Here is a 57,671-nt window from a genome sequence, read left to right on the forward strand (position 1 = left end):
TCAGGCCACGCCCTTGTGCCGCGGCATCCAGCCCATAGCCGAGATGGCAGCCCTGAAACGCGCCGCGCTGAATCTGGGTAAAGCCCAGCGTGCCGATCACCTCCTGCCCGGCACACAGCACCAGCTGCAGCTCGCGCTCGCCGGGTACCGACGCGCGGTAGGCGATGCACAACCGCCGCCAGCCCTCGGCGGTATAGAACGCCGGCGGCCGCAGCGGCATCGCCTCGATCAGATGGGCGCGGTTGCGTGCGTGGTAGTCGGCGACGGCAGCGGGGTCGATGTTGGCCAGATCGGACAACACCACACCGTCCGCATGGCGCACGGGCTTGAAGGCGGGCAGACTCATGGCATCCCTCTGCAACCGCGGTATTGCGCAGCGTATCGAACGATGACAGCCGTGCATCGCACCGTCAAAGCTGCGCTACCGGTAGCGAACCGAACCCCGGCCTGGCTCTTGCAGCCGCGTGACCGCGAACGCATCGCCCGGCTTGCAGTCACTGCCAGCGCGGCGCCCGATACGCTGGCTGCATGTCCCGGTTGGATCCGACAATCGCACGGAGGCTGCACTGCGCGCGCACGCTCTGCCGATGGGGAGCACCGCAAGTGCCGGTCCGACGACTGCGGTGTCGCTCTACCGGCTGCCCTAGGCGGCGGCAGCCGAGTCAAGCGCCTGCGCCACCTGCGACTCGATGGCATCCAGATTCGGTAGCAGCGCGCTTTGTTCGCCGAGCAGCACACGCATGTGCACGCCGTCCGGCAGCGCGTCTTCCGAGGCGTCGGCCAGCAAGCCGTCGCGCGGCACCGAAATCAGTTGCGGGAACGAGGCAGTCAGCAACGCGAAGTACGGCAACGCAGGATTGCCGCCCAGCGCCTTCAACACGATGACCTTGTTGTTGACGGCAGTGGGCTCCTCGCCCAGGCCGCTGAGGCGTGCGAACGACAGCAGTGGCACTTTCCAGCCATACCAGTCGATACGCCCCACGACCCAGCGCGGCATGTCCGGCAGCGCTTCGACTGCCACGCGCGACATCACCTCGGCCACCGTGGCGTTCGGCAGCAGCACGCGCTCGGTGCCGGCCTGAATCAGGACGCCGCGGATTTCGTCATTGTTGGCGTAGCTCATCGCACCATTCCGATCTGAGAGGGAGCGCCCGGCTTACGCCGGCCAACGCTGTGCCAACGCCTGCGCCAACTGCGCAGGATCGCCGGTCAAAATGCCTTGTCGGGCCAGGCGCGCCGCAGCGGCCGGGTCGTAGCAGCCGTCGGCGGACTGACCGGCCAACCAAGCACCCTGCTCGGCCAGTGCCAGCGATGCCTCCACCAGCGCCTCGTTGGCGCCGCTGAGCATCAGCACCGCACTGTCGTTGGCCGGCAGCGCGGCGATCAGCGCCGCAGGATCGCTGTGCGCCACGAACGCCAGCGCACCTGCGTGCTGCTGTACGCCAAGTTCGTCGGACAACACATAGGCCTTGCCCGGCACGACCACCTGCCCAGGCTCGCCCAGTTCGACCGGCAACGCGGACACGCGCCCCATCTGTCGCACCAGGTTGCCGTACTGGCCACCATCGAGGGTCATCCGCACCAGCACCGCACGCGGGAAATTCGGCGGTAGCGCAGCCAGCAGGCGGCGGATCGCATCCGGACCACCGATGCCGGCCATCACCAGCACTGCGCCGGTCACCTCGCCGCTGTGCTCCAGATCCACCAGCGACAGGCCGCCGGTCGACAGCGCAGCCACATCCACTTCGGTGCGCGGGCGCACCACCACGGCAACCTCGTCGACCAGGCCCCAGGTGCTGGAATCGCCCAGCGTCGGGCCCTGCTTGTCGGCACCATTTGAGGTCTGCGCGTGATCGACGGCACGCGTGAACATCGCATCGCCCGGCATGCTTTCGAAGGCATGCGCGGCCGCTTCCAGATGTTGGTCCAGTTGCAGATCCGAATGCTGTCGCGGTGCGAGCGTCAGGCCCGGCTCGGGTTGCAGCGAGGGCTCGCTTTCGGTGCCCGGCGGCAACACATCGGCATGGCCGTGCAGCTTGGCGGCCAGATGGCGCACCCAACGCTGTGCTTCCCAACCCTCGCGACGTACCGTGAGTTCGGCCTCGTCGAAGATCACCGTCACGCCGGGCATGTTGAAGGCCGGCTCCAACGCTTCCAGCGCATCTTCGATCGCCGGCTCCAGCGCGACCAGCACCGCGACCGGCTCGGCGTCGCGCAGCATCTGCACGTCGACCGCCGACGGTTCGTCTTCCAGCACGACCTGCGCACCGGCCAGGCCGAGCGCTTCGCGCAGGCGCTCGCGCGCCTGGCCCGGCCGACCCAGCAGGGCGACCGGAGTTCCCATTGCGCCATTAGTCTCGGACACGGGCGATCCCCAGCAGGTCATACACGTTTCGCATCAGATCCAACTCTTGGTAAGGCTTGCCCAGGTAGCGCTGCACGCCGATCTCGAAGGCGCGCTGGCGATGCTTCTCGCCGCTGCGCGAGGTAATCATCACGATCGGCACCGACTTGAAGCGCGGGTCGGCGCGCATCGCAGTGGCCAGCTCGTAGCCGTCCATGCGCGGCATTTCGATATCCAGCAGCATCAGGTCCGGCACGCGCTCTTCGAGCAGCTCCAGTGCCTCCACGCCGTCGCGGGCGGTGGTGACATCCAGGTTGTGGCGTTCCAGCACGCGGCTGGTGACCTTGCGCATGGTCAGCGAGTCGTCGACCACCATCACCAACGGCACCTGGCGCTGCGCTTCGGCCGGGGTTTCCAGGGTCGGACGCGCCGGCTGGCTGAGGTAACGCCGCACCAGCGGGGCCACGTCCAGGATCACCACCACGCGGCCATCGCCGGTGATGGTGGCGCCGTAGATACCCGGCACCGAGGCGATCTGCAGGCCCACCGGCTTGACCACGATTTCGCGGTTGCCCAGCACCTGATCGATCGCCACTGCGGCGCGCAGATCGCCCGCACGCACCAGCAGCAACGGCACCTGCGCCTGACCATCGGCGCGCGCAACCGGCTGGCCGACCAGCGAGCCCAGGTCGTGCAGCACGTACTCTTCGCCGGCGTAGTGATAACCGCCCTCGCCCGATTCGTAGCGGGTGCGCGAGATGCGGCCGATACCGCTGACCGAACCCACCGGCACCGCGAACGTGGTTTCGCCGATGCGCACGAACACCGCCTGGGTGACCGCCAGCGTCTGCGGCAGGCGCAGGGTGAAGGTGGCGCCCTGGCCGCGCACCGAGTGGATATCCACCGAGCCGCCGAGCTGACGCACTTCGTTGCGCACCACGTCCATGCCCACACCACGGCCGGACAGCTGACTGACCTGTTCGGAGGTGCTGAAGCCGGAAGCGAAGATCAGGCCATCCAGTTCGGCCTCGCTGAGCTGCTGGCCGGGCTCGATCAGGCCGCGCTGCTCGCCGCGGCGACGGATCGCCTCGCGGTCCAGCCCGGCGCCGTCGTCGGCCACTTCCAGCACGATTTCCGAACCTTCGCGGCGCAGACGGATGGCGATGCTGCCTTCTTCCGGCTTGCCGGCGTCGCGGCGTTGCTCTGGCGTTTCCAGGCCATGTGCGACCGAGTTGCGCAGCATGTGTTCCAACGGCGCGACCATGCGGTCGAGCACGTTGCGATCCAGTTCGCCCTGGGTGCCTTCCAGCACCAGGTGCACCTGCTTGCCGGTATCGCTGGCTGCCTGGCGCACCACACGGCGCAGGCGCGGCACCAGACCGTCGAACGGCACCATGCGCGCGCGCATCAGGCCGTCCTGCAGTTCGGAGCTGACGCGCGACTGCTGTTGCAGCAGGCCGTCGTACTGCCGCGACAGATCTTCCAGCACGCCCTGCAAGCCGCCCAAGTCGGCCGCCGATTCGTTCAGCGCGCGGCTGAGCTGCTGCAGGGTGGAGAAGCGGTCCAGCTCCAGCGGATCGAAGGTGCGATCGCCCTGGTCCTGTTCGCGCTGATAACGCGCCACGATCTGCGCTTCGGTTTCCAGATCCAGACGACGGAGCTGGTCGCGCAGACGGGCGTTGGTGCGATCCAGTTCGCCCATGGCGCCGCGGAAGGCGCCCATCTGCTGTTCCAGACGCGAACGGTAGATCGCCACTTCGCCGGCGTGATTGACCAGGCGGTCGAGCAGGTCGGCACGCACGCGCACCTGTTCCTGCTGCGCGCGCGGCATCAGTTCTTCTTCGACCTGGCCGTCGACCGGCACCGGCGCCGACAGCGGCGCAGGCTCCACCGATGCCTTGGCGATCGCGCGCACATCGGCGTCGCTGGGCGGGGCGGCATTGCGGCCACGGGTGCGGGTTTCGAAGGCTTCCACCAGGTCGGTCGGCATCGACACGGCGCGGTGCATGCCGGTACGGGTCAACAACTGATGCAGGCGGTCGAAGCCGCGTTCGAACAGGCGCACGTCATCGCGATCGATGTCGGTCCGGTTGGCCGCCACTGCTTCGAGCAGCGATTCGATCGCATGACCGAGGTCGCCGATGGCGTTGATGCCGGCCATGCGCGCGCCGCCCTTGAGCGTGTGCAGATCGCGCTGCAGTCCGTTGAGGACCTCGCGGTCTTCCGGCACTTCGCGCATGCGGGCGAGCAGACCGTCGCAATGGTCGAGCAGGTCGCGGCCTTCTTCGACAAAGATGTCGACCAGTTCGCCATCGAGCTGATCGAAGTTGAGCGGGCCGATATCGAACGCGGCGCCCACCTCGTTGGTGGCCGCTTCGACCGGCGCGGCGTCTTCCACCGGTGCGCTGAGGGCCGCCGCTGCGCTGGCTTCGTGCTCGACATTCTCAGGCTCGGCCGTCGCGGATTCAGCGGCGTCGATGTGCTCTGCCCGATCGCGCGTTGCAATCGCGTCGTCGTGGGGCGCGTCGGCGTCGGTGGTCGCGCTGTGGTCTTGCAACTCCGGCACGGTCTCGGACTGCGGATCGCCCGATTCTTCGACCTGATCGGCCGCATGCGCCATTTCGAACGCCTGCACCGACGCGATGGTCTGCTCCGGCACGGCGTCATCGGCATGCACCGTCGCGGCGTGCTCGGTCTCGGCGTGCTCGTCCTCTGCGTGCGCTGCATCCACGTGCTCGACGTCCGCCTGCGCTACGTTGTCGTCAGCTTCGGCGGTCGGCGCATCGTAGTGCGCTTGCTCGTCCAGCTGCGCCGGTTCGATCGCGTCCGCCTGCTCGCTCGATTCAACCAACGGGTCCGACTGCGACGGTGCGTCGTACGCCGCCTGCGCTTCGGAATGCGCCGCCTGCTCGGCGTCCGCATGGTATTGCGCCCCGGCGTGATCGTCCGCTTGCGCAGCGTGCTGCGCTTGTTCGCTCGTCGTTACATCTGCGTCGTGCGCCTGCACCGATTCGGCGTGCTCTGCGGCCTGGTCGGCCGCATGCTCGCCATGGTGATCCTGCGCGCCGGCGGCGTGTTCGGGCGACGCGGCGACGTGGTCGACATACCCCTGATCGAGGCCCTGACCATCGTGGTCGGTCGAAACGCTGTCCAGCGCCGCAGTTTCCGGGGTCCAGTCCTCGGCGATCGCGGCAGGCGCCTCGTCGGCGACCGCGACATCGGTGTGCACCGCATCCAATGCGTCGATGGTTTCGACAGTCGCTTGGTCTGCAAGCGTGTCGGTATCGGCCACTGGTGCAAGCGTTTGCGTGTGGCCCAACGTGGCCTCCGCCTCGGCCAGCTCGTCTACCGCAACGCTGTCGTCCAGGTGCGTGGCATGGTCTGCAGCGTCGTGCGCAGACGGCGTTGCATCGGCAGCGGCGTACGTTTCGCTTGCTGCATCTTCGACAGGGTCGGCAGGCTGCGATGCCGCATCCGCTGCCTCGCCGTGCTGCAGCTCGGTGGCATCCCAGGCGTCGGCTTCGACCGCCGGCTCATCGACCGAGCTGTCGTGCGCATCGGTGCCCTGGGCTGCGGCTTCGTCATGCTGCGCGGCTTCGCCGTGCAGCGAGTCGGCCTGCTCGGGGTGCGCGAGCGGGGCGACGCCATCGCTGGATGCGGCATCGGCATCGGCAGATTCGGCGAACGCGTCATCCTGCTCCAGCGCTGCGACGTGCTCGTCGCTGGCTGCAGGTACCTCAAGCGCGTGTAGCGAACTGTCTGCCTCGGCGCCGGCCAGCTCGTCCACCGCAATCGGAGCCTCGGCGTGTGCATCGGCGTCTTGCGGCTGGTCGGCCGGATGCGTCGGTGCAGCGGTATCGGCCGGCAGTGCGCTGGAGTCCAGGTACTGCGACAGATCCTCCACGCCGGTGAGTTCGACCGTTTCGTTGGCGTCGAGCTCGTCGCCGGCAGCGTCGAGCTCGTCCAGCTCGTCCAGGGCCACCTGCGGCGGCCACTGCGCTTCGGGCAGCGTGTCCACCAGGGCGCGCAAGCGCTCGGTCAACGGCGCAAACGACGGAATCAACGGCGCGTCGGCGCGCAGTGCGGTAACCGTGGTCGCGATCGCCGCAGCGGTAGCGGTGATCGCATCGATGCCGTCCTGCGAGGGCGTTTGCGACGCCGCAAGCAGACGCTTGACATAGCTTTCGGCCGGCGTGGTCACCAAGGTGATTTCCGGCACATCGGTCATCGCGAACGCGCCACTCATGGTGTGCACGGCACGCAGCAACTCTTCGGTTGCCAGTTGCGGCTCGACCTGCGTGGCCTGCAGCCAGGCGTTGACGGTTTCCAGATGCGTGGCGACTTCGGCTTCCAGGATCTCGCGCAGCACGCTGTCCACCGACGCCGGCGTGCCACTGGCGACAAGCGCCCCGGCAACGGCAGGAATCGCAGCAGGTTCAACCGCCACCGGCGTTGCCGGTGCGGGCACGTAATAGACCTCTTCGCCCGCGGCCACCCGCTCGGCGATTGCCTGGATCTGCGGCAAATCGGCACCGATGCGGCCCTGGTCGCGCAGCGCTGCGTTCAATTGCGGCAGCACTTCGTAGGCCAGCTCGACCATCGCCACCACCGCCGGGCTGGCCGGGCGCGAGTTATCGAGCACGCGGTTGAGCATGCTCTCGATCTTCCAGCTGAATTCGCCCAGCACGCTGGCACCGACCAGACGCCCACTGCCCTTCAAGGTGTGGAAGACGCGGCGGATCGGGCGCAGGTGGTCCGGACTATTGGGCGCAGCGCGCCAGACCGGCAGCAACTGGCCGAGGTTGACCAGTTCTTCGTCGAATTCTTCGAGGAAGACATCGCGGATGTCGTCATCGATATCGCTGTCGCCAAAGCCGCCGAAAATGCCGGCATCGGCGGTATCGGCCGCCGCCGCTTCGCTCGCTGCCTGCAGCGGCGCTGCATCGGACGCTGCGTCGCTGGGGGCCGGTGCATCCTGCGGACGCGCCACGTCGAATTGCGCGGCGGCCGCGTCGAGCTGCGCCAGGAAGGCGGCCGAAGCATCGTCCAGTTCGAACTCGCTGACCGTGGCCTGCTGAACGCGCGGAGTCGTTTGCTCGGCGCTGGCGTCGGCCGGCGCGTCCGGTGCAACGTCCGGCGCGGACTCGACAAACGGATCGTCCAGTTCCTGCGGCGGAGCCGGCGGCGGCGAGAACGCATCTTCGATGCTGGTCTGCGCGCGGCGCGCATGGTTCTCGGCAATGAAATCCAGCGGTGCGTCGACCTGGTCCATATCGCCAGGCAACTCGATCTGCTCGATCTGCAACGGCGTGGTGTCGGCCACCACAGGCGCAGCGGCCTGCTCCTGTTCCAGCGCGCTCAGATCCACGGTGTAGCTGACCTGCGCGGCCTCGCTCGCTGCGTGACCGTCCTGCTCGGCCGATACCGGGTCGAACGCCGACGTGGCGATCGGTGCAGCCTGTTCGGTGGTTTCCAGCTGCCAATCGCCGGGCGCATGCGTACCGTCGTCGGACAAGTCCAGCGGCGCAACCGTAAACGGCACGTGCGCCTGGCCGGAGAGGGTTTCTTCTGCAGCCACCGGGTCGAACGAGAACACCGTATCGGTCGCCGCGGCGCCGGTGTCGTGCACCACGCTGGCCGCGAACGGCGTTTCGACCACGGTTTCGTTGGCCCATTCCAGCGGCGCGACAGGCGCCGCATCGTTGGCCGCCGCGTCCGGCGTGCCGGCATGCTGGGCAAGCGACACGGCAACCGGCTGCACCTCGGCAACGCTGCCCGGCTGGTCGGCACCGACCGGCAATTCGGACGGCTGGCCCGAAGGCAGCGGCCAATAGCGCAGCGTTTCCAGGCTGTTGCGGGTGATGTCCAGAATCTCCTCGCGGCCGGGACGGCGCTCGCGCAGGGCTTCCAGGTAATACTCCAGGCTGGCCATCGCGTCGGCCAGCGTATCCAGCTGACGTCCGCTGGGCACGCGTTGCTTGCCGATCAGTTCCAGATCGACATAACGGCGCACGCCTTCCAGGTAATCGGCCGCCTGCGGCAGTTCGAGGATGCGCAAGGCACCGCCGACTTCGCCCAGCAGATGCGGCACGTCGGCCAGACGCGCGTGATCCCAATTGGTCTCGATGAAGGCGACGAAGTGTTCGCGCGCCGCACCGAAGTTGGCGATCGCCTCCTGCGCCAGCACATCGACGGTGCGACGCACTTCCGACGAGGTGGCGCTGTTGCTGGCCTCGTTGCCGTCGCCGCTGTCGGCGCCCAGACTGGCGACCTGATCGTCCAGCGACGCATCCACGTACAGCAGCGCGCCGGCGATATCCAGCAGCACGCCTTCGTCCATCTGCACCTGGCCATCGACCACGCGCGCCAGCGCATCGCGCTGCTGCACGACGACGTTGCGCGCCACGCCCAGGCCCATCATGCCCAGGGTGTCGGCCACACTGCCGAGGTCATTGACCTGGGTCTGCAGCTCGGCGATGTCGCCGCCGGTGCGCAGATGCAGATCCAGCGCGTCTTTGACGCGCAGCAATTCTTCCTTGACCGCACTGCCGACCGTGTCGAGCAGTTCGCGATTGCGGCCGGACAGGCTGCCGCGTGCGTGATCCAGCTCGGCTTCGGTGGCGACACCGGCCTGCGGATCGAACGCGAACAACACGCTTTCATTCAGACCCGGCTGGCCACGGGTGGCACGGATTTCGTTGAGCAACGGCAGCAGCACGATCGGAATGTCGCGATGGCCGTTCTGCAGGCGTTCCAGATAATCGGGCAGCAGCACGGTGCCGCGCATCAGCATGGCGCAGGCTTCGTCGCGGTCGCTGACCTCACCGGCCTGCACCGCGTTGGCCAGCAGCTCCAGTTCCTCGGCCACCATCGCCGGCGCGTATAGCTCGACCATGCGCAAGGTGCCCTGCACCTGATGCAGGTAACCGGCGCAGAAGCGCATCCGACTGGTGTCGGACGGTTCTTCGGCGAAGTATTCGATCTCGTTGCGCGCCTGGCGCAAGGTCTCGTCCAGCTCCGGCTTGACCCAGCCCAGCGCGGCGTGGCTCATCGCATCGCGAAGCGCACTCATTGCAGCCCCCTGACAACGGCCGGCTCACCGCTTGCGCGGTCACCGGTCACTTCCTGCATCGACGTAATGCGACTACGCGCCATCTGCTGATCCTTTCCCGTTCCGCGTCGTGGTCACGCCGGCAGCTTGAAGTCGGCGACCGAACGGCGCAGATCGGCAGCGAGCTGAGCCAGGTTGCCGATCGACTCGGCCGTCTGTTCCGCACCCTGCGATGTCTGGCTGGTGATCTGACGGATCACGCCCATGGTCTGTGTGATGTCCGTCGCCGCAGCCGACTGCTGGTGTGCGGCGATGGAGATGTTCTTGATGAGGTTGTTCAGTGCGTTGGACACGCGCTCGATTTCGGTCAGCGCGGTGCCGGCGTCTTCGGCCAGGCGCGCACCGGACACCACTTCGGAGGTGGTCTGCTCCATCGAGCTGACCGCTTCGTTGGTATCGGCCTGAATCGTCTGCACCAGGCCTTCGATCCGTCGCGTCGCACCGGAGGTGCGTTCGGCCAGGCGCTGCACTTCGTCGGCCACCACGGCGAAACCGCGACCGGCCTCGCCCGCCGAGGCGGCCTGCACCGCGGCGTTGAGCGCCAGGATGTTGGTCTGCTCGGAAATGTCGTTGATCAGTTCCACGATCGAGCCGATTTCCTGGGTCGATTCGCCCAGGCGCTTGATGCGCTTGGAGGTTTCCTGGATCTGGTCGCGAATCTGGTCCATGCCCTGAATCGTCTCGCGCACCACACCGGCACCTTCGGCGGCGATGACCACCGAGCGCTGCGCCACTTCGGCCGACTCGGTGGAGTTGCGCGAGACCTGTTCGATGCTGGCAGCGATTTCGCTGATGCGCTCGGACGCGGTGGTGATCTGGTTGGCCTGCTGGCCGGCCGCGTCGGCGAGCTGCATCGCCGTGGCCTGGGTTTCCTGGGTCGACACGGCCACCTTGGCCGAGGTGTCGTTGATGGTGGTCACCAGGTGGCGCAGCTCGTCCACGGCGTAGTTGATGGCGTCCGCGATGGCGCCGGTCATGTCTTCGGTCACCGACGCCTTGACGGTCAGATCGCCTTCACCCAGCGAGCTGATTTCGTCCAGCAACCGCATGATCGCCTGCTGGTTGCGGCTGTTGAATTCCACCTGCGCCTGGTAACGCACGTCCTGCTCGCGGGTCCGTACGCGCACCGAGCTCCACACGAAACCGACAATGGCCAGCAATGCGATCAAGCCGGAAACCACACCCAGCCAGAAGTTCGGAAACAGGCGCGTATCGCGCACCGAACCGAACGCAGAGAACGCATCGAACAGCTTCTTGCTGTCGTCGAGCATCTTGTTGGAGCCGGCGGTCAAGGCGGCGGCCGAGGACTGCGCGGCGAACAGGTTGCGCGAGCTGGCGAGGATGGCGTCGATGTCCTTCTTCATCGTCGTCCACTGCGCCTGCGACTGCTCCAGTGCCGACAAGGCGGCCGGGTTGCGCACCGCGGCGATGCCCAGTTCTTCGTTACCTGCGCGCAGGCCTTCCAGCATCTGCGTGAACACCACCGAGTCGCGCGCCAGCGCGTCGCCCGAGGCAGCGGCATTGGCGCCGCCGGCGCGCATTTCGGTCACCCGGCGCGCCATGGTGCCGGCGACCACCACCTGCTGCAGCGTGTTGTAGATCTGCGAGGCAGGTGCGCCGCTGACCGTCATCGCGCGCACCACCTCGTTCAACTGCGCCTGCAGCTGCGGCACGCTGCCGGTGAAGCGTTCGGCGTTGCCGGCCAGACCGAGCACCGCCGGTTCGCTGGCGATGATCTGGTCGGCGTTCTTGCTGAGCGGCACCCAGGTCGCCTTGAGCTGGGCCATCGAACTGGCGACCGAGCCTTCCTGGCCGTAGCGGCCATCCAGTTCGCTCACCGTGCTGTCGATGCGGCCCTTGGTCTCCTTGAACGCGGCGAACGCCTTGGGATCGCCGGAGACCGCTTCGCGGCCCTGGTTGGCCAGCTGCTGCGAGAGCACCTGCAAGTCGGCCGCGCCGGTGCCGGCACCGGCAAGACGACTGCCCTGCCAGGTCGCGACGCCGGTGTTGGCGCCAAACACGATCATCGACAACACCAGCAAGCCAAGCCAGAAGCTGGTGCTGACGCTGCCGAGCTTGTTGGTCTTGCGGGCGTCCGGGGCGGTACTCATGGTTCGACCTCGATCTGTATGACGTGGCGGGGTCGCGGCTTAGGCCGCGGCCTGCCGGAATTCAGGAGTGCGCGACAGCAACGCCAGGGAGAACACACCCCAGTCCTGCGTCTCGTTGCGGAAGGCACGATCGATGAAGTGGGCGTAGCGGCCTTGCGCCAGCTCGCCGGGTTCGACCGCCTGGGACTGTTCGAAGCTGCGCTGGCCATACAGCTCATCGATGGTCAGCGCGACGTCGCCGCCGCTCTGACGCATGATCAGCACCCGCTGGCCTTCCTGCAGCACCGTGCGACGGCCCTCCAGGAACTGCTTCAAGTCGATCACCGGAAACAGGTTGCCGCGCAGGTTGCCCACCCCCAGCAACCAGGGCTGCCCGCCGGGCACCGGCGTCACCGGTGGCATCGGCACGATTTCCGCCACTTCGCGGAAATCCGACACCAGTCGCCGGGTCCCGACGCGATAGCCGACGCCACGCCAGATATCGGCCGAGAACTGGCGCTCCGGCAGCGGCGTGGCGTGCGCAAGACTACGACGCTCGTAGTCTTCGAGAATGTCGAATGGAGAGCGCATCAACGCACCAGTTGTTTGATGCGAGCGATCAGATCGTCTTCGCGCGGCGGCTTGACGATGTAGTCGCTGGCACCTTGTCGCAAACCCCATGCCTTGTCGGTTTCCATCCCCTTGGTGCTGACCAGCAGCACGGGGATGTCCTTGGTGGCCTGGTCGCGTGCGAGTGCACGCGTTGCCTGGAAGCCGCTCATACCTGGCAGCACCACATCCATCAGCACCAGATCGGGCGCCTGGCTGCGAATCAGCTCAAGTCCCGCTTCGGCGTTGTCGGTGGCGACGACCGTATGGCCAGCTTTTTCCAGCCATTGACTGAAGACTGCCCGATCGGTGGGCGAGTCCTCGATCAATATAATTCGAGCCATGTTGCCTTTCCCCCTGGTCAGGCGTGGACGTACGTGCGGATCGCGCTCAGTAGTTCTTCACGGGTGAATGGCTTGGTCAGATATTGCTCGGAGCCGACGATGCGGCCACGCGCCTTGTCGAACAGGCCATCCTTGGACGACAACATGATCACCGGCGTCGACTTGAAGAGCTGGTTGCCCTTGATCAACGCGCACGTCTGGTACCCATCCAGGCGCGGCATCATGATGTCGACAAAAATGATCTGAGGTTGCTGGTCCGCAATCTTGGCCAGTGCCTCGAAACCATCGGTCGCTGTCACTACTTCACAACCTTCCCGCTTCAGCAGCGTTTCGGCGGTGCGGCGAATGGTCTTCGAATCGTCGATGACCATCACCTTCAGTCCTGCGAGTTCCCCACCCGCAGCAATGTTTTCACTCATGCAAATATCCCCGGACGCGCAACGCTTCATCCCTTCCGACGTCGCTACGAAACTGCATGTATATCCCAAGACCCGCATCGACTGTCAAGGGCGCATTGCCGGGGCCCCGCCAGGCGGACGTTCCGACCGCGGCCAGGTGCCTCCGGACCGGCAAGTCGCGCATCCGCGACCTGTCGGGCACGCCATCGCCCACCGCTTGAAGTTACCATCGGCAGCTTGTTCGAAAGGTTTAGCCCCATGTCGCTCGACGTCGTTGTGGTGATGGATCCCATCGCCTCCATCAAGATCGCCAAAGACACCACCTTCGCCATGCTGCTGGAAGCCCAGCGTCGTGGCCACCGCTTGCACTATGTGCGCCCCGGCGGGCTCAGCCTGCGCGAGGGACGCGCCGTGGCGCAAGTCGCCCCCTTGAGCGTGCGCGAAGACAAGACAAGCTGGTTCACGCTGGGCGAGTTCGCCGAACTGGAATTCGGCCCCGGCCAGGTGGTGCTGATGCGCAAGGACCCGCCGGTGGACGCCGAGTTCGTCTACGACACCCAGGTGCTGAGCGTGGCCCAGCGCGCCGGCGCGCAGATCGTCAACGACCCGCAGGGCCTGCGCGACTACAACGAGAAGCTGGCGGCGTTGCTGTTTCCGCAATGCTGCCCGCCGACGCTGGTGAGCCGCGATGCGGCGACGCTGAAGGCGTTCGTGCTGGAACACGGCCAAGCCGTGCTGAAGCCGCTGGACGGCATGGGCGGGCGCTCGATCTTCCGCAGTGGCACCGGCGACCCCAACCTCAACGTGATCCTGGAAACGCTCACCGACGGCAACCGCAAGCTGACCCTGGCGCAGCGCTTCATCCCGGACATCACCGCCGGCGACAAGCGCATCCTGCTGGTGGACGGCGAGCCGGTGGACTACTGCCTGGCGCGGATTCCGCAGGGCGACGAATTCCGCGGCAACCTGGCCGCCGGCGGGCGTGGCGAAGGCCGCCCCCTGTCCGAGCGCGACCGCTGGATCGCCGCGCAGGTCGGCCCGGAAATGCGCCGGCGCGGCATGCGCTTCGTCGGTCTGGACGTGATCGGCGATTACCTGACCGAGGTCAACGTCACCAGCCCCACCTGCGTGCGCGAGCTGGATGCGCAGTTCGGCCTGAACATCGCCGGGCTGCTGTTCGACGCGATCGAGGCCGGCACCGCGCAATGAGCAAGGCCGCGGCGCAGCCTGCAGCGATGGACGACCGCCAGCGCCTGAGCGCGATGCTGGTGATCTCGCTGTTGCTGCACGCCGCGCTGATCCTGGGGGTGGGTTTCACGGTCAGCGAGGATGCGCCGCTGGTGCCGACACTGGACGTGATCTTCAGCCAGACCAGCACGCCGTTGACGCCGAAACAGGCCGACTTCCTGGCCCAGGCCAACCAGCAGGGCGGCGGCGACCACGACACCGCCCAGCGCCCGCGCGACAGCCAGCCCGGCGTAGTACCGCAGGACCGCACCGGGCTCGCGCCACAGGCGCAGCGCGCCACCAGCGTGCAGGCACCGGAGCCGACCCAGACCCGCGTGGTCAGCAGCCGTCGCGGCGAGCAGACGATGCCCACGCCGCAACCCAACCCGCGGACCGACCCGCTCACCCCGGCCGATGCACAGCGCGTGCAGCGCGACGCGGAAATGGCCCGGCTCGCCGCCGAGGTGCATCTGCGCTCGGAGCAGTACGCCAAGCGCCCCAACCGCAAGTTCGTCTCGGCCAGCACCCGCGAATATGCGTACGCCAACTATCTGCGCGCGTGGGTGGATCGCGCCGAGCGCGTGGGCAATCTGAATTATCCGGACGAAGCGCGGCGGCGCCGGCTGGGCGGCAAGGTCGTCATCAGCGTGGGCGTGCGCCGCGACGGTAGCGTGGAAAGCAGCCGCGTGCTGATCTCCAGCGGCGTGCCGGCGCTGGACGATGCCGCGTTGCGCGTGGTGCAACTGGCCCAGCCGTTCCCGCCCCTGCCCAGGACCAAGGACGACGTGGACATTCTGGAAGTCACCCGCACCTGGCTGTTCCTGCCCGGCGGCGAGCTGCACGACGATCGCTGAGACCGCCCAGGCGCGCGCTCTGCGCGATACACCACCCCACGACCAGGCGCGATCCTGACCCGGTAGAAGGCGGCAACGCAGGATCAGCGGCACGTAGTCCTCGCACCGTCGGTGAGGCAGCCTGCATGAGCGTGGATGCCGAGCGTGCACCCCTGCTCACCGGCTGGAACGGCGGCGTGGCGTCCGACCTGCAGCAGGCCGGCAACGCCGGCGTGCGCTCGACTGCCGCACCTGGAAATGTGCTCGACGGCGTGGACACCTGTATTACCTGCCGCGTGCGGCAGATGGAGCGGCACGGTCCGCCGCGGCCCGGACCTCAGGCCATCGATGCGGCGGCATGCAGCCGATCGGCCAATGCCATGATCTCGGCCGCGTCCTGCACCCGCTCGCGCCAGGCGGCCGGAATGCCGTCGACGCCGTAGAACGCCCCCGCCAGCTGGCCGCAGATGGCGGCGGTGGTGTCGGCATCGTCGCCCAGATTGGCTGCACGCAGCACCGCATCGGCGAATGTCTCGGTGGTGGCGAAACACCACAGCGCGGCCGACAGCGAATCGACCACATAGCCGGTGCCGCGGATCTGCGCCGCGGGCACCGCCGCGTGGTTGCGTGCGGCCAGTGCGCGCACTGTCGGCGTGACTAACTCGTTGCACTGCGTCTGCAGCACTGCCCCACGCTCGCCACCCAGCAACGCGGCATGCAGCTGCAGCGCGAACAGCCGGCAGGCGTCCAACGCTTCGGCGGCGGCATGCGTGGTACGCGAACTGTCCGCAGCACGCGCGCCCAACTCAGCCGGGCGATACGCGTAATACATCGCCACCGGCGCCAGCCGCATCAATGAGCCGTTACCGGCCGCGCGCGGGTCCTCGCTGCCGCTGAAGGCCGGACCGCCATCGAGATAGCGCTCCAGCGCCTGCCGCACGGTGCTGCCGATATCGAAACAGCTGCCGGTGCTGCTGAGGTAGCCGTGCTGGTACCAGTTGCAATAGCGATTCATCTGATCGGCGGCATCGAATCCGTTCCGATGCAGCAGGCTGTGCGCCAGGCACAAGGCCATCGAGGTGTCGTCGGTCCATTGCCCGGCACGCAGCGCGAACGGGCCGCCTCCGCGCATGTCGTCGATCGGGGTAAAGCTGCCCGGCGCGCAGAATTCCAGCGTGGTGCCAAGCGCATCGCCGACCGCCAGGCCCAGCAGACAGCCGCGAAACCGCGCGCGTTCGCGTTCGCCGTGCGTCATGGCGCGGCTGCGCCCGCCTTCGCTGCGCGTGCGGCCTGCTGCTCGACCAAGGTCAGTGCGACGTTATCGCGCAGATACGCCGGTTCCACACGCTCCGGCGCCACGCCTTCGCCACGCTGCAACGCCGGCAATGCCAGCGTGAGCAGGTCGGCGGCGTGCGGCAGGGCGCTGGCATCGATGCCACTCAGCTGCGCTGCAAAACGCCGCTGCAGCAGACCATCGGCGGCAGCGAAGCCGGTGCCCACTCCGGCGAAACGGTGCGCGGTGTCCGGCACGACCAAGGTGTCGGGCGTGCACACCACTTCAGGCATCAGTTCCAATACACCATCGTCGTGACGCACAAAGACGCCGGCATACACCTCGCCCATGCGCGCATCGATGCAGGCCAGCACATGCTTCGCCTCGGCAGGCGCGCGCAACGCCAGTACCTGCAGCGTGGAGACCGCCAGCACCGGCCGATCCAGGCCTAACGCAATGCCCTGCGCGATACCGATGGCCAGGCGCACGCCGGTAAACGCACCGGGCCCGCGGCCGACCGCAATCGCATCGAGCTGGCGCCGCGTGATGCCGGCCTCGGCCAGCAGCTGCTCGGCCCACGGCAATGCCAGTTCCGCGTGACGACGCGGCGCCAGTTCGAAACGCTCGATGACGCACCCGCCCACGTGCAGCGCGACCGAGCAGGCTTCGGTAGAGGTTTCGAATGCGAGAACGTTCATGGCAGGGCCGTGGCAGCAAGAAGGAGGAAGATCAGCCGTCGTCGAACGGCAACGCCGGGACGCCATTGTCGCCCAGCGGCGCGGTGGCGCCAAAAAACGCCCGCACTTCGTCGATCTCGCGCGTGCGCGCAAACGGCGGCAGCGATTTCATGAAGGTGCGGCCGTAGCTCTTGTTCACCAATCGCGGGTCGCACAGCACCAGCACGCCGCGGTCGGTCTCGCTGCGGATCAGCCGGCCCACGCCCTGCTTGAGCGCGATGACCGCTTGCGGCAATTGCTCGTCGCGGAACGGGTTGCCGCCCTCGCGGCGGATCGCGTCCAGGCGCGCTTCGAACACCGGGTCGTCGGGCGCGGCAAACGGCAACTTGTCGATCACCACCACGCTCAAGGCGTCGCCGACCACGTCCACGCCTTCGCGGAAACTAGCCGACCCCAGCAGCACGCCGTTGCCGGAATCGCGAAAGCGCTGCAGCAACGTTGCGCGCGGCGCTTCGCCCTGCACGAACAGCGGCCACGGCGCACCACGCAGCGCTTCGGCCGCCTCGCGCAGCGCACGGTGCGAAGCGAACAGCAGGAACGCGCGGCCATTGGAAGCTTCCAGCACCGGGGTCAGTGCCGCGATCAAGGCCGTACCGAAACCGCGCGCGGCCGGATCGGGCAGGTTCGGCGGCAGGTAGCACAACGCCTGACGCCCCCAGTCGAAGGGGCTGGGTTGCAGCAAGGTCACCGGGTCGTTCAAGCCCAACCGCAGCGCGATGTGGTCGAACTCGCCACCCACCGCCAGCGTGGCCGAGGTGAACACCCAGGCCGCCTGCGATTTTTCGCGATGCTCGCGCAGCGGCCCGGACACGTCCAGCGGCGTGCGCTGGCAACGGAATCCACGCGGACTCAGCTCATACCAGAGCACATCGTTGTCGACGGTTTGTTCCGGCGGATCCTGCGCGAAATCCGCCACCGCTACGTCCTCGCCCAGCCAGCGCGACAACCTGTTCAACGCTTCCTGCGCGCGCGCCGTGCAGCCATCGAATCCCGGCGAGGCCTCGCGCAACGGCAGCAGCGATTCGGCCAATCGTGCCAATGCCGACAGCACCGCATCGAACCCTTCGCGCACCTGCGGTTTGGCCAGTGCACGCCATTGCGTGCCGCGCGGCGGCAGGCCTTCCATGCCGGCACGCAAGCCGCGCAAGGCTTCGTCCAGGGCCAGGATCGGCTCCTGCAGACTGGCCTGCGCGCCGGCGACCAGACGCGCTTCGACCATGCAATCGCGCGCCAGCTCCTGCCACGGGCGCATGCCGAAGCTTTCGCCGAAGAAATTGGCCGCCAGCTCCGGCAGCTGGTGCGCTTCGTCGATGACAAACGCCTGCGCGCCCGGAAGGATCTCGCCGAAGCCTTCCTGTTTGAGCGCCAGATCGGCCAGCAGCAGATGGTGATTGACCACGACCAGATCGGCGGCCTGCGCACGCTGGCGCGCCTGCACCACAAAGCATTCGCCGTAGAACGGGCACTCGGTGCCCAGGCAGTTGTCGACAGTGGAGGTCACCATCGGCAGCAGCGGCGAATCGTCCGGCAAGGCGTCCATCTCGGCCATGTCGCCGTACTGGGTACGCCCGCTCCAGGCCACGATGCGCTGGAATTGCGACACCTGCTCGGGCGTGGCCAGGCGCGGCTCGCCGCGCGCCTGCTGGGTGCGGTACTTGCACAGGTAATTGGCGCGGCCTTTCAACAGCGCGCTGCGCAGCCCGATGCCCAACGCGGCGCGCACGCGCGGCAGGTCGCGGTGGAACAGCTGATCCTGCAGCGCGCGTGTGCCGGTGGAGACGATGGTCTTGAGGCCGGACAGCAATGCCGGCACCAGATATGCGTACGTTTTTCCGGTACCGGTACCGGCCTCGGCCAGCAGCACCTCGCGCTGCTCGAACGCCTCGGCGATGGCGCCGGTCAGGCGCAACTGCGCATCGCGCGGTGCAAACGCATCGAGCTGACGCGCAAGCGCCCCGCCCTCGCTGAGCGCCTCGATGCTGGCAGTGGCTAGTTGGGACATGAGACCAAGGAGAATGCGGAAGATGAAGCACGACAGCCTAGCGCGTGCGCGGGGATGCTGCCTGGATCGGGCCTGCAGCAGCCGGTAAACACTTCATCGCGGCAAGGCGGCTGCGGCGCACGTGGCCGGCGATGTGGCGACCTTGTGACTGCGCCGCGCCATCCGCGCCTGACGAGGATGGCCCTCGACATTCCACAGGCTTTCGATGCAGTAGGGCCATTGCGTCATCGGTGTGTCCTAGGCGCTGTTGTGTGGTCGTCGCTACACCGCCCACCCCATTCCACGCACAGGGTGTGCATCCCGGCCGGCATTGCACACTCCTCACCCGGCGGTTGGGCCGGCATGCATCGGCGACTTGCAGACGACAAGAAGGATTGCCCATGCCATGCGCGCGGCAAACAACGCATCACACTCGAAGACTTCAGGCCCGCTGCGACGCGGCGGTGGGCGCCCCGATCGAGTCGACCTGTCCGCGGACCGCAGGATGCAGCCACACATCCCACTCCCGCATGGCGCAGCCGGCCGGGCCGGTCGCGCTGCCTGCAGCGCAACCGGTAGTGCACGCACTCAGTAGCGTTTTACGCCCGGCACAGTGCAACCGGCGATCTGCGCCTTGGCCGAGGCGGCATTTTCCTTTTCGCCACGCGCCAGCCGCGATTGCTCGATGGTGGCCCAATGACGACGGCACAGCGGGCCGGTCTTGGAACCCAGCTCCACTGCCTGGTTGGCGAAGCGTTCGGCCGCCGGCCAATCGGCCTGCAGCACGGCCACTTCGGCACGCTCCTGCAAGATTGCCGGGTCACCGGACACCAGCTTCAGCGCCTGATCCAGCGCCGCCGCTGCACCGGGCAGGTCGCCGGCCTGGCGCTTGGCCTTGGCGCTCTCGCGCAGGTCGTCCACCTGCGGGTCGCGCAGCGGCTGCACCGACAGCTCGGTGTCGTCCACGCCGGCTTCGCGCTCGATCAGCAACAGCCGTTGTGTCGGCGTGGTCGGGTCCACCGGCGTCGGCGGCGGCGCGGGCGGCGCACTGACGCAGGCAGTGACTGCGGCGAGCACGCCGATCAGGGCAACAAGGCGATGCAATCGGATCATGGGGTCACTCCAGTCAATGTGCAGGGGGCGCCGACGCGGGCGCCGGTGCGGGTTCTTCCGGCTTCTTTTCCAATCCGAAGAAACGCCGCCAGCCGCCGCCGCTGGATTGCTCGGCAGGTGCGGACCCATCGTCGGGCACGCCTTCGATGGAGGGCGCATTGCCGGCGCACGACGCATAGGCCGGCGTGAAGCCGACCACGAACGGGAACTGCCGCGCGCCCGGGCAGCCGGCATCGGTAACGCCCGTGCCGGCCGCGTCCACCCACTGCCAGTCCAGGCCCTTGCCGTTCACCTTCAACGGCGCGCTGGGCAGGCGCGCGAAGATGCTCGACCACACCCGCATCGCGCCGGTGGCGCCGTACAGGCCGGTCTCGGCGTTCTGGTCGTTCCCCATCCAGATCACCGCCAGATGGTCGCCGGTATAGCCGGCATACCAGCTGTCGCGGCCATCGTTTGAGGTTCCGGTCTTGCCCGCAGGCGACAGGCGCCCCAGGCCATCGCCCAGCAGCTGCCGCGCGGTACCGCCGCTGACCACCTGCTGCAGCGCGACGCTGATCAGGTTGGCCGCCACCGAGTCGCCTTCCTGCGCCGGTGCCGGCGTCTTGTCGTAGCGCTTGAGCAACTTGCCCTGCGGATCGAGCACGCCACGCACCGCATGCAGCGGCTGGATCTCGCCACCGGCCGCCAGGAACTGGTACAGCTGCGCCATGCCGTACGGGCTCTGATCGGTCGCGCCCAGGATCAGCGAGGGGTTCGGGTCGGCCTTGATGCCGGCCAGCACCTGGATCAATTGCGCCACGCGATCGGCGCCGACCTGCATGCCCACCCGCACCGTGGCCTGGTTATACGAATGCGCCAGTGCATCGACCAGCCGCACCGTGCCGTGACTGCGGTTGTCGGAATTGCCCGGCGACCAGGTCTTGCCCCGGCTGAGCTGCACCGTCACCGGGGAATCATCGACCCAACTGGACAAGGCCCAGCGGTCCGGCGAAGCCAGTGCCAGCAGATAGACGAACGGCTTGAGCAACGAGCCCACCTGCCGCTGCGCCTCCACCGCACGATTGAAGCCGGGCTTGGCCACATCGCGGCTGCCGACCACTGCCAGCACATCGCCGTTGTGCACATCGGTCACCACCAGGCCGGCCTGCAGCGGCGGACGTTTCTTGTTGTCCAGCCGCTTGATGGTGCCGGTCACCGCGCCTTCGGCATAGGCCTGGGCGGACGGCGACATGCCGGTGAGCACGCTCATGCCGGCGCCCTGCAGCACGCCTTCGGGATAGTCGTGAGCCAGCTGCCGGCGCACCAGGTCCACATAGGCCGGGAAGCGGTTGGCCGCGACCAGGCCCGGTTCGGTGGGCACGCCCAGCGGCGCAGCCAGCGCGCGCTTGTACTCGGCATCGTCGATCAGCTGGTTCTCGTGCAGCTTGCCCAGCACGAAGTTGCGCCGGTCCAGCGCGCGCTCCGGATTGCGCCGTGGGTCGTAATACGACGGCCCCTTGACCAGCCCGATCAGCAGCGCGATCTGCTCGGTGGTCATCGAGGTGAGCTCGCGGCCGAACCACAGCTCCGCACCTGACGACACGCCGTGGATGGCCTGCCCGCCGCGCTGGCCCAGATAGACCTGGTTGAGGTAGGCCTCCAGGATGGTGCGCTTGTCGTAGCGCGCCTCCATGATCACCGCGTACAGAATCTCGTTGAATTTACGCGTGACCGTCTGCTCCTTGCCGATGCCGAGCAGACCGCTGCGCGCCAGCTGCTGGGTCAGGGTGCTGGCGCCCTGACGGACCTGGCCGCCGGAGCGCAGCATGATCCAGGCCGCCCGTACCATGCCGCTCAGATCGATGCCGTGGTGGCTGTTGAAGTCGCGGTCTTCCACCGCCTGCAAGCCGGTCACCAGCAGCTCGGGCACTTCTTCCATGCGCACCAGGCGGCGCTCTTCCTGCTTTTGTCCATACAGCGTGGCGATGCGCGCCGGGTCCAGCCGCGCGCTCTTGAGCGCCTTGCGATCGCCGGCATCGCGCAGGCTGGCCACGCGCCCGCCGGACAGGCTCACCTCGATGCGCCGCGCAGGCACGCGCCCGTCCACGTCGTTGTAGCCGCGGCTGGCGATGGTGAAGCGGCTGCCTTCCTGCCGATAGGTGCCGGCCAGCTTGGCCTGGCCGTCGTCGCGGTAGGACGCCGCATCGAGTTCGGTCTTGAGCGTGGCCGCATCCAGCGCATTGCCGGGCACCAGCACCAGCGGGCGCCCGTACACACGGGTCGGGATCTGCCAACGCAGCTCGCCGAAGCGCTGGCTGACCTGCTTGTTCAGATACACCGTGTAGGGGATCAGGAAACCGAGCGCCAGCGCGATCGCGGCAAAGCCCCAGACAATCAGCCTGCGTTGCCAGCGGGAGCCTTGCGCGTTGGAGTCGTCCTGAAAGTCGTCGGAATCGTCGTGGTCGTAGCGTCGGGGCACGGGGATGCGAAAATGTAGAGTCCGGCGAGTCTAGCGCAGCGCTGTCGTGGTTGCGCCGCGCTGGCCCCGCCGACTTAAGCGCGGCTAACAAACGCCAACGCCCGCCTCCGCGCCAGCGGAGCCTGTGCTCGGCGCGGCCAGTGCCCTCTCGTTACACTGGCAGAGGTTGTCGGCCGGCTGTGCCATCGCACCACCTGCCCGCTACGCTCACCGGTCTCTCCGCTGGAGTTTCAACGCAATGTCGATGTCACTGGCCGATGCGCGCTATCTGTTCAATCGCGTGCTCGGCCTGATCCACCGCAGCGTGGCCAGCATGCGCACACGCGGATGGCGTGCGACCTGGCAGCGCATTCGGGTGCACACGCAGCCCCCCCCGGTCGCGCTCGGCACACCGTTGTGGCTGCCCGACGCCACGCCGTTTGCCGCATTTGCCGTGCCGCACAGCGCCGCGCCGCGCGTGACGGTGGTGATCGCGGTCTATGATCACATCGCCCATACCCTGGCCTGCCTGCGTGCGCTGGCTGCACATCCGCCGCAGCGGGAGGTGGAGATCGTCGTGGTGGACGACGGCAGCAGCGATGCCACCGCCGTGCAGCTGCCGCAGATCGCCGGCCTGCGGTACCACCTGCGCGCCAGCAACGGCGGCTTCATCGCTGCCTGCAACGACGGGATCGCGCTGGCACGCGGCGAGTACGTGGTGCTGCTCAACAACGACACCATTCCGCAGCCCGGCTGGCTGGATCGGCTGATCGACACGTTTGCCGCGTATCCGGACGCCGGCCTGGTCGGCGCGCAGTTGGTGTACCCGGACGGGCGCCTGCAAGAGTCTGGCGGTGTGGTCTTCGGCGACGGCAGCGCCTGGAGCTACGGCCGCTTCGAGTCGGCCGACGACCCGCGCTATGCCTATGTCCGCGCGATGGACTACTGCTCCGGTGCGGCGATTGCGCTGCCGCGAGCGCTGTTGCTGACGACCCTGGGCGGCCTGGACGGCTGCGACCCTTCATCGGGCTGGAATGCTGCCGACCTGGCCTTCGCAGTGCGCGCTGCCGGGCGTCAGGTCCTGGTGCAACCGGCCAGCGTGGTGGTACATGACGAAGGCACCAGCGACGGCACCGACACGCGTACCGGGGTGAAGGCCTATCAGGTGCGCAATCAGGCGGTTTTTGCGGAGAAATGGCAGCAGGCGCTGGCGACGCAGTTGCCGGTCGGCACGGTGCCAGGCCCGGCGCACCTGCATCGCGCGCAACGCCAGGTGCTGATCCTGGACGAATGCGTGCCGCAGCCGGATCGCGATTCCGGATCGCTGCGGCAGTTCAATCTGATCCGGCTGCTGCGCGAAGAAGGCGCGCATGTGGTGTTCGTGCCGACCCGGCGCGAACATGCCGGGCGCCATACCCAGGCACTGCAGCAGCTGGGCGTGGAGGTCTGGTACGCGCCGTTCCTGGACGGCATCGGCAGCTGGTTGCGCACGCACGGCGCGCGCTTTGCAGTGGTGCTGCTGGTACGCCATCACGTTGCCCACGCCTGCCTGCCGCTGTTGAAACAGTACGCGCCGCAGGCACGCACACTGTTCGACACCGTCGACCTGCACTACCTGCGCGAGCGCCGCGGCGCCGAGCTCGCCGGCGACGCCAATCTGCTGCGCAGCGCCGAACGTACCCGGGTCCGCGAGCTGGAGATCATGGCGGCCACCGACGTCACCGTGCTGGTGTCTGCCGCCGAACAGGCGCAATTGCACGCGGATGCGCCACAGATCCGCACCGCCCTGCTCTCCAACCTGCACGAGGTCGCCGGCAGCGGCCACAGCTTCGAACAACGCCGCGACCTGGTGTTCGTGGGCGGCTTCCGGCATCCGCCGAACGCAGATGCGGTGCAATGGTTCATCAGCGCGATCTTTCCGCAGGTGCGCGCGCACCTGCCCACTGTGGAGTTTCACTGCATCGGCGCGGATCTTCCGGAAGCGCTGAAGCTGCTCGCGGAAGAATGCCCCGGCGTGCGCCTGCACGGCCATGTGCCGGATCTGGTGCCGTTCATGGACAGCGCCCGCATTGCGGTCGCCCCACTGCGCTTCGGTGCCGGGGTCAAGGGCAAGATCAACCTGAGCATGGCGCATGGTCAACCGGTGGTCGGCACCACCTGCGCGGTGGAAGGCATGCATCTGCGCGATGGCGAGGATGTCTGCGTGGCCGATGAGGCCGATGCTTTCGCCAATGCCATCGTGCGGCTGTACCAGGACGCGGCGCAATGGCAGAAGCTGGCCGATAACGGCCTGCGCAACGTGGCCGAACACTTCTCGCTGGATGCAGCGCGCGCAACGGTCCGCGAGCTGTTTATCGCGGGGTGAACGGCGCCGCGGGTGAGCGACTGGCCCGTTGCGGATCGGGCAGATGCATTGGTCGTGCTGCGCGGAGGATTGCGGGCTGCCCTGATGCGGGCGCGCGCAGCGCTTGATGGGTGACGGGATTGGCCCATCGCAACGACGAAGGCAGATATGGATCGCGATGCTTCGCGCGCACCCTCATCCGCCCTTCGGGCACCTTCTCCCGACGGCAGAAGGGATCGACAGCCGGGATGTCTTGCGGCCTGGTCGCCACCTACCGCCGGCGTCCACAGGCCGAACGCCAACGACGACAACCCACGCCTCAGCGCTGCTCCGCCACCGCCCTGACCCGGCGCGTGAATTCGGCCAACTCCGGCAAACCGGGATCCAGCTGATGCGCTTGTTCCTGCGCACGGCGTGCGAACGCCGCATCCTCCTGGCCCAGGCGCTCGCTGCCGACCGCAACCCAGCGCTGCGCAAGACGTCGACGCGCGCCGGCCAGCGCATCGCCATTCGGGGTCAATGCCTGCCAGGCATCCAGGCAGCCGCGCGCGGCGCGCAGCCGGTTGTTGCGTAGTTCGTCTTCGAAACAGCGCTGGCTGGCCGGCGCCACGCGCGCGGCGGCCTGCAGTACGCGTGGGTCGCGCGGTGCCAGTGCCTGCGCCGCGCGCACCGCGTCGTAGGCGCTGACACCGGGTGGCGTCATCCATTGCTGGCGCGCTTCGGCATCGGCAACACGTTGCAGCAGCCCCCGCAAACGGCGCTCGCGAACGCCGCGTGACAGACCCGTTTCCGGGCCGCGCTGGGCATCGCGGGCGCGCGCGATGGCCTGCTCGGCCTGGGCGATGGATGCGGCACCCGGCACCAGCGACTGCGCCTGTTGCAGCGACTGCATCGCCGCGTCGAACTGAAAATCCGCGGCCTGCCGGCCTGCCTGCGCGGCGTATTCGCTGGCCACCCGTTCCAGCCCGCGATGCGCACCGACATCCTCCGGCTCGGCCGCCAGCACCGCGTTGAAATCGCGTGCCGCAGGTGCCAAGCGACCACGGCGCAACAATACCTCGGCGCGCTGCCGGCGCTGATCCAGCACACGGTGATAGTGCCCCTCGGTCGACGGCACGTCGGCGTGCCCGGCGTCGTAGCGCTTGGCGGCGGCCAGCAGGGCCGCCGCCTCGCCGAGGGCGTCGCGCGCCAGCGCATGACGCGCCTGCGCCAACAGATCGGTCAGGGCATCTTCGCGCCCTTCCAGCGCGTCGGTGCGGTCGGGCGCCAGGGTCAGGATGCGCTGATACAGCGGCAGCGCGCTGTCGGGCGTGCCATCCAGGCGACCTTGCTGCTGGGCCGCAGCGGCCTGCGCCAGCAGGGCATCCAGTCCGGCGCGGCGTGCCTGCAACTGACGCAGCCGCAGCGCAACCGGCGCGATCTGCGCCTGCGGCACCTCCAGTGCGGTTGCCAGTGCCAGCGTGCGCTGCGCGGCGACCGCATCGCCGGCCGCGATCGCGGCACGCGCCTGCACCACGGCCGCCATGCCGGTCCGCGCCAACCCGATGCGCGCCTCGCTGCGATCGTTATCCAACGCAAGCGCAGCGGTGAACAGTTCCTGGGCACCGCTGCCGTCGGCGGCACTGAGCTTGCCGCGCGACAGCGCCGCATCGCCACGTTGCAGCAATTGCTGGATGCGGGTGTCCGGCCACAGCAAATCGCCCAACGGCTTGCGCGCCGCGATGACGCTCAACAGCAGGCAGGCGGCAAGTACCAGCACCACGCGCCATAGCGCAAGGCTGCGCAACGGCGCCCAAAGGCGCGGCGACCTGACCCAGCGCGGCAGGGAAAACATGCGGTGGCGTCCATCCTTGGCGCGACCTGACGGGGACGCGTTCACGTGCCTATGGTAGCTGGCTGTGCCGCGAAGACGGTGTGGGTGGGCAGGAGGGGCGGATTCGGGAGTCGGGATTGGTCAAGGCAAGCGCGACGGGAGCCGGCGCGCTGCCCGAACTGGCCCGGTGCATCGATGCATCCTCCAGCATCTGCAGGCGGCCCGGGGAGCCTGCCAGGCACGCGTTTCCGCCGCACGGCGGCCACGCACGCCACGTTCGAAAGCGCAACGCGCGCAGAGGCAGTCGATGATGCGCCCCGACCAGCGGCTAAGCCGCCTACCCGCGCTCAGCCCAGTCGCCGCACCTCATTCACGCCCGGCAAGGCATCCAGCTTGCCGAGCAGGGCGGACAGCTGGTCGTAGTCGCTGACCTTGAGCCGCAGGCGCAGCTGCGCCCTGCCGGTGTCGCGCACGTTGTCGCTGTTGATTTCCAGCACGTGCGCATCTTCCTGCGCGATCAGGTTGGTGATGTCCTTGAGCAGCCAGCGGCGGTCCACCGCGCGCACCTGCACATCCACTTCATAACCGCTGCCGGCCTTGCCCCACTCCACCGGCAATACGCGCTGCGGGTGGGCGGCAGCCAGCCGTGCCAACGCCGCGCAGTCGGTGCGGTGCACAGTGATGCCGCGGCCGCGGGTGAGGTAACCGGCAATCGGCTCGCCGGCCACCGGCTGGCAACACCGCGCTAGTTGCACCAGCAAATTGCCCACGCCCTCTACGGTGAATTTGGATTTACCCAAGCCCTCGCGGCGCGCGGTGGGTCGCGGCGGCGGCGGCACTGCAGGTTGCGAGGCGGCGCGCTCGGCTTCCAGCAGCGCACGGCTGACCTGGTTCGGCCCGGTATCGCCCAGCGCCACCTGGATATACAGATCGTCAAGGTTTTCCGCGTGGAACTTGCGCGTCGCCACGCTCAGATCGGCGTGCTGCAGGCCCAGACGCTTGAGTTCGCGATCGAGCAGGTCCTTGCCCGCCTGCACATTGCGCGCACGGTCGAGCTTGTGGAACCACGCGCGCACCTTGTCGCGCGAGCGCCCGCTGGCCAGAAAGCCGTTGGACGCCAGCAGCCAGTCGCGGCGCGGGTCGGCTTCCTTGGCAGTCATGATCTCCACCCGGTCGCCGCTGCGCAGCCGATAGGTCAGCGGCACGATGCGGTCGTTGACCCGGGCGCCACGGCAGCGGTGTCCCACCATGGTGTGCACGTGATAGGCGAAATCCAGCGGCGTGGCGCCCTGCGGCAGGTCGATGACCTCGCCCTTGGGGGTCAGCGCATACACGCGGTCTTCGATCAGCTCGGCATCCAGCGCGCCGGCCAGCTCGCCGTGCTCGCCTTCCTGCACCTGCTCCAGCAACTGGCGCATCCACAGGATCTTGCGGTCGAAGGCTTTTTCGCCGCCCTTGCCGCCTTCCTTGTATTTCCAGTGCGCGGCCACGCCGAGCTCGGCCTGCGCATGCATCTCGTGGGTGCGGATCTGGATTTCGATGGTGCGCCCTTCCGGGCCGACCACGGCGGTATGTAGCGAGCGGTAGTCGTTGGCTTTGGGCCGGGCGATGTAATCGTCGAACTCGCTGGGCACCGGTGCCCACAACGAATGCACCGCACCCAAGGCGGCGTAGCAGGCCGCCACGTCCTCGACCATCACGCGCACCGCGCGGATGTCGTACAACTGATCGAAAGACAGTCGCTTCTTCTGCATCTTCCGCCAGATGCTGTAGATGTGCTTTGGTCGCCCGCTCACCTCTGCGCGCAGGCCCTGCTGGGCGAGCGCCGCCGACAAGGTGCGCTTGACCGCTTCCAGATAGCGCTCGCGCGCCACCCGGGTTTCGTCCACTTCGCGCGCGATGCGGCGGTAGGTGTCCGGTTCCAGGTGCCGGAAGGCCAGGTCTTCCAGCTCCCACTTCACTTGCCAGATGCCCAGCCGGTTGGCCAGCGGCGCATGAATGTCGCGGGTGAGCTGGGCCAGCGCGCGGCGCTGTTCTTCACTGAGACGGTCGGCCACACGCATGCGCGCCAACTGCCGCGCCAGCAGGATCGGCACCACGCGCAGATCGTGGATGATGGACAGCAGCAGCCGCCGCAAGCCCTCGCTGTTGCGCCCGGCCTCGCGCCCGGCGTGCAGCGCCCAGACCTGGTCGGCCGCATCCAGACCGTCCAGCAGCCCTTCTACCGCCACCCGCCGCTCCACCGGTTGCCAGGGCAGGCCAGCCACCGCCCCGCGTAACGCAGGCAGGTCGAACAGCAGTGCCGCAATCAACGTCGCCTCGTCGGCTGCCAGCGATGCCAGCACGTCCAGCGTGTCGGCCAGCAATGCCCACGGCACGCCGTCGGCCTGCGCGGGCGGCGCATCCTGCCAGGCCTGCGCCAATGCATCGCGTAATGCCGGCGCAATCGACGCAAGGGCCGGGCGCTGCAGCAAGGCATGCAGGCGTTCGAATGAGGAACTGGTCACAACGGTGGACACGGCGGCCGGCAATCACTGGGGTCTGATCGCTACGGTAACGTGCGCGTCACCTTCTCCACAACGCGCAATTTCCGCGCAAACGGCTGCCGGCAGCCTGCCTGCGCTTATGCCCGGTTCACCCGCCAAGGCCTTGATTCGCAACCGCTCTGCGATGGATTGGCATCAGCGCGCCAAGCCAATTGCGACGCGATCGCGGCTTTTTACAAGCTCTTTACAATTGGAGTAAACCGGCTGCCTATGCTCGGTCCACGTCATCGCTGCATTACGCCGCGACGGCGTTTTTCCATCCACTGCGAGGTAGCCGATGAAGACCTGGAAGAAGCCTGTCGTTCGTGAAGTCAACTGTGGCGCCGAAATCAACTGCTACGTCTCTGGCGAGTTTTGATCCGGCACGTCTCGATCGCACCAGCCGCCTTTCCTCTTGATGCATGACCGGCACCTGCCGGCAGATTAGGTAACGGTTTCCATGCGCATCATCGTTCTGGGATCGGCGGCCGGCGGTGGGCACCCGCAGTGGAATTGCCACACCCCCGCGAGTCAGCGGGCATGGCAACAAGCAGACGGTGCCCAACGTCGTACCCAAGCCAGCATCGCGGTCAGTGCCGATGACAAGCGCTGGGTGCTGATCAATGCTTCACCCGATTTCCGCCAGCAGATTCTCGCCACACCCGCGTTGTGGCCGCAGCACGGTCTGCGTCACTCCCCGATCGAGGCGGTGCTGTTGACCAGTGGCGAGATCGACCATATCGCCGGGCTGTTGTCGATGCGCGAAAGCCAGCCGTTCTCGCTGCATGCCAGCAGCCGGGTGCTGGACCTGCTGTCGCAAAACCCCATTTTCGATGCGGTCAACCCGCACCACGTGACGCGCCAGCCGTTTGCGCTGGACACACCGGTATCGCTGCTGGGCCTGCAACTCACGCCCTTCTCGGTGCCGGGCAAGGTACCGCTGTTCATGGAGTCGCGCAGCGGCGGCGACCTGGCCGGCTCCAATGAAGAAACCCTCGGGCTGACCATCGACGATGGCCAGCACCGCGTGCACCACATCCCCGGCTGCGCAGCGATGACCGATGCCTTGCGCGCGCGCCTGCAAGGCGCCGAGCTGGTGTTTTTCGACGGCACGCTGTGGCGCGACGATGAGATGGTGCAACTGGGCATCAGCCAGAAAACCGGCCAGCGCATGGGCCACATGAGCATCGACGGCCCCGATGGCAGCATCGCCGCGTTCGCGTCGTTGAATGTGGCACGCAAGATTTTCATCCATATCAACACCACCAATCCCGTGCTCGACATCCACTCGCCGCAATACGCCAGTGCGCGTGCCAGCGGCTGGGATGTTGCCTACGACGGCCTGGAGATCACGTTGTGACCGCACTGCTTACCCCCGACCAACTGGAAGCGGATCTGCGTGCGATCGGCGCTCGTCTGTATCACGACCAGCACCCGTTTCACGCCCTGCTGCACGACGGCAAGCTCGATCGCGGCCAGGTGCAGGCCTGGGCGCTGAATCGCTTCGAATACCAGCGCTGCATTCCATTGAAGGACGCCGCGATCCTGGCGCGCATGGAAGACCCGGCGCTGCGGCGGATCTGGCGCCAGCGCATCCTCGACCACGATGGCAATAGCGCCACCGATGGCGGCATCGCGCGCTGGCTGCATCTGACCGACGCGCTGGGCCTGGATCGCGGCCTGGTCGAATCCGGACGCGCCTTGCTGCCCGGCACGCGCTTTGCGGTGCAGGCGTATCTGCACTTTGTCCGCGAAAAAAGCCTGCTCGAGGCGATCGCCTCCTCGCTCACCGAATTGTTCGCTCCCAACATCATCGGTCAGCGCGTGGCCGGCATGCTCAAGCATTACGACTTCGTCTCGCCCGAAGCGCTGGCGTACTTCGAGCACCGGCTGACCGAGGCGCCACGCGATTCGGATTTCGCGCTCGACTACGTCAAGCAGCATGCCGATACGGTCGAAAAGCAGCAGCTGGTGAAAGCCGCCCTGCATTTCAAATGCTCGGTGTTGTGGGCGCAGCTGGATGCCTTGCACGTGGCCTATGTCGCGCCGGGCATCGTGTGGCCGGACGCATTTGTGCCCGATCGCGACGCCCGCCGGGCCGCTGCGTGAGCGGCATTACCCGCGAGAGTCAGCCGGCCCTGCGCGCGGGCGTGCGCCTGCAGCATGACCGTGCACGCGACCAGTGGGTGCTGCTTGCACCCGAGCGTGTGGTCGAGCTCGACGAGATCGCGCTGGTGGTGGCGAAGCGTTACGACGGCGTGCGCTCGCTGGCACAGATCGCGCAGGAACTCGCCGCAGAATTCGATGCCGACGCCACCGAGATCGAAGTGGATGTGATCGAACTCACCACCACTCTGCATCAGAAGCGTCTGCTGCGGCTATGACGACCGCACCGCCACCGCTATCGGTATTGCTCGAGCTGACCCATCGCTGCCCGCTGGCGTGCCCGTATTGCTCCAACCCGATTGCGTTGGCCGCGCTGCGTGAGGAAATGGATACCTCCGGTTGGCGCTCGCTGCTGCAGCAGGCGGCCGACATGGGCGTGCTGCAGGCGCACTTTTCCGGCGGCGAGCCGATGTTGCGCAAGGATCTGCCCGAACTGGTGGCGCATGCACGCGCGCTCGGGCTGTACAGCAACCTGATCACCTCCGGCGTGGCCGGTGGCGAGCCGATGCTGGACCAGCTGCAGGCGGCCGGGCTGGAGCATGTGCAGCTGAGCGTGCAGGACGTCGACCCGGCCGGTGCCGACCGCATCGCCGGTTATCGCAATAGCCTGGCGAAGAAACGCGAGTTCGCCGCGGCCGTGCGCGCGCGCGGGCTGCCGCTGACGCTCAACGCGGTACTGCACCGGCATAACGCCGAGCGCGTGCCCGGCATGATTGCGCTGGCGCTGGAATGGCAAGCCGAGCGCATCGAAGTGGCGCACACCCAGTACTACGGCTGGGGTCTGCGCAATCGCGCCGCGCTGATGCCCAGCCGCGAGCAGCTGATGGCCACCATTGACGCGGTGGAAACCGCGCGCCGCGAGCTCGGCGACCGCCTGGCGATCGACTTCGTCACCCCGGACTATTACGCGCGCCAACCCAAACCCTGCATGGGTGGCTGGGGGCAGCGCTTCGTCAATATTTCCCCGCGCGGCGACGTACTGCCCTGCCACGCGGCCGAAACCATCGATGGCATGCGTTTCGACAACCTGCGCGACCGCTCGCTGGCCGATATCTGGAACAACGGCGAGGCGTTCGTGCGGTTTCGCGGCACCGCCTGGATGCCCGAGGTCTGCCAGGGCTGTCCCAAGCGCGAGATCGACTGGGGCGGCTGCCGCTGCCAGGCGCTGGCGCTCAGTGGCGATGCCGGCACGCTGGATCCGGTATGCGAACGTTCGCCCGACCATGCCCAGGTGCGCGCTCTTGCCGACACCGAGGCGGCCGCGTCGCCGCCGGAATTCATCTATCGCCGCCCTGCCCGCCCCGCGCATGCGACAGCGTCCACTGCAGACAGCCTGGACTGAGCGGCGTCGGCCGGCACGAAACAGCGTCTACACTAGCCACCTCTTTCCTGTCGGATGGCTTCCATGTCGCTCGCGCGCCGCATTCCCCTGCTGGTCTGCCTGTCTTTTGCATTGACCGCCACCCCGGCCCTGGCGCAGCGCGCAGTGCACGGCGATCTGCAGTCGCAGATGAGCGCCGAACAGTTCAAGGCCGCCGGCCTGGACAAGCTCGATGCCGGCGAACTGGCCGCACTCAACGACTGGCTCCAAGGCAAGGTGGCCAAGGAAGCCGCCGTCGTGGTCGAACAGGCCAAGGAGGCCGGCCGCCAGGAAATCATCGTCAAGAACCGTGGCTTCTTCGACTTCGGCAGCAAGGAGCCGATCGAAAGCAGCATCGTCGGCGAGTTCAAGGGCTTTTCCAAAGGCCGCATCTATACCCTGGCCAATGGTCAGGAGTGGGAACAGACCGACGCAGCCAGCCTCGCCGGCGCGCGCAAGGACGCTCCCAAGGTCAAGATCAAGCCCGGCCTGGTCGGTGTGTGGTATCTGCAGATCGAGGGCTACAACACCCCTGCCAAGGTGCGGCGGATCAAGTAACAGCCGCCAACAAAACGATGGCGCTCGCGGTCAGGCGCGCGCGGCCGGTACTCGTGATGGCGTGGGCCAGTCGCACGCTTCGATGTTGAGCGCGCAGTCACTGCCCACCCGACGACTGCTCGCTGCGCGTTTAGCCCCTGCAGGTTTTAGCCCGTACAAACAGTGCGGACGGCGGAAACGTGCTACCGAAGCACAGAAACCCGGCGCCCGCATCCAGGCGCGCGGAAGGTGCGATGAGGGCTTGCCGACAGACCCCATCGCAGGCAAGCGCGCCTTTGCGAGACGCCAGCGAGTCAACGAAACGACCTCCATTCGCCGACAACGTCGACGTCGTTTTGGTCAGCACACGGCGTAGGCACTGCAACGAATCCATGCGCCGTACGTGCCAGACTTGCCACCGACGACCGGCTCGATGCATGCGTCCGGCGCAGCAGACCGGGCACTTGATCGCGCCGCCCCCAGCGCCGCTCACGGAGAACGCCGATGCGCCTGATGACACGTTACGGGATTGCACTGCTGGCCTTGATCGCAGGGCCGGCGCTGGCGTCCACCGCTGCCGAGCGCTGCGCCACGGCGCCGGAGGTCGGGTTCGATCAGGCCCTGGTCTGCTATCGCGATGCAGTGGAACAGCAGCCGCTGGTCTACACGAAAGGCGCCATCAGCCGGATCGCCGGGGTCGAGCGGCGCGAGTACCTGCTGACCTCGCAAACATGGTCGCCTGAAGGACTGGTCACCCCGGCCACCTGGCAGCATGACGTGGCGATGTATGTGCCCGCCGATGCACTGCAGACACGTGCGTTGCTGATCTCCACCAACGGCACGCGTCACCCGCCCGCAGGGAGTGCGGCGCAGCCGGCCAGCGAGCTGTCGCCCGAAGCGCTGGCGGCGCTGGCGCAACGCAGCCGCACCGTGGTCATCGCGCTGAGCGATATTCCCAATCAGGCGTTGCAGTATCAGGGCGATGCCAGCGCGCGTCGCGAGGACGATAGCGTGGCCTACAGCTGGTCGCTGTTTCTGCAATCGCCGCAGCAACGCAAGACCATGCCGCTGCATGTGCCGATGACGGCGGCGATCGCGCGCACCATGAGCCTGGCCGAGCGCGAGCTGGCACCGCTACAGATCCATCGCTTCATTCTTGCCGGTGCGTCCAAACGGGGTTGGGCCAGCTGGCACGCCACCATCGCCGACCCACGCGTCGATGCAGTGGCGCCGTTCGTGATCGATATCCTCAACATGCCGGCCGTGCTGGACCATATGTACCGGGCATACGGCGGCAACTGGCCGATTGCATTCAACGCCTATGCCAAACAGGGAATTACTGCGCAACTGCAGACCCCGGCGTTTGCGCAACTGGTGCAAGTGCAAGATCCGCTGAGTTATCTGCGCACGCCGCAGCGCAAGCGCCTGATGGTGCCCAAGTACATCGTCAACGCCAGCGGCGACGATTTTTTCCTGCCGGACAACACGCAGTTGTTCTATGACGCGTTGCCTGGCAGCAAAGCCTTGCGCATGGTGCCCAACAGCGCGCACAACGGCATCCGCGCGTCGGTCGTCGACAGCCTCGTACCGTTCGTTGCACGGCTGCAGCAACAGCGCGCGCTGCCAAAAGTCAGCGACAGCTTGCGCACAGGCGACGCCGCCACGATACGTTTCCGTTCGTCGGAACGACCGACGCAAGTGCGGCTATGGTCGGCCACCAATCCGCAGGCGCGCGACTTCCGCTACGCCTGCGGCATCCGCTATCGCGCCACCCCGGTCGTGCTTGCACGCGGCAACACCGTCTCGGTGCCGGTGCAGACTCCAGAGGTCGGTTGGAGCGCCTATTTCGTCGAAGCCACCTATGCGGATGGATTCGTCGCCACCAGCCAGACCTACGTGCTCGGCAAGCAGCAATATCCTTCCAGCGCGCCGCCCACCGACAACGCCGCCTGCAGCACGTTACCCGGCATGGCCACTCGCGCCGCTGCGCGTTGAAGGTGATTGCGGTTGCGGTCAGAGCGAGCAACGGATCGCTGGCCGCCCTCAGCCATTTTCCGGAGGCAGGCTTGATCCGCGACCTGCCGTGACGCTGCGTGACGTCGGGTACGCCAACGACTTGATGGGACGGTTGTCCGCGATGCCTTGCGGCACTCCCGAATCAGGGCGGGTCACCGGTGAGCGTGCACCTCACGATCGCTGCGGGTAGTCGCACCAGGTGAGCACGCCGCTACATCCGCAATATGCAGGCTGCAGACCCGACGACTGCACCGTCTTGTCCGCGTTGCGCAATGAAGTCCGCACAGAAGCGGCACCAGTCGCGGTTTTGGCACTTGAGCCCGCCACCAAGATCGATCCAACCCGACTGAACCATTGACATCGTTGTCACCAACTCCTAAACAGGCCGCTACGCGCTGATGGCATCGGCCGATCAGACGGACCAAAGGACTGCATGTGGCTGCGACTTCGCGTTCTGCTCACGTTTCTGCCAGGCCCGTTGTTCCTGTCGCCGCCGGCTTCATCGCTGCCGATGTCGGCGGTACGCATGTGCGTCTTGGCCATGTAGTGCAGACAGAGGACGCCATCGCGCTGGCGCATTACCGCACCTATCGCTGCGCCGAGTACGTCAGCCTTGAAGCCATCCTGGCCGACTTCCTGCCGCAGGCCGGCCGTGTCGAGACGGCCGTCATCGCCAGCGCCGGCGTTGCGCTGGACGACGGCAGCTTCATCAGCAACAACCTGCCCTGGAGCATCTCACCCACCCGCCTGCGCGCCACGCTGAAGCTGCGCAACGTGCATCTGGTCAACGACTTCGAAGCGGTTGCCTACGCAGCGCCGCAGATGGAGCCGCGCGCGCTGCTGCAACTGAGCGGGCCTACGCCACGGCATGCGCGTAGCGCCGGGCCGATTCTGGTGGTCGGCCCAGGCACCGGATTGGGAGCTGCGGTGTGGATCGATGCCAAGCCCCGCCCCATCGTACTGGCGACCGAAGCCGGCCAGGTGGCACTGGCCAGCACTCACGCGCACGAACATCAGCTGCTGCGCATTCTGCTGCGCGACCGGCACTACCTGCCGCTGGAGCACGTGTTGTCCGGGCCTGGGTTATTGCGGCTATATGCCGCGGTGTGCACGCTGCACGGCTTGCCGCAACGCCACCAGCAGCCTGCGGCAATCACGCACGCGGCATTGCATGAAGACGACCCACTGGCGCGCGAAACGCTGCATGTGTTCTGCGCCCTGCTCGGCCACGCAGTCGGCGACATGGCGCTGGCCTACGGCGCCGCTGGCGGCATCTATCTGGCCGGCGGCATCCTGCCGACGATCGGAAACTTTCTGGCGTCCAGCGCATTCGGCGCGCGCTTTCTGGACAAGGGCAACATGCGCGGGGTGCTCGAACGCATCCCGGTCAAGCTGGTCGAGCACGGGCAGCTGGGCGTGCTCGGTGCGGCCAACTGGTATCTGCACCACCACGCTGACATGTCGTAAGCGTTCCACCGCACGTTTTCCCGGACGTGCGGTTGCTAGCCCCCGCATCCGGCGAGCCACGGCCCGCCATCCATCCCTGTGCGTGATGAGGAGAGACATCATGAAAGACAGCACCAAACTGCTGTGCAGTGCGATTGCGTTGTCGTTGGCGGTGACCGCGCAAGCCCAGGACAGCGCTGGCCAGCAAGCCACCGAACTGGATGCCGTACAGGTGGTCGGCATCCGTGCCAGCCTGGAAAAATCCCTGGATACCAAACGCAACAACGCAGGCATTTCCGAAGCGATCACCGCCGAAGACATCGGCAAGTTTCCCAGCACCAACGTGGCCGAAGCGCTGTCGCAGATTCCCGGCGTCACCCTGGATCGCCGCTTCGGCCAGGGCGAGCGGGTCAGCATCGACGGCACCGACCCCAGCTTGAATCTGTCGTTCCTGGATGGCCACCCGGTGGCGCAGGCGATCTGGTTATACGGCGAGCAACCCAGCCGCGGATTCGATTACACCTTGCTGGCGCCGCAGATCCTGGGACGCGCGGAGATCCTCAAATCCTCCGAAGCGCGGCTGACCGAAGGCAGCCTGGGTGGAACGGTGCTGATGCACACGCGCCAACCACTGGATCTGGAAGCCAACGAGATCGCCGGCTCCATCGGCTACAGCTATAGCGACCAGGCCAGCAAGGGCAAGCCCAATGCGGCGCTGCTATACAGCTGGAAAAACCCGTCAGAAACCTTGGGCATCGCCGTGTCCGCGCAGCATTACGAAGAACGCGTGGACCGCCGCGGCATGGAGGTGTTCGGCTACGCGCCCGCCAGCACGTTTGCCAACGCCGCAGGCACGGTGCCTGCCGATGCAGATGTGCCCAACTCGATCAACGCTGCCTGGTTCCAGCAGGACCGCGAGCGCGACAGCGCGGTGGTCAACCTGCAACTCAAGCCCAGCGACGCACTGGAATTCAACCTCAGCGGCTTGTACATCAACGAGAATTTCGACAACTACAACCAATCGATGTACAGCTTTCTGACCTGGAATGCCGGCACGGTGGCTGCAGTGGACCAGCTCGGCGATGTGCGCAACGGCGTGGTGACCAGCGGCCACTCCGGCGCCAATGCCGACCCGCTTGGCGGCACGGTGATCTACGACAACAACGTGCGCGAATCGGAAGTCACCACCAAAGGCCTGGACCTGCGCGGCGCATTCGCCGGCGATGGCTGGGGATTGAAGGGACAGGTGGGCCAGAGCAAATCCGAAAACAAGGATCTGTCGCAATACTTCATCGAGCCGTTCTACAACGGCGGTTTTCGTTGGGACACGCGCCGCGGCATCCAGTTCGACGACCCTGCAGCCGCGCGCAACCCGGCCAACTGGGGCTCGGCCGGCGGCTGGTTCGGCAACAACGGGATCTTCTCCACGCAGAGCAAGGACACATACGGGCAACTGGACCTGGATCTGCAGTTCGATGGCGTGTTCAACCAACTGCTGCTCGGCGTGCGCCATGGCAAGCATGAGGAACGTTTCGAACTCAACGTCTACGGCGGGGTAACCCCTGGCACATTGGCCGACGTCGGCACGATCGGCCTGACCGACCTGCAGGATTTCTATCCCGACCACGGCCGGCACGTGCAGGCCGGGCGCAACAATGTGCTGAACTGGATCCGCAACAGCCCGGTCGATTACAACGCACCGGATCCGGCCAGCTATCTCAACAACAGCTGGGCACTGCAGCAGACCAACAACGCCGCCTACGCACAGCTGAATTTCTCCGGCGGCGGCCTGCGCGGCAATCTGGGCGTGCGCTATGTGGACTCCAAGACCGAAGGTAGCGGCTTCGTCTACAGCGGCACACCGTCGTTGGCCAATGTCGATAGCCTGTGGCAGACGCGTACCCGCAAGGAGGACTTCCTGCTGCCGTCGCTGACCTTGTCCTATGACACCAGCCAGGACTGGGTGTTCCGCTTCGCCGCGGCCAAGGTGATCGCCTGGGCGCCTTACAACCAGATGGTCAACAACACGTTCCTCAACGACACCACGCTGACCGGCAGCGGCGGCAACGCGGAGCTGTCGCCGTACGAATCGTGGAATTTCAATCTATCGGCCGAGTACTACTTCGCGCAGCAGTCCGTGGTCGCATGGTCGGTGTTCTACAAGAAGATCGACAACTACATCGACACCAGTGCCAGCGTGGAGCGTCAGTACAACGCGCTACGCGACACCGCACCGCAGAGCTGGGCGCAATTGCTCGGCAGCAATGGCTGCACCGCCGACGGCTACTGCGATTACAGCGTGCAACGCCCGCGCAACGCCGGCGACGGCAAGGTCAAGGGCTTCAACATCGCATTCCAGCAACCCTTTGGCGACAGCGGCTTTGGCCTTACCGCCAACTACACCTACGCCAACGGTGAAAACAACACCGGCGATGCGCTGCCGTACCAGTCGCGCAACAGCGTGGCGTTCAGCCCGTACTTTGAGAAAGGCCCGCTCAATGCGCGGCTGACCTACAACTGGCGCGACAGCTATCTTGCCGGCGGCTATGTGGCCGGTGCGGCGCCGGCCAGCGTGGACGACTATGCCGAACTCGGCGCCAGCATCGGCTATGCATTCAGCCCGAACTGGTCGCTGCAGCTCGATGGGCAGAACCTGCTGGACGAAGAGTATCTGCAATACCTCGGCGACAAGGACCATCTGGCTGGCCGCTACAGGAGCGGGCGGCGCTATATGGCGAACCTGCACGTGAAGTTCTGACGTCGGCGCCGTCGTGGGTGCGGCCATTACCGTGTGGCCGTACCCGCCAGGTACTGGATACCTAGACGCCTGCGCTGCTTGGCGATGCGTATGCACCGCCCTTCTACGCAGCTTGATCTGCACGCCGCGCATGGCGCTGCGGGAAACCGACATGGTGACTGCGGCGGTCAGGCACCCGGCCCATCACTCGCTACGCACATGCGAACCGTTCCCACTGCAGCGGGCTGCGAGCAGCCCGCGCGCAATCGGGCAGCGCGACTCAGCCGCGCAACGCCGCCACGCGCTGCGACAATTTCTTTGCCGACACGCCGGACCTGGCGCCGAGCTCCTGCGCGAACACCGACACCCGCAACTCTTCCAGATCCCAGCGCAGCGCCTGCCAGTCGGCACCTTGCTGCAATCCACGCGCGGCCGCATCGTCCAGCGCATCCACAAACGGCTTGAGCTCGAGCATGCGTGACTGATCGCGCGCCGGATCGCGTTTGGCACGCTCGGTCCGCAGGATCATCGCCTTGAGATAGCGCGGATAGTTGGCCAGCGCTTCGGCCGGGGTGTCGCGCAGGAAGCCGGCATGCACCAATGCACGCAACTGCTGCTCCATATCGTCCAGATTGCCGCGTGCCCAGCCCATCAAGGGCGCTTCCAGCAGCGGCTTGAGCTCGGCAACCGCCCCGAGGATGCTTTCGGCAAGTTTCAGCCGCTCCATCGCTTCGCCGAACAGGCGCTTGGTCGCATCCTCGCGACGGTGTGCAAACGCAGCCGGGTCGCGGATCGCGCCCAGCCCGTCGGCGAGCACCGCATTGAGCGCAGCATCGACCAGATCGCCACGCAGGCGCTCCTGCGATTCGATCGCCGCATACAACAGGCCGGTTTTGGGCGAGACCGGCAACTGTTTGCGCGCGTGTTTGATCTTGTCGGCCAACGCGATTTCCAACAGGCGACGCACGCCGCGTGGGTGCGCCTGCGCAGCGTCGTTGCGGTCGGCAAAGATGCGCAAGGCAGCGTCCTCGCCCTGATCCACCAAGGCCGGGTACGCCGGCACACCGGCCTCGCCCGCAACCTGTTCGGGAATCGGGGTGCTCGGAAAATCGCGCAACCCTTCTGCAGCCAGGGCACGCCCGGCACGCGCGGCAAACGCCTGTCCGGCGCGTTCGCCAAAGCGTGCACGCAGGCCGTCTAGGTCGCGCGATTCAGCCAGCACCTTGGCGTCGTCGTCGCGCAGACGCAGGTTCATCAGCAGATGCGTATCCAGCGATTGTTCGTCGAAATCCAGCGCCGATACTTGCACGCCGGTGGCCTTGGATAGAAAACGCGCCAGCTCGCCGCGGATATCGTCGGCCGACGGCAGACTGTAGGCCTCGTAGAACGCACGCCCGAAATCTGGCGCCGGCACGAAATTGCGCCGCTGCGCCTTGGGCAGGCTGCGGATCAGGGCCGATGCCTTGTCGGCGACAAAGCCAGGCGCCAGCCATGACAGGCGCGCTGGGTCCAGCGCATTGAGCAGATGCAGCGGCACGTCCAGGGTGACGCCGTCATCGATCGCACCCGGCTCGAAACGGTACTGCAGCGGCAGCCGCGCATCGCCCAGCGGGAAATACTTCGGGAAGCGATCGGCCTCGCTTCCCTCGCCGGGCAGCAGATCGTTCAGGGTCCAGTGCAGGCTGCGGCGTTTGTCCGGCGGCAGGCTCTTCCACCACGCATCCAGCCCGCTGGCCGAATGCAGCTCGGCCGGAATGCGGTCCAGGTACCAGCGCGCCTGCCAGTCTTCGTCGGCGACGATGCCGGCGCGACGCAGCTTGGCCTCTTCCTCGCGCGCCTGTTCCAGCACCTTGAGGTTATCGACCACGAATGCGGCGCGCGTGTTGATTTCGCCGGTCACCAGGCCTTGCCGCACGAACAGATCGTGCGAGGCAGCCGGGTCGATCTTGCCGAAATGCACCGGTTTCTTCGGCGCCAGCACCAGCCCGAACAGGCTGATCTGCTCCGACGCCACCACCTGCCCCTGCGCACGCGACCAGTGCGGGTCGAAATGCTTGCGTGCCAGCAGATGCCCCAGCTCGGCGATGGCCCAATCCGGCTCGATTGCCGCGTTGGTCATGCCCCAGACCTTTTGCGTATCCAGCAGCGTGGCGGCCAGAATCCACGGCGGCGGCTTGCGTGCCAATGCCGAGCCGGGGAACGGCACGAACCGGCGTTGCCGCGCGGCGAGAAAGTCGCCTTTTTCGGTGCGATGGCCGATCTGCGTGGGTAAGCCGGCCAGCAGCGCGCGATGCAGCGATTGATATGCCGCAGCGCGTTCGCGCTCGCTCGCTCGCGCCGACACTTCCGCGGCCTCGGCCTGTTTGTTGGACACCGCAGCGGTGGATTGCGCTGGTGGCGCAGCCGGATCGGGCTTGCCTTCGCGCGCAAGACGCGCGGCACGGTGCAGCTGCCCGCGCGTCGGCCGGTTGGCATTGTGACCATCCTCGCGCGCAGGCGCGCTGGCGCCCGCCAGCAGCGGCGCCAGCATCACGTTGGCCGGCTCCTCGCTCCAGCCGAGCTCTTCGCACAACAGCCGCAATTGCCGATGCAGTTCGCGCCACTCGCGCATGCGCAAAAAGCCCAGAAAATGCCGGTTGCACCAATCGCGCAACTTGGACTGGGTGAGGTCTTCGTGCACCTGCCGGTAGGCGTCCCACAGGCGCAGGATGCCGACGAATTCAGAGCGCGCATCGGCAAACAGCGCATGCGCATTGTCGGCCGCCTCGCGCGCTTCGGGCGGGCGTTCGCGCGGGTCCTGGATGCCCAGGAACGAGGCGATGATGATCATCTCGCGCAGGCAGCCATGCTGCTGTGCGGCCACCAGCATGCGCGCCAGCTTGACGTCCACCGGCAGGCGCGCCATCTGGCGACCGATGGCGGTGAGACGCCGATCGGCATCGATCGCGCCCAGCTCCAGCAGCTGCTGCCAGCCGTCGGCGACTGCGCGTTCGTCCGGCGCTTCCAGGAACGGGAAGTCCTCGATCCGCCCCAGCCCCAGTTGCAGCATGCGCAGGATCACACCCGACAACGACGAGCGCCGGATTTCCGGGTCGGTAAACGCCGGGCGCGCGGCAAAGTCCGCCTCGGCATACAGCCGGTAACAAATTCCTTCGGCGATCCGCCCGCAACGGCCCATGCGCTGATTGGCACTGGCCTGCGAGATCGGCTCGATATGCAGGCGGTCCAGCTTCTGCCGCGGGCTGTAACGCTTGACGCGCGCAAAGCCCGGGTCCACCACATAGCGGATGCGCGGCACCGTCAACGAGGTTTCGGCCACATTGGTCGCCAGCACCAGACGCCGGCGCGGGCCGGGGTTGAACACGCGGTCCTGATCGGCCGCCGACAGCCGCGCATACAGCGGCACCACTTCGGTCTCGCGGTATTTGCGTCGTTCCAGCGCATGATGCGCATCGCGGATCTCGCGTTCGCCCGGCAGGAACATCAGCACGTCGCCGCGCGGATCGATGCGGGTGATCTCGTCGATCGCCGCCACGATCGCATCGTTGACGCTGCGCTCGCCATCGCGGCCGGTGTCCTGCGCTTCGTCGCCGCCGCTTTCTCCTTCGAGCGGCCGATAGCGCACTTCGACCGGAAAGGTCCGCCCCTCCACATTGATCACCGGCGCATTGTCGAAATGCTGCGCGAAGCGTTCGGTATCGATGGTCGCCGAGGTCACGATCAACTTGAGATCCGAGCGCTTCTTCAGCAACTGCTTGAGATAGCCGAGCAGGAAATCGATGTTGAGGCTGCGCTCGTGCGCCTCGTCCACGATGATGGTGTCGTAGGCCGACAACCAGCGGTCGCTGGCGATCTCGGCCAGCAGGATGCCGTCGGTCATGAACTTGATGCGCGACTGCTCGCTCACCCGGTCCGTGAAGCGCACCTGGAAGCCCACCAGCGTGCCCAACGGCGTCTTCAGCTCGTCGGCCACCCGCGCGGCCACCGCGCGCGCGGCGATCCGGCGCGGCTGGGTGCAGCCGATCATGCCGGCCGCACCGCGCCCGGCCGCCAGACACAGCTTGGGCAGCTGGGTGGTCTTGCCGGAGCCGGTTTCGCCGGCGATGACGACGACCTGATGGTCGCGGATCAGCCCAATGATGCGCTCGGCTTCGCGGGCGATCGGCAGCTGCGTGTCCAGCGTGATCGCCGGCTGCTGCGCGGCACGCGCCTGCCGCTGCGCCAGCGACACCGTCAACGCCTGCTCGAACGCATCGCGCAGTTGCGGGTTGCCGGGCTTGCCCTGCCAGCGCGACCATAGGCCAAGCAAGCGGCCCCGGTCGCGGCTCAGTGCGCCATCCACGGCGTGGCGGCGCTCACGCAGCAGCGCGGCAAGGTCGGTGTCGATAGCGCTCATTGATGGAGAAATGTGAAAGATTGAATGACGTTTGATCCTTTAGCCTGTCTATTGTGACGCCATATCTGTTCCCTCAGACACCCACCTCCTCAGAAGGGCCATTCCATGTCCAAGAAAAAGAACGCCAACAAGCCCGTCGTCATCAACGATGCTCTGCCGGTCGCTGCAGCGTCGGCGCCGCATATCGATATCGGGATCAAGGACGCCGATCGCAAGCAGATCTCCGACGGTCTGGCCCGCTACATGGCTGACGCCTTCACCTTGTACCTGAAGACCCACAACTTCCATTGGAACGTCACCGGGTCGATGTTCAACTCGCTGCACACCATGTTCGAAACCCAGTACACCGAGCAGTGGGCTGCACTGGACGAAGTGGCCGAGCGCATCCGCGCCCTGGGCTATAACGCACCGGGCTCGTACCGCGAGTTCGTCGCGCTGACCTCGATTCCGGAAGAGCCGGGCCTGAGCGACAGCGCCGACTGGCGTGAAATGGTGCGTCAGTTGGTCAGCGGCAACGAGGCCGTGTGCCGCACTGCCCGCAAGGTGCTTGGCACCGCCGACGACGCCGGCGACGACCCGACCGTGGACCTGCTGACCCAGCGCCTGCAGACCCATGAGAAGTACGCCTGGATGCTGCGCTCGCTGCTGCAGTAAACCCGCAGGGCTTCGCCCCCTGCAGGCTTGCCCAAGGTTTCGCTGCGCCGAAACCTTGGGGCCCTGGCCACTCCCCCCGCCTTCGGCGCGCCCCCTGACTCAGGGGTCGCGACCATCTCCGCTTCGCGGACATGTCCCCCAACGTTTACTTTGCAAACGTCGGGCCCCGCTACGCACCCCCATACCCCCGCCTTCGGCGCGCCCCCTGACTCAGGGGGCTGGGATGTGCTGTCGGTTGTTGCGCCCTGTCCCGGCGGGAGAGGGGTTGGTGAGGGTGCGGAGCGCAGCTCAGTGCCCCAACGCGCAGCCACCGGCCCGGCCCTGCACTGCACTGCGCCGCAGGCTCCAGTCACACCCCATGTGCGCATTCGCCCGCCACGTCCACCACATCGCGGCAATCCCCGACCCGCTATCGGGCAACACTGCCGACATGACACCGACCAGGGCTTGACCCGCACGGTATCCTACGGCGATGTCTTCCCCCGCACACGAACTGCTCAGCCGCGTCTTCGGTTACGACGACTTCCGCGGCCCGCAACAGGCCATCGTCGAACACGTTGCTGCCGGCAACGACGCCCTGGTCCTGATGCCCACCGGCGGCGGCAAATCGCTGTGCTACCAGGTGCCAGCGCTGTTGCGCGATGGCATCGGCATCGTGGTTTCGCCGTTGATCGCATTGATGCAGGACCAGGTCGAGGCGCTGCGCCAGCTCGGCGTGCGTGCCGAATTCCTCAATTCCACCCTGGATGCCGAGAACGCGCAGCGCGTCGAACGCGCGCTGCTGTCGGGCGATCTGGATCTGCTCTACGTCGCGCCGGAACGGCTGCTGACCCAGCGCTTCCTGTCGTTGCTGGAACGCAGCCGCATCGCGCTGTTCGCCATCGACGAAGCGCATTGCGTGTCGCAATGGGGCCACGACTTCCGCCCCGAATACCGCCAGCTCACCGTACTGCACGAGCGCTGGCCGCACATCCCGCGCATGGCCTTGACCGCCACCGCCGACCCGCCCACCCAGCGCGAGATCGCCGAGCGCCTGGATCTGGTGGATGCACGCCACTTCGTCAGCTCCTTCGACCGCCCCAACATCCGCTACACCGTGGTGCAGAAGGACAACGCGCGCAAACAGCTGCAGGAATTCCTCACCCGTTATCGCGGCTGTGCCGGCATCGTCTATGCGATGTCGCGGCGCAAGGTCGAAGAAACCGCCCAGCAGTTGTGCGCGCAAGGCTTCAACGCCCTTCCCTACCACGCCGGACTGCCGGCCGAGGTACGCGCGGAAAACCAGCGTCGCTTCCTGCGCGAGGACGGCATCATCATGGCCGCCACCATTGCGTTCGGCATGGGCATCGATAAGCCGGACGTGCGTTTTGTCGCGCATGTGGACCTGCCCAAATCGCTGGAAGGCTACTACCAGGAAACCGGCCGCGCCGGCCGCGATGGCGACCCGGCCGAAGCCTGGCTCTGCTACGGCCTGGGCGATGTGGTGCTGCTCAAGCAGATGATCGAACAGGGCGAAGCGGCCGAGGAGCGCAAGCGGCTGGAGCGCGCCAAGCTCGATCACCTGCTCGGCTACTGCGAATCCATGCAATGCCGCCGCCAGGTGCTGCTGGCCGGCTTCGGCGAGACCTACCCCAAGCCCTGCGGCAATTGCGACAACTGCCTGACGCCTGCTGCCGCCTGGGACGCCACCGTGGCCTCGCAGAAGGCACTCAGTTGCGTGTACCGCAGTGGGCAACGCTTCGGCGTGGGGCATCTGATCGACATCCTGCGCGGCAGCGAGAACGAGCGCATCAAGCAGCTCGGTCACGATCAGCTGAGCACCTATGGCATCGGCCGTGACCTGGACGAACGCACCTGGCGCAGCGTGTTCCGGCAACTGGTTGCGGCCAGCCTGCTGGAGGTCGACAGCGAAGGCCATGGTGGCCTGCGCCTGACCGACGCCAGCCGCCAGGTGCTCAAGGGCGAGCGCCAGGTGATGATGCGGCGCGAGAACCCGGCTGCCGGGCGCGAGCGTAGCGCGCAACGCACCGGCCTGCCGGTGCAGCCGCAGGACCTGGTGCTGTTCAACGCCCTGCGCGGCCTGCGCGCGGAGCTGGCCAAGGAGCAGAACGTGCCGGCCTTTGTGATCTTCCACGACAGCACGCTGCGCAATATCGCCGAACAGCGGCCCACCAGCATCGACGCACTCTCGCGTGTCGGCGGTATCGGCGGCGGCAAACTGGCCCGCTATGGTGCGCAGCTGATCGACATCGTGCGCGAGCAGGGCTGATGCAACAGCGTGTGTCAGCGCCATGCCAGCGTCGACGCAACATCGGTTGGAATCGACAGCGCGCATTCAATCAGCCGTTGCTAGTTTCACAGGGCGAGCTGGCACGCGCTGCCAGTCCCTCTTAGAGTCGAACCGATGAAACGCAGCCTGCTTCTCCTGGCCACTCTATTTACCGTCGGTGGCGCGCTCGCCCAGACCGGCGATGTTAGCGCTGAGCCGGCCAGCGCGCGCTCGCTGGACCTGAGCGTCCCGCAAGCGCCGCTCCAGTACCGCTCCGATCCGGAATACAGCACCGACCCGCCGGGCACGTTTTACGGCGACAAGAGCGGCCCCCGCCCGGCCCTCGCACGGCCAAGCGCTGCCTTGATCGCGGCAGAACGTGCCGAGCAATGTCAGGGCAAGCTGCATGGCGCGGTCGAGACCGGCATGGGCTATTCCAACCGTGGCGGCAACAGCAACTGGCAGGCGGTCAATTTGAACTCCTGCAAGACCTATTACGACGACGACGGAAAAGCGCATCAGATCGGCGTCAGCATCAGCGTCGGCCGCGGCGAAGGCCCGGTCTTCGGCCCACGCTACGCACCCGGCGGCTATGGCCCGGGCCCGTTCGGCTGGTAACCATACGGCTGCGTCTGCGTTGACGGTGGGTTCACTGCCGCATCGCTGAGAATGTGGTCTGCCTTACGAGACGCGCTCATGTCACAGAACAAGGAACGGCCAGTTGTATTCGTCGTCGAAGACGGCGACGGCACCCGACAACTCAGCTGCCTTGTCCTGGAAAGTTACGGCTTTACCTGCCGCAGCGCAGGGTCTGTCGAAGAAGCGCTCGCCCTGATCGAAAGCGACCCGCGTGTCGATGTGCTGTTTTCCGATATCCATTTCCCCGGCGGCCTGACCGGCGTGGATCTTGCGTTGAAGACCGCGCATGCACCGTACAACCTGCCGGTGCTGCTCACCTCCGGCCTGGCGGTGGAGTACGTGGAAGAGATCCTGCCCGACGGGGTGGCTTTCCTGGAAAAGCCCTACACCCCGGAGCAACTGCTCACCGCCATCCGCAGCGTGATGGCAAAGCGCCGCGTGCTCGCCACACCCGGCGTATGACGCACACGGCCGCAACTGGAGGGCGGCCAACACTCCCGATATGAAATGGCGGCCGGCGCGCGATTCGGTGGCAACGGGGATTGATCGCGGCACCGCTCTCCCGAGGCTGCGGCGCACTGTCCACTTGGTGGCCGCAAGGCGCTATCGTGGCGACAAGCGGCGGCCCGCATCACGAGGCGGTGACAACGCTCCTGGCGGCCGATGTACCGCTGCTGCACCTGTCAGCGTTGCGACTTCGCCGGCCGCCGCTGCGGCCTCGCCGACGCCTGCAAGCATGGCGATGTCCAGCGAACCATCCAGGGCACGCGCCCAAAGCGTTAGCAGCGGCCTGAACTGCAGCCAGTTGCAGCCAGCTGGCCCCATCCGTTTCGCGGCGACCTGCCAGAGAGGCGGCGCGGTACAAATCGACTGTGCCCGCTTCCACTGCACTTCCAGCCCTCGCTGCCCCCGTGGCTGCGCGCAGCTCAAGCCGGCACGGCTGTCGGGAACGTCCTGACAGCGTGTCGGCGTGCCCCCGATTTACGTGACGCAAGTCTCACTTAAACTGCAGCCACCGGACGCGAGGCCAGTTGGGCCGCTCAACTCGCGGGGCGCTGAGCACGCCCCTGCCGGAACACTGGTGGTACCGAACTGCGTAGCGCACTGCATTGGGCGCCAGGCGATAGGCGCGTAGACCGCTGCAAAGCGATCGCCGCCCCGGTTGGGTTGCTTGATCGCATGCACGTGTTCCTGCGTGCAAGCGCAGTTGCGCTTGTCGATCGAGACCCGCACGTCGATCGGATGCGGCGAGATACGCCTGGCAATGCGAGCGACATCACTGTGGCAGGCGACGCACGTGGCGGCCGTCACTGGTCGGCTCGCCGATCCAATCGATCTCGCCTACCGGAGGCTCTCATCGATCCGCGCGGTGGCCCAATGCATGACCTGCTCGCGCTTACGTCGCGCTGTTGACTGTCACCGCTCGCAACACCGCAGCAGTTTCCACACATCGCTGCGCAGTTTTGTGACCTCACACAGCGCTGACTGCATCCGTCGCATCGGTTGTATTCGCATCAAATGGCCCGGCGCGCGCAGCTCCCACTGCATCGATGCGTCAAAACCGAGCGACAGCGCTGCTGGCCTTCCATCAAGGCAAAAGCGCATCTGCGCGCAATGCAGCGCATTTCACGCGATCAAGCAGGCCGCTCGCTAGGCTAACGTCAGTGCAGCGCTTCGCTGCAGATGACTTTCGGGAGATTTTCATGGGCGACAACTCGTTTCTAACACCGGCATTCGCCATCTTGGTCATCGGGATCATCGCCGTGGTGTTCTGGCTGGTGACCCGCGCCAAGAAAAAGCGCAACAAGAAGTAAGCGAGCCGGGCGGCAGCCGCAAGCAAGGACACGCTGCACGCGATTGCGTGCGATGCGGCTCGTCAGGTATCGGTCGACCTGCGTCGGCCGCTACTTGAAAAGCTTCAGGATTCCACCTTGCGGCATCGCCAAGCATCGGCACAAGCATGCTGGCGCTGACAGAAGCACATGCACTCCACGCGCACGACCTGACCGACATGGACGATGCACTCGCGTCCGCTGCCTGCACAAGCTGCACCCACACCTAGCAAGATGCGCCTCAGAAACGCTCACCCACCGGCAGATAGCGCCACTGGCCGATCGCCAGCTTGCCCAGCGACACGCGGCCCACGCGTAGCCGACGGATGCTGACCACGTCCAGTCCCACCTCACCGCACATAGAGCGCAGTTGGCCTGGCTGCACGTGCTTGATCGCAAAGCGCAGCCGTTCTTCGTTCTGCCAGCTCACCTTGCACGGCGGCAGGCTGCGCTGCTGATACACCAGACCATGCGCCAGCCGCGCCATGCCATAGGGGCGCAGCTCGCCGCGCACTTCCACCAGATATTCCTGCTCGATCGAGCCTGCATCGACCGTCAGCCTACGCAGTACCCGCCCGTCCTGGCTCAACACCAGCAGGCCGCTGGCATCGTCTTCCAGCGGCAGCGGCGCATTGAGGCGCAGAAAATGCCGTTTGAGCACGCGCACCTCGGCGTTGTCCAGTTCGCTCCGGCTTGCCGGGTTGGCCAGTGCCATCGCAGCGTCGGCAGTCATTCCTGCCGGCTTGTGCAACAGCAAGGTGGCGGGCTCGGCGGGTTCCAGCACCGCATCCGGCGCAAGCGCCACCTGCGCGGCGGTTGCCAGGGCCTGCGGCTCTTCGACCACCACCCCATCCACGCTGACCCAGCCGCCCTCGATGTACTGCTGCGCCTCGCCACGCGAGCAGCCGAACTGCGCGGCAACGCATTTATCGAGACGGATGGGATCGGACATCAGGCAAGCTCAGCATCAGGGCACGGCAGTGTACGTGCTGGCCCACCGAATGCGAGAGGCAGCGGCCTCTTCGGGCACGTACTGCACCGCCGGGCCACACCACCAGAGCGCAGTACGCTACGGCCAGGCCTTGCACCACCGCAACGGCCCCGTCGACCGCTGCTTCTGCCCTGCACCACAACGTGGGAAACTCGGCGCTCACACAGGAGCTCGCAGATGTTCATCAAGTTCGGCACCACCCGAGTCCGCCTCACCCACATCTCGGTCATCAGCGATCCATTCAACGCAGGCGAAAGCTTCGGCTCGTACTGCCACTCCGTACGGGTCGGCCTGATTTCCGGCGAAGAAGTCTTTGCGCGTTTCAACAGCGAGTCCGACGCACAACAGCTGCATGCCAAGGTGCTGGCTGCGCTGGAGGGCTGATACCCGTCCGCAACGCAGCGCGCTCGCCCGGCTGCCGAGGTTTGCCTTGTCACCAGATGCAGTGCGCGCTGCCGACACTGCTCCCAGCTCGCGCACATCGCGCGGCACCGCGGGGCACTGTCGCCCTGCTTGCACGTCGACCTCGGCGTTTGCTGAGGATCCAGCGTCTGCGCAAGGCGAATTTCAGGTGGTGGGCGAACGCAAACCGAAGCGCGCACCAGCGCTTCACGTGCCGCATGACAAGCGCTCTGCAAATGACACGCATCGATCCAGCCAGAGCTTACAAGCACGGCTAACAAATGGCGCATGTGATCGGTCGTCGATGCGGAATCCTGCACACACGATGCGATGACATGCGTATTGCGCCGGTCGTTTCCAGCATCGGCAACATCTGTTTAACGTGCACGCAAAAGCGGCGTTAGCTGCGCTCCCTGGCTCTCGGCAGATCACGATGTCAGGCGCCGATGGACAGCTGTCGGGGAATCTCTTCCGCGCAATGAATCGGCTGTAACTAGTACAGAACGGAAGGCTTTAGCACGTCGGTATCCAGCCGCTAGCTGGGCAAGACGCTTGAGTGGACGCACCCCGCATCCACCGGGCCCTTCAGCTGCACTAACTGGATGCGGTTATGAACGATTACTTGCAACGCCTCAATGTCGGCCGCCGCCTGGGCATGGCCTTCGGCATCTTGATCCTTTTGTCGGGCCTGCTTGTTGCAACCGGCCTGGTCACCATGTCCAACGCCCGTTTCGAGCTGGATACCATCGTCAACAGCAACATGGAGAGGATCCAGCTGTCCTCGGAAATGCTCGACGCCAACACCAATGTGGCGATCGGTCTGCGCGATATCGTCATGGTCGCTGGCGAAGCAGCCAACCGTCGTGCAATGGACATGATCGACAAGAACCGCACACGCTACAAGCAGGCACACGACGCCTTGGCCGCACTGCCCAGCAGCGCGCCCGAAAAACAGGCGCTCGACCTGGTGCAGGAAAAGCGCGACATCTCGGTCAAGCTCAATAACCAGATTCTCCAATACGGCCTCCGCGATCAGAACCAGGAAGCACAGGCGCTGTTGCAAGGCGACGCCGCAAGGGCCATGGATGCCCAGCAGACGGCGATCCGCGAGAACGCTGCACTGGAACGCCGCCTCAGCAAGGATGCCTATGCGGCCGCGGTTGCATCGATGCATCGAGGGAAGATCACCCTGGCCACCGGCGGCATTGCCGCACTGGTCATCAGCGGCCTGCTCGCGTGGCTGATCACACGCAGCCTGACCCAGCCGCTCAGCCAGGCCACACGCACTGCAGAAGCGATCGCGGCCGGCAATCTGCACAACGATGTGCACACCAACGCCAACGATGAAACCGGCCGTCTGCTCAAGGCCATGGACAAGATGCAGCTGCAACTGCGCAACCTGATCGCTGCGCAAACCGACATGGCCAGGCATCACGACAACGGCCAGATCAGCTTCCGCATCGATGCGGCGGCATTCCCGGGCGACTATGGGCGCATGGCCAACGACACCAACCTGCTGGTTGCCTCGCACGTGGCAGTGCAGACCGATCTGGCACGCATCATGGGCCGCTATGCGGTGGGCGAACTCTCCGAAGACATGCAGCCGCTGCCCGGCGAAAAGGCCGTTTTCAGCGACACCATGTCGCAGGTCAAGCTCAACCTGTCGGCGATGAATCACCAGATCAAGCATCTCGCCCAGGCCGCTGCCAATGGCGACTTCAGCGCGCGCGGCGATGCCGAGCGCTTCCAGTTCGACTTCCGCATCATGGTCGAAAGCCTCAACCACCTGATGTCCACGGCCGACGGCAACCTGCAGTCGTTGTCGTCGCTGCTGCAGTCCATCGCCGCGGGGGATCTGACTGCACGCATGAGCGGCGACTTCCGCGGCGTCTTCGCGCAGATGCGCGACGATGCCAATGCCACCGCCAGTCAGTTGGCGCAGATCGTCGGCAACATCCAGCAATCGGCAGTATCGATCAATGCCGCTGCCAGCGAGATCGCGGCCGGCAACCAGGACCTGTCGCAACGTACCGAACAACAGGCGGCCAATCTCGAAGAGACCGCAGCGTCGATGGAAGAACTCACATCCACCGTCAGGCAGAACGCCGAGGGTGCGCGCCAGGCCAATCAGCTGGCGATCGGTGCCGCGCGCGTTGCCTCGCAAGGTGGCGACGTCGTGGGCAAGGTCGTCGAGACCATGAGCGGTATCGAAGCCTCATCCAGGAAGATCGCCGACATCATCAGCGTCATCGATGGCATCGCGTTCCAGACCAACATCCTCGCGTTGAACGCTGCGGTGGAAGCTGCACGTGCAGGCGAACAGGGCCGTGGCTTTGCCGTGGTCGCCTCCGAAGTGCGCACGCTCGCGCAGCGCTCCTCCGGTGCGGCCAAGCAGATCAAGGACCTCATCGACGACTCGGTGCAGCGGGTAGCCGACGGCTCGGCGTTGGTGCGCAGTGCCGGCAAGACCATGGACGAGGTGGTTGCGAGCGTGCAACGCGTCACCGACATCATGGGCGAGATCTCCGCGGCATCGCAGGAGCAATCGGCCGGCATCGAGCAGGTCAACCAGACCATCACCCATATGGACGAGGCCACGCAGCAAAATGCAGCGCTGGTGGAAGAGGCAACGGCAGCCGCACGTTCGATGGAGGAACAGGCAGTGCAACTCACCGACGCGGTGGCGATCTTCAAGATCGATGCACGACAGGCAAGGCAGGCCGACCACCGAGCGGCGGCACCGGTCGCTCATCTGCTGAACAAGGTCCGCAGCGCCTGAGCGAGCGGCAGGCACTGCGCCGTTGACCAGATCGTGGGTGCGGGCATGCTGATGCGACAGAGCAGATGTACCCGCAGCCATTGACACTTTGCACACCAAGAAAGCGCCCTTGCGGGCGCTTTCTTGGTCTAACCCGCATGCTCCACCGGCATCCGACGCACTCATCCCGGGCATCCGTCACGCGCGGTTAGTGCGCAGAAAAAACATTAGAAAACAAGTATTTGAACCACTAAAGAGTGCTTGCTTCCAGCGCCACGCCTGGTTACCCTGCGCCGGTCGAAAGAGAGCAGGCCGGATGGTAGCCCGGCCACCGTCTGCAGCGCAGGCGGCATCTTAGCCATCGGTACCCACGACATCCGCAGCCGGCGCCGCCGGCACTGCAGGTGTGTCCGTGGGCGCTTTCGTCACTGCGCGACACGCCTTCTCAATCAGGAAGGATCACCCGTGAACACCAGCAACGACAATCGCGCTCCGCAGCGTCCACTCAACGGCGCGCATGCCCCGGTGCAGGCTTGCGCTTTCGCAACGGACGCAGGCGATGGCCGGCACGGCGATGCCTTCTCGCACTGGCGACAAGGCCATCTCGACGCACGCGTGATCTGGCGGCGGCAGCTCATGCTCCAGGACGGCACGTCGGTGCTGTTGGCGGCTTGGCAGATACCGCATTCGCAGCGCTGGGAGTGGGAAGCCATCGACCCGCTGCAGGATCGCCACCTGTCCGGCGGCAGCTGCGCATCGTCGCTGGCGGCAATGCGCGCTGCCGATGCCTGGCCGGCACTGTGCCGTGTCGAGGTTGCAGTGCTCGCCTGACAGCGCGCAGCGCACACCGCACGTCTGTCCCGACGCGGCGCCGTGACGGTGCGCACTGCGCAGTCCGCCCACCGCAGCTAGCGCGTGTAGGGACCGGGGCGATAGCATTCCATCAGCGACTGCGGAGACAGCGGCGGCGTGAAGCCCTGGCGCGCATGAAGACCATGCGCATCGCTGGTGGCCAGGCTTAAACGGCGCAGCCCCTGCAGATTGGGATGCACCGTGACCGCATCAATCACTACCTTGCCATCGCCCTTGCCCTGGTGCTCTGGCAACACGAACATATCGCCCAGGTAGGCAAAGGTTGCTTAGTCGCAAAACCACTCCCGCAAACGCGACCTGCTCACCCTTCAGAAACCTGCCCAGGCACAGCGCGTTGGCGATGGCGCGCTGTACCAGAGTAAGCGGGATGTCCCTGGCCCAGACGCTGCGCTGCGCCAGGGAGCGATGGATCAGCGCAACATCGAGTTCGGACTGATCGGTGGACACGCGCAGCGGCGACATGGCAACAACTCCGGCACCAATGGGCCTCAGGTGAGCGACTGCGAAGGCAGCAACAACAGTGCGCATAGCACCAGCATGAATCCTGCGATCGCAGCATCCAGCAGACGCCACGCGCGCGGATCGCGAAAGGCCGGCTGCAGCAAACGCGCGCCATAGCCCAGACCAGAAAACCAGGCGATGCTGGCCAGGCACGCCCCCGAAGCGAATGCCCAGCGCAACTGGCCCGGGTAACGCGCGGCCAGACTGCCCAGCAGCAGCATCGTGTCCAGATAGACATGCGGGTTGAGAAAGGTAAATGCCAGGCACGTCAGCATGGCGCGTTGCCAACGCTGGGCGCCGCCTTGCGACGGTGCCAACCCGCTGGTGCCACGCCAGGCCCTGCGTGCAGCCAACGCGCCATATGCCGCGAGAAATGCAGCTCCCGCATAGCGAAGTAGCTGCAGCAAGTCCGGCCACTGCGTCACCAGTACGCCAATCCCGGCCACGCCCAGCACGATCAGCGCGATGTCGCCGAACGCGCAGATCGCCACCACCAGACCGACATGCTGGCGCTGCAGTCCCTGCCGCAGCACGAATGCGTTCTGCGCTCCGATTGCGATGATGAGACCTGCGCTGGCGATGAAACCAGCGATGACGGCTTGAAGGAACACGAATACCTCCCGGATCAGTGGCGCCAATGCTGAGCGCTCCGCCGTAATTAGGAAAACTAAATATTCTGTATGCTGCTTAGAACTTCTAATCCTGCCGAGCGCCATGGATCTTCTGCATCCGCAACTGGCTGCATTCGCTGCCGTTCTCGAGGAAGGCAGCTTCGATACCGCTGCGCAACGGCTGTCGGTGACGCCGTCGGCGATTTCGCAACGGGTCAAGGCGCTGGAAGACCGGCTCGGTCAGGTGCTGGTGATCCGGAAAGCCCCTTGCCGCCCCACTCCCGCCGGCGAGCGCCTGCTACGCAGGGTGAAGCCGATGCAGGTGCTGGAATCCGAAGCGATCGCCGACTTCCTTCCCGGCGACAGCAGCGTTGGGCACCTACGTACCCTTTCCATCGCGGTCAACGACGATTCGCTGCAGACCTGGTTGCTGGCGGCGCTGTCTGCCTTGCATCAGGCACACGGGTTTCTCTTCGATGTGCAGATGGACGACCAGGACCATACTCTTGAGTTACTGCGTGCGGGCAGCGTGCTGGGCGCAGTCACCTCAGAGCGCAAGCCGTTGCAGGGCTGCAATGTGCATGCGCTGGGCGTGATGCGTTATCACGCCATCGCGTCGGCTGCCTTTGTCCAGACGCACTTCAAGGACGGCTTCACTGCCGCTTCGCTGGGCCACGCGCCCATGCTGGTATTCAATCGCAAGGACGCGCTGCAGGCGCGTTTCGTCAAACGCATTACCCGCACGCAACTGGCTCCACCGACACATTACCTGCCCACCTCGACCGGTTTCGTCGAAGCTGCTGCGCGCGGACTCGGATGGTGTCTGGCGCCGGAGTCGATGGTGACGCCAGCCGCTCGCAGCAAGCAGGTCGTCATCGTCGACCCAACCCGCTGGCTCGATGTTCCGTTGTACTGGCAATACGCCGCAGTGGGCTCGAGCGCTCTGCAGCAACTCAGTCAGGCGCTACGCGAGGCAGCCGCGACGAGTTTGCGTGGAGGCAGAAGCTTCGCAGCGGCATGAGCATGCGCCGTGCACGAGGTATTGAAGTCGGCCGACACGCTTCAGTGGCCTCCGGTCCGAAATCCGGCCAGCCTGTACTCGCTCGTTGCAGCAACGCAATGCGTTTCGATGACCCCACGAATGAAGAGACTTGTGCAAACCCCGCCCCTGCCGGCGCTTCTGTGCAGGTCAGCACTGCACCGCCCTCACGAAGATATGGGCGTGTTGCGCGCATCAAGAGCTCCTGCAACCGGAAACGACACTGTCCCGCCAGGATCGGACGTCCATTGCGGCCAGATCTGAAACACCCGCGTGTCTAAACGCCCAGCGTGGCTTGTGGCAACGCCTCTTCGATACGCGACCTTGCTGTGTCGTCCTGATATTCGGCCATTGCGGTTATGTTCCTGACCCGCATCGCACCCTCACCGATTGCCGTGAATCGCGCGACCACGGCGACATCCGGATGCGGGCACCCCAGGCTGGCGTCCCTTCCGCGTTGTATCGCGCCTGATGGTTCAGGCAGACATCTCCATGGCTACGAAGTGGCATCGACCAAGGCGGTACATCGACGCCGCCGCGCTAGACAGTGAACGCGCCTGGATCTGGCGCGACCGACCTCGCCTGCGCCAGTAATCGATGCGTTCAAACGGCCTGGCCGACTCGCGCTTGAACCGCGGAAAGCCGCGGCTTCCGATGCCGCCGCCCTCCCCGCGCTGAATGCTGGAACAACCGATTCGATTCGCAACCACACGGTCACCTCGGCGTCTTATCCGCACCGTAGCTTGCCGCCGAAAGTTGCCAACTCCCTACAGTCCACCACTCGAATCGGACCAGACCATGTCTTCCTCATCGCGCAAGATCCCTCTCGTGGTTTTCGGAATCATCGTTTCCTCCACCTTGATCACCACTGCCTCCGCAAAGTCGCTGCATGTCGTCTCCCGCACCGAGCAGATGACATCGTTCACCCACACCGGACCGAGCAGGACCGAGGTGTTCAATCAGCAATGGGCCGACGGTGCGGCGCAATGCCGCGACGCGTTTCCGCAAACCACCTCGGTGCAGCTCGGTCAGGTCAATACCCGCGCGATCAACGCAAAGACCTTCAAGGTCACCGGCAAGTGGATCTGCAGGGGCTGATCATTGCTGCGGGCAGGGCGGCCCTCACACGGGCATAGGCAGCCCATCGCCAAGGGGCGATGGGCTCCGGCTACGGCAGCGACTTGTCAATCTCGGTGCCGCCACAGGCGTGCTCTGTCAAAGGCGCAACGCCAGCGCATCGACAGCAGCCGTCGAGTTGCGCAAGC

The 57,671-nt window shown here is 66.3% G+C and carries 40 protein-coding genes and 1 pseudogene (1 of these 41 only partly in view); 22 read left to right on the plus strand and 19 right to left on the minus strand.

Going from position 1 to position 57,671, the window contains the following annotated elements:
• The 8 genes from FHY18_RS05295 to pilG form a co-directional block, all read right to left on the minus strand.
• Positions 1–346, minus strand: partial view of a GNAT family N-acetyltransferase gene (locus FHY18_RS05295; protein WP_259152021.1) — the 5' portion only. 245 nt of this gene lie to the left of the window's left edge; the window shows 346 of its 591 coding nt (coding positions 1–346); it begins with the start codon at positions 344–346; its stop codon lies beyond the left edge, outside the window.
• Between the two features lie 297 nt (positions 347–643).
• The gene (locus FHY18_RS05300) at positions 644–1,123 is read right to left on the minus strand and encodes a chemotaxis protein CheW (RefSeq protein WP_046962981.1); all 480 of its coding nucleotides are present in this window, start codon (positions 1,121–1,123) and stop codon (positions 644–646) included.
• A 33-nt stretch (positions 1,124–1,156) separates the two neighbouring features.
• A complete protein-coding gene (locus FHY18_RS05305; RefSeq protein ID WP_259152512.1) occupies positions 1,157–2,344 on the minus strand; it encodes a chemotaxis protein CheB in 1,188 nt (395 codons plus the stop codon).
• A 7-nt stretch (positions 2,345–2,351) separates the two neighbouring features.
• On the minus strand, positions 2,352–9,416 hold the full coding sequence (locus FHY18_RS05310; protein ID WP_259152026.1) for an Hpt domain-containing protein: 7,065 nt from the start codon (positions 9,414–9,416) through the stop codon (positions 2,352–2,354).
• Between the two features lie 113 nt (positions 9,417–9,529).
• Positions 9,530–11,566, minus strand: a complete 2,037-nt coding sequence (locus FHY18_RS05315) for a methyl-accepting chemotaxis protein (protein WP_259152028.1) — start codon at positions 11,564–11,566, stop codon at positions 9,530–9,532.
• Between the two features lie 39 nt (positions 11,567–11,605).
• Entirely contained in the window at positions 11,606–12,136 is a 531-nt protein-coding gene (locus FHY18_RS05320) for a chemotaxis protein CheW (protein WP_005988637.1), read from the minus strand.
• Positions 12,136–12,498 carry a response regulator gene (locus FHY18_RS05325; protein ID WP_006450735.1) on the minus strand — a complete coding sequence of 121 codons (363 nt, stop codon included), beginning with the start codon at positions 12,496–12,498 and terminating at the stop codon, positions 12,136–12,138. Before FHY18_RS05325 ends, FHY18_RS05320 begins: the two co-directional genes overlap by 1 nt.
• A 17-nt stretch (positions 12,499–12,515) precedes the next feature.
• Positions 12,516–12,917 (minus strand): twitching motility response regulator PilG, encoded by a 402-nt coding sequence (gene pilG, locus FHY18_RS05330; protein ID WP_005913706.1) that lies wholly within the window; start codon positions 12,915–12,917, stop codon positions 12,516–12,518.
• Positions 12,918–13,154: 237 nt separating this feature from the next.
• Between pilG and gshB the strand changes: the two genes are divergently transcribed.
• Both gshB and FHY18_RS05340 read left to right on the plus strand, forming a co-directional pair.
• The gene (gshB, locus tag FHY18_RS05335) at positions 13,155–14,105 is read left to right on the plus strand and encodes a glutathione synthase (RefSeq protein ID WP_259152193.1); all 951 of its coding nucleotides are present in this window, start codon (positions 13,155–13,157) and stop codon (positions 14,103–14,105) included.
• Positions 14,102–14,977 carry an energy transducer TonB gene (locus FHY18_RS05340; protein WP_259152194.1) on the plus strand — a complete coding sequence of 292 codons (876 nt, stop codon included), beginning with the start codon at positions 14,102–14,104 and terminating at the stop codon, positions 14,975–14,977. Before gshB ends, FHY18_RS05340 begins: the two co-directional genes overlap by 4 nt.
• A gap of 316 nt (positions 14,978–15,293) precedes the next feature.
• Here the strand turns inward: FHY18_RS05340 and FHY18_RS05345 are convergent, their stop codons facing one another.
• The 5 genes from FHY18_RS05345 to mrcB all read right to left on the minus strand — a co-directional run bounded on the left by FHY18_RS05345 (position 15,294) and on the right by mrcB (position 22,518).
• Complete coding sequence (locus FHY18_RS05345) at positions 15,294–16,211, minus strand: ADP-ribosylglycohydrolase family protein (protein ID WP_259152195.1); 918 nt, start codon at positions 16,209–16,211, stop codon at positions 15,294–15,296.
• Positions 16,208–16,927 (minus strand): tRNA (adenosine(37)-N6)-threonylcarbamoyltransferase complex dimerization subunit type 1 TsaB, encoded by a 720-nt coding sequence (gene tsaB, locus FHY18_RS05350; protein WP_259152198.1) that lies wholly within the window; start codon positions 16,925–16,927, stop codon positions 16,208–16,210. Before tsaB ends, FHY18_RS05345 begins: the two co-directional genes overlap by 4 nt.
• Positions 16,928–16,958: 31 nt before the next feature.
• A complete protein-coding gene (locus FHY18_RS05355) occupies positions 16,959–18,968 on the minus strand; it encodes an ATP-dependent DNA helicase (protein WP_259152200.1) in 2,010 nt (669 codons plus the stop codon).
• 567 nt (positions 18,969–19,535) lie between these two features.
• The gene (locus FHY18_RS05360) at positions 19,536–20,060 is read right to left on the minus strand and encodes a hypothetical protein (protein ID WP_259152202.1); all 525 of its coding nucleotides are present in this window, start codon (positions 20,058–20,060) and stop codon (positions 19,536–19,538) included.
• A 13-nt stretch (positions 20,061–20,073) separates the two neighbouring features.
• Positions 20,074–22,518 (minus strand): penicillin-binding protein 1B, encoded by a 2,445-nt coding sequence (mrcB, locus tag FHY18_RS05365; RefSeq protein WP_259152204.1) that lies wholly within the window; start codon positions 22,516–22,518, stop codon positions 20,074–20,076.
• A 238-nt stretch (positions 22,519–22,756) separates the two neighbouring features.
• On the opposite strand from mrcB, the gene FHY18_RS05370 reads away from it, so the two are divergent.
• On the plus strand, positions 22,757–24,862 hold the full coding sequence (locus FHY18_RS05370) for a glycosyltransferase (protein ID WP_259152206.1): 2,106 nt from the start codon (positions 22,757–22,759) through the stop codon (positions 24,860–24,862).
• 298 nt (positions 24,863–25,160) lie between these two features.
• Here FHY18_RS05370 and FHY18_RS05375 read toward each other — a convergent pair whose 3' ends face one another.
• Complete coding sequence (locus tag FHY18_RS05375; protein WP_259152207.1) at positions 25,161–26,675, minus strand: hypothetical protein; 1,515 nt, start codon at positions 26,673–26,675, stop codon at positions 25,161–25,163.
• A gap of 326 nt (positions 26,676–27,001) precedes the next feature.
• Entirely contained in the window at positions 27,002–29,185 is a 2,184-nt protein-coding gene (locus FHY18_RS05380; protein WP_276577118.1) for a bifunctional (p)ppGpp synthetase/guanosine-3',5'-bis(diphosphate) 3'-pyrophosphohydrolase, read from the minus strand.
• A 292-nt stretch (positions 29,186–29,477) separates the two neighbouring features.
• Here FHY18_RS05380 and pqqA point away from each other — a divergent pair, with 292 nt between their 5' ends.
• The 9 genes from pqqA (at position 29,478) to FHY18_RS05425 (ending at position 39,462) form a co-directional block, all read left to right on the plus strand.
• On the plus strand, positions 29,478–29,558 hold the full coding sequence (pqqA, locus tag FHY18_RS05385; RefSeq protein WP_002812057.1) for a pyrroloquinoline quinone precursor peptide PqqA: 81 nt from the start codon (positions 29,478–29,480) through the stop codon (positions 29,556–29,558).
• A gap of 81 nt (positions 29,559–29,639) precedes the next feature.
• Positions 29,640–30,539 carry a pyrroloquinoline quinone biosynthesis protein PqqB gene (gene pqqB / locus FHY18_RS05390; protein ID WP_259152208.1) on the plus strand — a complete coding sequence of 300 codons (900 nt, stop codon included), beginning with the start codon at positions 29,640–29,642 and terminating at the stop codon, positions 30,537–30,539.
• A complete protein-coding gene (pqqC, locus tag FHY18_RS05395; RefSeq protein ID WP_259152209.1) occupies positions 30,536–31,288 on the plus strand; it encodes a pyrroloquinoline-quinone synthase PqqC in 753 nt (250 codons plus the stop codon). The genes pqqB and pqqC overlap by 4 nt, the downstream gene beginning before the upstream one ends.
• Complete coding sequence (gene pqqD / locus FHY18_RS05400) at positions 31,285–31,563, plus strand: pyrroloquinoline quinone biosynthesis peptide chaperone PqqD (RefSeq protein WP_259152210.1); 279 nt, start codon at positions 31,285–31,287, stop codon at positions 31,561–31,563. Before pqqC ends, pqqD begins: the two co-directional genes overlap by 4 nt.
• Entirely contained in the window at positions 31,560–32,687 is a 1,128-nt protein-coding gene (gene pqqE, locus FHY18_RS05405) for a pyrroloquinoline quinone biosynthesis protein PqqE (RefSeq protein ID WP_259152211.1), read from the plus strand. Before pqqD ends, pqqE begins: the two co-directional genes overlap by 4 nt.
• Before the next feature lie 63 nt (positions 32,688–32,750).
• A complete protein-coding gene (locus FHY18_RS05410) occupies positions 32,751–33,263 on the plus strand; it encodes a hypothetical protein (protein WP_259152212.1) in 513 nt (170 codons plus the stop codon).
• Between the two features lie 483 nt (positions 33,264–33,746).
• Positions 33,747–35,237 carry a PhoPQ-activated protein PqaA family protein gene (locus FHY18_RS05415; protein ID WP_259152213.1) on the plus strand — a complete coding sequence of 497 codons (1,491 nt, stop codon included), beginning with the start codon at positions 33,747–33,749 and terminating at the stop codon, positions 35,235–35,237.
• 456 nt (positions 35,238–35,693) lie between these two features.
• The gene (locus FHY18_RS05420; protein ID WP_259152215.1) at positions 35,694–36,725 is read left to right on the plus strand and encodes a glucokinase family protein; all 1,032 of its coding nucleotides are present in this window, start codon (positions 35,694–35,696) and stop codon (positions 36,723–36,725) included.
• A 100-nt stretch (positions 36,726–36,825) separates the two neighbouring features.
• Positions 36,826–39,462: a TonB-dependent receptor gene (locus FHY18_RS05425; RefSeq protein ID WP_259152219.1), complete on the plus strand. Its 2,637-nt coding sequence runs from the start codon at positions 36,826–36,828 to the stop codon at positions 39,460–39,462.
• 259 nt (positions 39,463–39,721) lie between these two features.
• Here the strand turns inward: FHY18_RS05425 and hrpA are convergent, their stop codons facing one another.
• The gene (gene hrpA, locus FHY18_RS05430) at positions 39,722–43,837 is read right to left on the minus strand and encodes an ATP-dependent RNA helicase HrpA (RefSeq protein ID WP_259152220.1); all 4,116 of its coding nucleotides are present in this window, start codon (positions 43,835–43,837) and stop codon (positions 39,722–39,724) included.
• A gap of 105 nt (positions 43,838–43,942) precedes the next feature.
• Between hrpA and FHY18_RS05435 the strand changes: the two genes are divergently transcribed.
• The 5 genes from FHY18_RS05435 to FHY18_RS05455 all read left to right on the plus strand — a co-directional run bounded on the left by FHY18_RS05435 (position 43,943) and on the right by FHY18_RS05455 (position 49,053).
• Positions 43,943–44,491 (plus strand): Dps family protein, encoded by a 549-nt coding sequence (locus tag FHY18_RS05435; RefSeq protein WP_005988683.1) that lies wholly within the window; start codon positions 43,943–43,945, stop codon positions 44,489–44,491.
• Positions 44,492–44,963: 472 nt separating this feature from the next.
• The gene (gene recQ, locus FHY18_RS05440; protein ID WP_259152221.1) at positions 44,964–46,760 is read left to right on the plus strand and encodes a DNA helicase RecQ; all 1,797 of its coding nucleotides are present in this window, start codon (positions 44,964–44,966) and stop codon (positions 46,758–46,760) included.
• Positions 46,761–46,895: 135 nt separating this feature from the next.
• Complete coding sequence (locus FHY18_RS05445) at positions 46,896–47,378, plus strand: hypothetical protein (protein WP_259152223.1); 483 nt, start codon at positions 46,896–46,898, stop codon at positions 47,376–47,378.
• Between the two features lie 78 nt (positions 47,379–47,456).
• Positions 47,457–47,861 (plus strand): response regulator, encoded by a 405-nt coding sequence (locus tag FHY18_RS05450; protein ID WP_259152224.1) that lies wholly within the window; start codon positions 47,457–47,459, stop codon positions 47,859–47,861.
• Positions 47,862–48,612: 751 nt separating this feature from the next.
• Positions 48,613–49,053 carry a hypothetical protein gene (locus tag FHY18_RS05455; RefSeq protein ID WP_259152226.1) on the plus strand — a complete coding sequence of 147 codons (441 nt, stop codon included), beginning with the start codon at positions 48,613–48,615 and terminating at the stop codon, positions 49,051–49,053.
• Positions 49,054–49,472: 419 nt separating this feature from the next.
• Here the strand turns inward: FHY18_RS05455 and FHY18_RS05460 are convergent, their stop codons facing one another.
• Entirely contained in the window at positions 49,473–50,183 is a 711-nt protein-coding gene (locus FHY18_RS05460; RefSeq protein ID WP_259152227.1) for an rRNA pseudouridine synthase, read from the minus strand.
• Positions 50,184–50,399: 216 nt separating this feature from the next.
• Here FHY18_RS05460 and FHY18_RS05465 point away from each other — a divergent pair, with 216 nt between their 5' ends.
• The 3 genes from FHY18_RS05465 to FHY18_RS05475 all read left to right on the plus strand — a co-directional run bounded on the left by FHY18_RS05465 (position 50,400) and on the right by FHY18_RS05475 (position 54,213).
• A complete protein-coding gene (locus FHY18_RS05465) occupies positions 50,400–50,606 on the plus strand; it encodes a hypothetical protein (RefSeq protein ID WP_259152228.1) in 207 nt (68 codons plus the stop codon).
• Between the two features lie 628 nt (positions 50,607–51,234).
• Positions 51,235–53,403, plus strand: coding sequence for a methyl-accepting chemotaxis protein (locus FHY18_RS05470; RefSeq protein WP_259152229.1), 2,169 nt, complete (start codon positions 51,235–51,237; stop codon positions 53,401–53,403).
• Positions 53,404–53,847: 444 nt separating this feature from the next.
• Positions 53,848–54,213 (plus strand): hypothetical protein, encoded by a 366-nt coding sequence (locus FHY18_RS05475; RefSeq protein ID WP_259152231.1) that lies wholly within the window; start codon positions 53,848–53,850, stop codon positions 54,211–54,213.
• Positions 54,214–54,290: 77 nt separating this feature from the next.
• On the opposite strand, the pseudogene FHY18_RS05480 reads toward FHY18_RS05475, so the two are convergent.
• Positions 54,291–54,717: pseudogene (locus FHY18_RS05480) on the minus strand (GNAT family N-acetyltransferase).
• A gap of 26 nt (positions 54,718–54,743) precedes the next feature.
• Positions 54,744–55,367: a LysE/ArgO family amino acid transporter gene (locus FHY18_RS05485; RefSeq protein ID WP_259152233.1), complete on the minus strand. Its 624-nt coding sequence runs from the start codon at positions 55,365–55,367 to the stop codon at positions 54,744–54,746.
• Positions 55,368–55,470: 103 nt separating this feature from the next.
• Between FHY18_RS05485 and FHY18_RS05490 the strand changes: the two genes are divergently transcribed.
• Both FHY18_RS05490 and FHY18_RS05495 read left to right on the plus strand, forming a co-directional pair.
• Positions 55,471–56,388: a LysR family transcriptional regulator ArgP gene (locus tag FHY18_RS05490; RefSeq protein WP_259152235.1), complete on the plus strand. Its 918-nt coding sequence runs from the start codon at positions 55,471–55,473 to the stop codon at positions 56,386–56,388.
• An 846-nt stretch (positions 56,389–57,234) separates the two neighbouring features.
• Positions 57,235–57,504, plus strand: coding sequence for a hypothetical protein (locus FHY18_RS05495; RefSeq protein WP_259152237.1), 270 nt, complete (start codon positions 57,235–57,237; stop codon positions 57,502–57,504).
• Positions 57,505–57,671: the final 167 nt, after the last annotated feature.

The organism is Xanthomonas sp. 3793, from assembly GCF_024806835.1.
GTDB lineage: Bacteria > Pseudomonadota > Gammaproteobacteria > Xanthomonadales > Xanthomonadaceae > Xanthomonas > Xanthomonas arboricola_F.

Coding starts and splice junctions, on each gene's coding strand:
- FHY18_RS05300 (WP_046962981.1), bottom strand. CDS start 1,123: ATGAGCTACGCCAACAATGACGAAATCCGCGGCGTCCTGATTCAGGCC.
- FHY18_RS05305 (WP_259152512.1), bottom strand. CDS start 2,344: ATGGGAACTCCGGTCGCCCTGCTGGGTCGGCCGGGCCAGGCGCGCGAG.
- FHY18_RS05310 (WP_259152026.1), bottom strand. CDS start 9,416: ATGAGTGCGCTTCGCGATGCGATGAGCCACGCCGCGCTGGGCTGGGTC.
- FHY18_RS05315 (WP_259152028.1), bottom strand. CDS start 11,566: ATGAGTACCGCCCCGGACGCCCGCAAGACCAACAAGCTCGGCAGCGTC.
- FHY18_RS05320 (WP_005988637.1), bottom strand. CDS start 12,136: ATGCGCTCTCCATTCGACATTCTCGAAGACTACGAGCGTCGTAGTCTT.
- FHY18_RS05325 (WP_006450735.1), bottom strand. CDS start 12,498: ATGGCTCGAATTATATTGATCGAGGACTCGCCCACCGATCGGGCAGTC.
- pilG (WP_005913706.1), bottom strand. CDS start 12,917: ATGAGTGAAAACATTGCTGCGGGTGGGGAACTCGCAGGACTGAAGGTG.
- gshB (WP_259152193.1), top strand. CDS start 13,155: ATGTCGCTCGACGTCGTTGTGGTGATGGATCCCATCGCCTCCATCAAG.
- FHY18_RS05340 (WP_259152194.1), top strand. CDS start 14,102: ATGAGCAAGGCCGCGGCGCAGCCTGCAGCGATGGACGACCGCCAGCGC.
- FHY18_RS05345 (WP_259152195.1), bottom strand. CDS start 16,211: ATGACGCACGGCGAACGCGAACGCGCGCGGTTTCGCGGCTGTCTGCTG.
- tsaB (WP_259152198.1), bottom strand. CDS start 16,927: ATGAACGTTCTCGCATTCGAAACCTCTACCGAAGCCTGCTCGGTCGCG.
- FHY18_RS05355 (WP_259152200.1), bottom strand. CDS start 18,968: ATGTCCCAACTAGCCACTGCCAGCATCGAGGCGCTCAGCGAGGGCGGG.
- FHY18_RS05360 (WP_259152202.1), bottom strand. CDS start 20,060: ATGATCCGATTGCATCGCCTTGTTGCCCTGATCGGCGTGCTCGCCGCA.
- FHY18_RS05370 (WP_259152206.1), top strand. CDS start 22,757: ATGTCGATGTCACTGGCCGATGCGCGCTATCTGTTCAATCGCGTGCTC.
- FHY18_RS05375 (WP_259152207.1), bottom strand. CDS start 26,675: ATGTTTTCCCTGCCGCGCTGGGTCAGGTCGCCGCGCCTTTGGGCGCCG.
- pqqA (WP_002812057.1), top strand. CDS start 29,478: ATGAAGACCTGGAAGAAGCCTGTCGTTCGTGAAGTCAACTGTGGCGCC.
- pqqB (WP_259152208.1), top strand. CDS start 29,640: ATGCGCATCATCGTTCTGGGATCGGCGGCCGGCGGTGGGCACCCGCAG.
- pqqE (WP_259152211.1), top strand. CDS start 31,560: ATGACGACCGCACCGCCACCGCTATCGGTATTGCTCGAGCTGACCCAT.
- FHY18_RS05410 (WP_259152212.1), top strand. CDS start 32,751: ATGTCGCTCGCGCGCCGCATTCCCCTGCTGGTCTGCCTGTCTTTTGCA.
- FHY18_RS05415 (WP_259152213.1), top strand. CDS start 33,747: ATGCGCCTGATGACACGTTACGGGATTGCACTGCTGGCCTTGATCGCA.
- FHY18_RS05425 (WP_259152219.1), top strand. CDS start 36,826: ATGAAAGACAGCACCAAACTGCTGTGCAGTGCGATTGCGTTGTCGTTG.
- hrpA (WP_259152220.1), bottom strand. CDS start 43,837: ATGAGCGCTATCGACACCGACCTTGCCGCGCTGCTGCGTGAGCGCCGC.
- FHY18_RS05435 (WP_005988683.1), top strand. CDS start 43,943: ATGTCCAAGAAAAAGAACGCCAACAAGCCCGTCGTCATCAACGATGCT.
- recQ (WP_259152221.1), top strand. CDS start 44,964: ATGTCTTCCCCCGCACACGAACTGCTCAGCCGCGTCTTCGGTTACGAC.
- FHY18_RS05445 (WP_259152223.1), top strand. CDS start 46,896: ATGAAACGCAGCCTGCTTCTCCTGGCCACTCTATTTACCGTCGGTGGC.
- FHY18_RS05450 (WP_259152224.1), top strand. CDS start 47,457: ATGTCACAGAACAAGGAACGGCCAGTTGTATTCGTCGTCGAAGACGGC.
- FHY18_RS05460 (WP_259152227.1), bottom strand. CDS start 50,183: ATGTCCGATCCCATCCGTCTCGATAAATGCGTTGCCGCGCAGTTCGGC.
- FHY18_RS05465 (WP_259152228.1), top strand. CDS start 50,400: ATGTTCATCAAGTTCGGCACCACCCGAGTCCGCCTCACCCACATCTCG.
- FHY18_RS05470 (WP_259152229.1), top strand. CDS start 51,235: ATGAACGATTACTTGCAACGCCTCAATGTCGGCCGCCGCCTGGGCATG.
- FHY18_RS05490 (WP_259152235.1), top strand. CDS start 55,471: ATGGATCTTCTGCATCCGCAACTGGCTGCATTCGCTGCCGTTCTCGAG.